This window comes from Brevundimonas sp. Root608, assembly GCF_001427825.1.
GTDB lineage: Bacteria > Pseudomonadota > Alphaproteobacteria > Caulobacterales > Caulobacteraceae > Brevundimonas.
In genome coordinates, this window is record NZ_LMGT01000007.1 from 56,664 (window position 1) to 110,968 (window position 54,305).

Sequence of the window (54,305 nt, forward strand, 5' to 3'; positions counted from 1 at the left end):
AACTCAAATCGTCCGCCGTGAAGACGCCGCAGACTTTCGGGGGCGGAGTCATGTGTTTCGCCAGCGAAAGCAGCTTGCCGCGGCCGTCGGCGGACCCGTCCGCCGCCTCTATGATCCACGCGGCCTTTCCCGACCGGACATTGGCCAGGGATTTCTCGAAACCGGAGATAAGCACGCCTTCGCGACGGGCAAGCCCCAGCTGGTCCAGACAGCGTTTGACCAGCAGGTTTTCGACCGTGTCCGCCAGGTCGGCGGCGGGCTTCATCGGCGCCTTGGCGGCCCGCGAAAACAGGTTCTTCTTCACCGCCGTCTCGATCGAGGCGCGGTCCGCCGCGACCCACAGGCCGCGTCCCGGCAGCTTGCGCGCCAGGTCGGGGGCCACCGAACCGTCCGGAGCGGCGACGAAGCGGATCAGGCGAGATTCGTCCATGACCTCGTGGGTGACGAGGTCGCGTCGCTCTCTATCGATCGTCGCTTCGCGCAGACTCATGAACGATCCGGTCTCCCATCACGCGTCGGGGGTTTGTTCGGGGTCCTCGGCGAGGACCTCCGCATCGTCGCCTTCGACGGCTTCGGCCTCATCGCCTTCCGGCGCGGCGGCGAAGACGGCTTCGGCGTCGTATTCGCCTTCGGGCAGTTCTTCCTCGTATTCCGGCTCGGGCGGCTGCGGCAGTTCCGAGGCGTCGATCCAGCCGGCGGCGACGCGCGCCTGCAGGATCAGCATTTCAGCCTCTTCCTGGGCCAGGTTGAAGCTTTCCAGCACACCGGGGACCTTGACCCGTTCGCCGTTCTTCACTTCGTAGCCGCCGCGGATTTCGTCGGTGGCCAGGTCGGCCAGATCCTCGACGGTCTTCACCCCGCCTTCGCCGAGGGCGACGGCGATGGCGCCGGTCACGCCCGGAACGGCCATGACGCCGTCCTCGACGCCCAGCTCGACGCGCTTGGCGTCAAGGATGGCGGCCTGACGGTCCAGGAAGTCGCGGGCGCGAGCCTGCAGCTCCTCGGCCGTGTCCTCGTCGAAGCCCTCGATGTCCGAGATCTCGTACGGTTCGACGAAGGCCAGATCCTCGACCGTGGCGAAGCCTTCGGTGACCAGCAGCTGGGCGATGACCTCGTCCACGTCCAAGGCCTCCTGGAACAGCACGGTGCGTTCGCTGAACTCGCGCTGGCGGCGCTCGGAGTCCTGGCTTTCGGTGATGATGTCGATCTGCCAGCCGGTCAGCTGCGAGGCGAGGCGGACGTTCTGGCCGCGGCGGCCGATGGCCAGCGACAGTTGCTCGTCCGGCACCACGACTTCAACGCGGTCAGCTTCCTCGTCCAGAACCACCTTGGACACCTCGGCCGGGGCCAGGGCGTTGACGATGAAGGTGGGCTCGTCGCTGTTCCACTGGATGATGTCGATCTTCTCGCCCTGCAGTTCGGCGACGACCGCCTGGACCCGCGAGCCGCGCATGCCGACGCAGGCGCCGACCGGATCGATGGAGGAGTCGTTCGACAGCACGGCCATCTTGGCGCGCGAGCCGGCGTCGCGGGCGGCGGCGCGGATCTCGATCACGCCGTCGTAGACCTCGGGCACTTCCTGGGCGAACAGTTTGGCCATGAAGCCGGGGTGCGAACGCGACAGCATGACCTGCGGGCCCTTGGCCTCGGCGCGGACGTCATAGATGTAGGTACGGATCCGGTCGCCGATGTTGAACACCTCGCGCGGGATCGAGTCGTTGCGGCGCATGATGCCCTCGCCCCGGCCCAGGTCGACGACGGTGTTGCCGTATTCGACGCGCTTGACGGTGCCGTTGACGATCTCGCCGACGCGGTCCTTGAACTCTTCGTACTGGTTGGCGCGCTCCGCCTCGCGGACCTTTCCGGTCACCACCTGGCGGGCCATCTGGGTCTGGACGCGGCCGAACTCGAAGGGCGGCAGGGTCTCGACGTATTCCTTGCCGACGAAGGCCTCCGGATCGCGCTTGGAAGCGTCGGTCAGGCGGACCATGGCCGAGTCGTTGAACTCTTCCAGCTCGTCCTCGGGCTGCCAGTCGTCGGCCACGATGGTGACGTGACGCGTCAGGGCCAGTTCGCCCGACTTGATGTCGATCTTGGCGCGGATGTCGTGATGGGCGCCGTAACGCGACTTGGCGCCCTTCTGGATCGCCTCCTCGATCGCCTCGACGACGATCTCCTTGTCGATGTTCTTCTCGCGCGCGACCGCGTCAGCAATCTGAAGCAGTTCGAGTCGGTTCGCGGAAACGCCGGCAACAGCCATGATCAGTCCTCGGTCTCGGTAGAGTTGTCGTTACGGGCGGCGCGCTTCTCGGCGCCCGCCTTCATCAGTTCGTCGGTCAGCACCAATTTGGCGTCGACCAGCCATTCGAAGGGAATGAGGGCGGTGTCCTCTTCCCCTTCCAGATCCATGGCGACATTGTCGCCGTCCGTGCCGGCGATCACGCCCTTGAAGCGTTTGCGCCCCTCGATCATGCGGTCGCTTTCCAGCCGCGCCTCATACCCCTCGAACAGGTCGAAATCGCTCAGCCGGGTGAGGGGGCGGTCGACGCCCGGCGACGACACCTCCAGCAGATATTCGCCGTTGATCGGATCGGCGGCGTCGAACACCTCCGACACGGCGCGGCTCAGGCGGGCGCATTCCTCGACGGCGATGTCGTGGTCGCTCGGTCGCTCGGCCATGATCTGCAGCCGGCGGCGCAGGGTGCCGCCCATCAGCCGCACGCGCACGATATCGAGGCCCAGGCTCTCGGCCACGGGTTCGATCAGCTCCAGCAGCTGGCGGTCTTCGGCGGTCTTGGCCTTCAAAGGCTTTGGTCCAAACAAAAAGCGGCGGGCCCGACGGCCGCCGCTTCAAACGGCGCCGTTAGGACGCCGGTCTAACGATGTGGGACGGCGTATAGCTCCCCGGATCGCCTTTGTCAGCCCCTGACGTCAGACCAGCGCCAGCGTGCCGAGATAATCCCGCTTGCCCAGTTCGACCCCGGCATTGCGCAGGATGGCGTAGGCCATGCTGACGTGGAAGTAGAAGTTCGGCAGGGCGAAGCTGGTCAGATACCCCGCGCCCTCGAAATCCAGCTCGACGCCGGGGAAGCGTATTTCGATCCGACGCGTCTCGCCGCCCTCGAAGGCCGCGGCGTCCGTCGCCTCGATGACGGCGATCGAAAGCGCGATGGTCGCCTTGAGTTCGGCCAGGGTCGCCTCTGAATCGTCGGTCTTCGGCCAATCCTGACCGGTCAGGCGCGCGACACAGCTGCGCGCCGAAAAGGCCGCCATGCGGACCTGATCGGGAAAGGGCTTCATGTCCGGGGCCAGCCGCGCGTCCATGATCGCCGCCGCGTCCAGCCCGGACTGGACGGCCTTGTCGACCAGGCCCGACAGAACGTTCAGTCCCCGGAGGAACAGGGTCGCGGAGGCGTCTTGGAGGGCCAGGCTCATGGATCGAAGTCCTTGGTTCAGACCGACCTGGTGCTAGGTCGCGCGGATGAAATCCAGAAAGATCGGCGGCGTATCGCCAAGCTTCTTTTCTTCATAGCGGGTGACGACGTGATCGGCGGGCGCCGTGAACCAGTCAATGGCCGGGTCGAACTGCCGGACCAGACCGGGCGTGCGCTCGAACCGCTCCAGCGCCCATTCCGCATAGTCGGTCCAGTCCGTCACGAACCGCAGCCGGCCGCCCGGCTTCAGCAGTCGCGCGATCTCGGCCGCCGTCTCGTCCTGGACCAGCCGCCGCTTGTTGTGCCGCGCCTTGTGCCACGGGTCGGGGAACAGGATCATCACCCGGTCGAGACTGGCGTCCGGCAAGGCCGTCATCACGTCGCGCGCGTCGTCGGCGTGCAGGCGGACATTCTTCAGCCCGCGCTCGTCGATGTGGCGCAGGGCCGAGCCGACGCCGTTGAGAAACGGCTCGCAGCCGATCATCAGCACATCCGGATGACGGCTCGCCTGTTCGGCCAGATGTTCGCCGCCGCCGAAGCCGATCTCCAGCCAGACGCCCGCGGCGCCGGGCATCAGCGCCGACGGATCGATCGGCCCCGCCTTGGGGTCGGGCAGGGCGATGGACGGCAGCAGGGTGTCGAACAGCGCCGCCTGCCGCGGCTTGATGGCGCGCGACTTGATGCGGCCGAACGAGCGCAGCGGGCGGTGGGCAGTGTCGTCTGAAGAAGCCATGGGCGCGCCTGTTAGACGCGCCCGGCCGTTCAGGCCAGCGCCTTCAGCTGGTCGACCAGATCAGTCTTCTCCCAGCTGAACCCGCCGTCGGCGTCCGGCGCGCGGCCGAAATGGCCGTAGGCGGCGGTGCGGGCGTAGATCGGCTTGTTCAGGCCCAGGTGCTCGCGGATGGCGCGCGGGGTGGCCCCGCCGATGAGGCCGAGGATGTTGGCCTCGAGCACCGCCTCGGTGACGGCGCCCTTGCCGGTGCCGTGCAGGTCCACGTGGATGGACTGCGGCTTGGCCACGCCGATGGCGTAGGAGATCTGGATGGTGCAACGGTCGGCCAGACCGGCGGCGACGATGTTCTTGGCCAGGTAGCGGCAGGCGTAGGCGGCCGAACGGTCGACCTTGGTCGGGTCCTTGCCCGAGAAGGCGCCGCCGCCGTGCGGGGCCGCGCCGCCGTAGGTGTCGACGATGATCTTGCGGCCCGTCACGCCGGCGTCGCCGTCCGGGCCGCCGATCTCGAAAATGCCGGTCGGGTTGATGTGCCAGACCGTGTTCTCGTCGGTGAAGCCCTTCGGCAGCACTTCGAGGATGTAGGGTTTCACGATCGCGGCGACGTCGGCGGACGACAGGCCGGCGGCGTGCTGGGTCGACAGCACGATCGAGGTGGCCCGCACCGGCTTGCCGTCCTCGTACTGGATCGTCACCTGGCTCTTGGCGTCGGGCTCCAGCCGCTTGTCGCCGCCGTGGCGCACCTCGGCCAGGCGCTTCAGGATGTTGTGGCTGTACTGCAGGGTCGCCGGCATCAGCTCCGGCGTCTCGTTGGAGGCGTAGCCGAACATGATGCCCTGGTCGCCCGCGCCCTCGTCCTTGTTGCCGGCCGCGTCGACGCCCACGGCGATGTCGGCCGACTGACCGTGCAGGCGGTTGATGAACTCGAACGTCTCCCAGTGGAAGCCGGACTGCTCGTAGCCGATGTCGCGCACGGCGGCGCGCACGGCGGCCTCGATCTCGTCCTGCACGCCGGGCGCCCATTGCCCGTCGGTGTCCATGATGCCCTGGCCGCGGATTTCGCCGGCCAGCACGACGAGGTTCGTCGTCGTCATGGTTTCACAGGCCACCCGGGCATAGGGATCCTTGGACAGGAACAGGTCCACCACGGTGTCCGAAATGCGATCCGCGACCTTGTCGGGATGGCCCTCGGAGACGCTTTCAGATGTGAACAGGAACGACGATCGGGACAAGGCGGAGCTCCGGCGGTGGGTTGGCCGGCAGACATATAAGGATATGTTTATATGTTCAAGACGCTTGGCGCCGGCTCCGCCAGACCGGGGCGGCCGACGGTGGTCGAAAGCTGCGCGAGGATATGCATCGCTATGTAGAAGGGCGTGATGCTGCGGCGCTCTCCGTCAGCTCAAGGCCCCGCTCACGGGCGGACCTCTCGCGGCGCCTGGGCGACCGGGCGTGGACCGGCGTTCCCGGACCGTGACCGTGACCGTGACCTTGCCCGGCGGACCCAGGCTTCGCGATCGCTGACAGCCCGTTCGCCGACCAGCCAGCGCTCGCCCGCGCCGCACAGAAGGGTCAGCGAGGCCAGAATTCCCAGGCCGATGCGGGCCGACAGGACGGCATAGGCTCCCAGATCGGGGACGACGAGCGCAGAGACATAGACCAGCAGGGTCAGCGTCATGATCGCGGACATGACCAGGGCCCACCACCTGTCACGGGTGAGCGCCAGCCAGACGAACAAGCCGGTCATCAGGAAGTCGACAACGGCGTCGCCGGCGTAGAAGGCGCCGACCCTGAGCTCGTGGGTGTAAAACGACACCGCGAAGACAACGAGCGTCGTCACGGCGCCGAGGCGTTCCGGATGCCCGCCCTTGAGCCACGCAACCACAACCGCGGCCAGGGTGAGCACGTAATAGCCGGCCAGAAAGAGCGTGATCTGAATCTCTCCAATGACTCGGCGGGCGGGGCGTGCGCCCGCACCGCCAGCGTTGGCTCAAGGGGCCGCTAGAAGGTGGTGGCCTCCCCGATCTCCTGGGCCTGTCCGGCGAAGGCGAGGATGAGGTCGGCCACGGCCTTGAGCATCACCGCCGTCACCACCACGATGACGAGCAGGATCAGGAGGCGGACGCCCCAGCCGCGTGGCGGGGGGCGGTAGCCGAGGCGCCGTTCTGGGCCCCCACCTGCGCCATCACCCAGCCCGCGCTCAGCACCTGCCGCAGCAGTTCCCGCGGGCTCGACTGCTCCGCGTCGTCCGCCAGTCCCCGCAGCAGATGACTCCGGACCGGGTCGTTCGCGCCCGTCGGACTGAACGCGTCCAGCGCGGCCTCGAGATCCTCCCAGGTCCACTGGGGAAGCGGCGGACTTTTCAATGCCATGGTCTGACTCCCTGTCGAGGGAGGCATCAACGGCGGAAAGATCGCCGCCGCCAATGGGGTCTTTCGGCCCTGGTACGTTTCGTTCCAGAAGGGCGAGCGCCGCCTTGCGCCGGTTCACGCCCATCCGGCGGCAGGCCTCGTGCACGTGTTTCTTGACCGTGGCCTCCGACAGGTGAAGGCGGGCGGCGATCTCCTTGTCGGTCAGGAAGGCGGTCAGCCTCAGACACTCTTCCTGGCGGGCGCTGAGGCGCTGCGACATTCTACGCTCCGGTACGGCCCGAATAGCTACGGCCTGCGAACCGCCTCGTCCAGTAGCGGAGCGCCGGGAAAGCGTCGTCGTTTACGGAACGCGGCCCCGGGCCGGACCCGTCTTCGCTTTCGGGATCTGACCCGGTTCGAAGGAATGGTGCCGCTTAGGTGACTCGAACACCTGACCCCCGCATTACGAATGCGATGCTCTACCAGCTGAGCTAAAGCGGCCTTGGCGCAACGGGCGACGAAGGCCCTGCGCGAGAGGCGCTCTTTATACGCGGGGCGCGGGCTTGCCAAGCGCCTCGAGCAGCGCGGACTCGTCGGGAGCGCGGGCGATGCGGATTTCCAGGCCGGAGCCTTCGCCGAGGGCGTCGGCGACGGCGGCGGAGAGGGCGACGGCCCGCGCCCCCGCGAAGGGCCCGAGCGCCCCCAGGGCGCGGGCGGCCCGCGCTGAATGGACCAGGACCGCATCGAACCGCCCCGGCGCCGCGACGCCGGTTTCCACCGCCTCATAGAGCGGCAGGGCCCGCACCCTGACGCGATCCGTCAGCAGGGCCGACAAATCCCCCGCCGGCTTCTTCGCGCCGGGAACCAGCACCAGGCCCCCCGTCGGCGCCGCCCCGACCAGCAGGCCGGCCAGGTCGACCAGGGCCCCCTGCGCGGAGCGGACGGTTCCGAAGCCGCGCGCCCGCGCCAGTTCGGCCGTCGCATCCCCGACGGTGAAGACCGGCAAGGTCCGTTCCGGGCTGCGGTCAGCGAAGGCGTCGACGCCGTTGCGGCTGGTGAAGGCCAGGGCGGTCACGCCGTCCAGCCCGAGATCGGCGGCGACGGGCCGGATCGCCAGCAAGGGCGCGACCACCGGATCGAAGCCGAGCGCGGTCAGGCGTTCGGCGGTGCGGGCGGCGCCCGGTTCGGCGCGGGTGACCCAGACTCGCCGGACCGGCGTCAGGACGGGGCCCTCTGATCCCCGGCCGCCGGGTGGACGGCGGCCCCCAGCGCCAGCCCCATGGCCCGCGCCCGGTCCATGGCGTCCTCCGCCTGAATCCCGTCCATCTCCGCCGACCGACGCCAGCGCGCCGAGCCGTCGGGCGCGAGCATTTCCGTCGTCAGGCGCAGCCGGCCGTCGACGGCCGCGGCATGGGCGCCGATGGCCGTGCGGCACGACCCCTCGAGCGCCGTCATCGCCCCGCGCTCCGCCGCCACCGCCAGCGCCGTCATCGGATCGTCGAGCGCCTGGACCCAAGCGGCGCCGGTGTCTTCCACGCGCGTCTGCAGGGCCAGGGCGCCCTGGCCCGGCGCCGGCAGGAAGTCGTCCAGCGACAGCCGCTCGCGGATCACGCTCTCGAACCCCAGCCGGTTCAGGCCCGAAACGGCCAGCAGGATGGCGTCGAAATCGCCTTCGGCGGCGCGGCGCAGCCGGGTGTCGACGTTCCCCCGCAACATCTCGATGGTCAGGTCGGGCCGCAGCGCCAGCGCCTGGGCCTGGCGCCGCAGCGAGGCCGTTCCCAGCCGCGCGCCCATCGGCAGGTCCGCGAAGGTCGCGAAGGTCTCGCTGACGAAGGCGTCGCGGGCGTCCTCGCGCGGCGGCACGGCGGCGATGCACAGGCCGTGCGGCTGCTCGGCCGGCACATCCTTCATCGAATGGACCGCCACGTCGACGCGACCATCGGCCAGCGCCTCCTCGATCTCCTTGGTGAACAGGGCCTTGCCGCCGATCTCCATCAGCCGCCGGTCCTGCACCCGATCGCCCGTGGTCACGATCTCGACGAGGGGCACGGCCTCGGCCAGGTCGGCGTCGGCGACGCCCAAGGCGCGGCCGATGGCGCGCTGCATCATGCCCGACTGGGTCATCGCCAGTTTGGAGCGGCGCGTGCCGATGCGGACGAGATGGGCCATGAGAGTCGTTGCGCCGGTTGAACGGGGTCGCTACCTCGACCCGATGGACAGGCCCGCCGACTATAGCAGCAAGGGGAGCCGGGCAACCGACGCTGTCGGCGGCGACCTCACGGTGCTCGGCATCGAGACCAGTTGCGACGAGACCGCCGCCTCGGTCGTGCGCCTGTCGCCCGACGGCGAGGCCGCCGTCCTGTCGTCCGTGGTTCACAGCCAGATCGATGATCACGCCGCCTATGGCGGGGTCGTCCCCGAGATCGCCGCCCGCAGCCACGTCGAGATGATCGACGGGGTCGTTCGCCGGGCGATGGGGGAGGCGGGCCTCGACTACGGCGCCCTGGACGGCGTGGCCGCCACCGCCGGGCCGGGTCTGGTGGGCGGCGTCATGGTCGGCCTCAGCTTCGGCAAGGCCGTGGCCCTGGCCCGCGACCTGCCCCTGGTCGCCGTCAACCATCTGGAGGGTCACGCCGTTTCGGCCCGGCTGGGCGCCCGGGTCGACTATCCCTTCCTGCTGTTGCTCGTCTCGGGCGGTCATTGCCAGTTGCTGGAGGTGCGCGGCGTCGGCGACATGACGCGGCTGGGCACCACCATCGATGACGCCGCCGGCGAGGCCTTCGACAAGATCGCCAAGGCGCTGGGCCTCGGCTACCCGGGCGGCCCGGCGCTCGAGAAACTGGCCGCGACCGGCGACGGCGCCCGCTTCGACCTTCCTCGCGCTCTGTTGGGGCGCAAGGATTGCGACTTCTCCTTCTCGGGCCTCAAGACCGCCGCCTCGCGCCTGGCCCAGGCCTGCGAGACGGAACAGGACCGCGCCGATCTCGCCGACGCGGTCCAGACCGCCATCGCGCGCCAGCTCAGCGAACGCTCCGACCGGGCGCTCAAGGCCTATGCCGAACGCCACGACCACCGGCTGTTCGTCGTCGCCGGCGGCGTGGCCGCGAACCGGACCGTCCGCGCCACCCTGGAGGCGACCGCCGCCGCCCGCGGTTTCGCCTTTCTCGCCCCGCCCCTGGCCTATTGCACCGACAATGCGGCCATGATCGCCCTCGCCGGCGCGGAACGCTTGCAGAAGGGCCTGACCTCCGACATCGATACCGCCGCCCGGCCGCGCTGGCCGCTGGACGAACAGAGCGCGCTCGCCGACCCGGTCCATCCGCCGGGCCGCAAGGGCGCCAAGGCCTAGGGAAGACGCATGCAGTTCAAAACCGCGGGAGTGATCGGCGCCGGCGCCTGGGGCACCGCCCTGGCCCAGGTCGCAAGTCGGGCGGGGCTTGATGTCCTGTTGCAGGCGCGCGAGCCCGAGGTGGTCGAGAGCATCCGCGCCCGCCGTGTCAACGAGGCCTTCCTGCCCGGGATCACGCTCGACGATAAGGTCTCGGTGACGGCCGACCTGGCCGACCTCGCCGCCTGCGACGTCATTCTGGCGGTGCCGCCGGCCCAGCATATGCGGTCGACCCTGACGGCGTTCGCCGCCCGCCACCGGCCCGGCGTGCCGGTGATCCTGTGCTCCAAGGGCATCGAGCGCGGCTCGCTGAAGCTGATGACGGAGGTGCTGGCGGAAACCTTGCCGGATGCGCCCGCCGCGGTCCTGTCCGGCCCCAGTTTCGCCGGCGAGGTGGCCCGCGGCCTGCCCAGCGCCGTCACCCTGGCCTGCGCCGACGAGGCCCTGGGCGAGGAGCTTATGTGGACCCTGTCGGCGCCCGGCTTCCGGCCCTATCTGGCGTCCGACCTGATCGGGGCCGAGGTCGGGGGCGCGATCAAGAACGTGCTGGCCATCGCCTGCGGCATGTCCGAGGGTCGCGGCCTGGGCCGCAGCGCCCATGCCGCCCTGATCACGCGCGGCTTCGCCGAAATGACCCGCATGGGCGTCGCACTCGGCGGCAAGGCCGAGACCGTCGCCGGCCTGTGCGGCCTCGGCGATCTGGTGCTGACCTGCTCCAGCCCCCAGTCCCGCAACATGAGCCTGGGCCTCGCGCTCGGCCAGGGCCAGACCGTCGAGCAGGCCCTGGCCGGGAAACGCTCGGTGGCCGAGGGCTACGAAAGCGCGCCGGCCGTCCGGGAGCTGGCGGCGAAGATGGGTGTCGACATGCCCATCTCGCTGGCCGTCGCCGCCCTGCTGAACGGCGAGACGACGGTCGGGGCCGTGATCGACGACCTCCTGTCGCGCCCGCTCAAGGTCGAGCGGCATTGAGCGAGGCGCCGGCGAACACCGAACGCAAACGCGTCTGGACCACGCCGCCGAACGTGACCCTGTGCGCCGAGACGGACATCGCCGACCCGGGCTCGCGCGGCTTCGTGCTGCAGATCGGCGAGGCCTTCTTCCACGGCTTTGTCGTGCGCAAGAACGGTCAGGTGGCGGGCTATGTCGACCGGTGCCCGCATCAGGGCTTTCCGCTGGCGATCGAACTGGACCGCTATCTGGTTCCGGACGGGTCGCTGATCCTGTGCGGATGGCACGGGGCGGTGTTCGAGCCTCTGTCCGGCGCCTGTGTCGGCGGGCCCTGCGCCGGCGCGCGTCTGACCGCCTGGCCCGTCGTGGCGCGGGACGGTGTCATCCGCACGGCCTGACGGTCAGCCCGGATTGCGCAGCAGGTACAGGCCGAAGCCGATATGGTCCCGGCCGTATTCCAGCATGGCCCCGACCCGGTCGGCGCTCATCCTGATGGACCCGGCTTCCGGCGCCGCGGGATTGGCTTCCAGCCATCGTCGGGCCGCATCCGTCAGGGCCCGCGCATAGTCGTCGAACACGGCTTTCGGCGAAATTTCCGCGACGACGACCTCGAGGCCCGCCGTTCGCGCCGCGGCCTGCCAGCCGTCGTGACCCGCATACAGATTGGTCGCCTCGACGATCTGGCGCAGCGGGCCGGGCGGTTCGGACAGCCAGACGAGATCGCCCCACAACAGCCAGCCGCCCGGCCTGAGGTGCCGACGCAGCGCGCGCAGGGCGGCCTCCGGCGTCGGCCTGCCCTCGCCGGTGACGTTCGTCGTCCCGAGAGCCGTGATCAGATCGACCGGCCGCGTCCGGGCCAGGACGTCGGCGGCGGCGGCGACGACCAGCGTGACGCGATCCTCGACGCCGGCTCCGGCGATGCGCGCCCGCGCGAGATCCGCCATCCCGGGATCCATCTCGATCGCCGTGACCCGCAGCCCGAAGGTTTCGGCCAGCCGGATCGCCACGGCGGCGTTTCCGGCGCCGATATCCAGCGCCTCGACCCCCGCGGCCAATCCCGCACGCGAGACAGCCGTCTCGACCGCGGCCATCGTCACGCCGTTGCAGACCTCGAGCGCCTCATAGGCGATGCGGGGGAAGGTCATGGACATCAGTCGTCACCGGTCCGGGGAGGTCGGCGATCCGCCCACGTCCGGAACTGACGCAGGTGCATGCTTCACTGACAAGCCCGTCGGAGCCGGTCCGCGGAACTGCAGGCCGCCTTCGCTCGAGAGGCTTGAGACGGGTGAGACGGGTGAGACGGGTGAGACTGTGTTTTTCGGCCGGCCCGGTCCAACGGGGATGCGAACAATCAAGAGCGGCGAAGTACTTTACATTTTAAAGTAAGCGTGAGAGATAAGGGCCAACACGGAGCTTTCACCCATGTCCGCCGTCGCCTTCGATCTCGCCGCGTCCCGCCCCCTGCCTGCCGTTTCGGTCTGTGCGGGGCGGGTGTTGCTTCTCGCCGGCCTCACCTTCGGCGCGGCCAATCTGATCCAGTGGGGCGTCATGAGCGGCGCCCTCGGCTGGCATCCCGCCGTCCTCGGCCTCAGCTGGCCGCTCACGGTCGGGGCCTTTCTGTTCGGCGTGTTTCGCCTGAAGCGGGCGGGCGGCGAGGCGGGCCGCCGCGTCGCCGGCTGGTCGCGCACCGCCATCCTGATCCACATCGGCGCGGCCCTGGCCCTGGCCGGGCTGTCCGCCGCCGCCGGCGACTGGGAGCTGATGCGCTGGACCTCGGCCGTCGGCCTGACCCTGTACGGCCTGGCCTGGGCCGTCGCCGCGGCGCGAACCGGGACGGCCAATATGGCGGCGGTGGCCGCCATCGCCTTCGCCGGCGTCGCGGGGATCGCCCTGCGCTTCGGGACGCCGGACCCCTATCTCATCTATGCTTGCGCGCTTGCCCTCGTGGCCCTGCTTCCGGGACTGTGGCTGGCGCTTGGCCGACGCCTGTGAAGGACGACAGACCCATGACCGAGAACGCCGAAGACCCCGTCGCCGACATCGCCTGGATGCGCCGACTGGCCGAGGAGGGCGCCGACGCCCCGATGCAGGGCGCCTCCATCCTGATGAGCGCGGGCCTGATCTACGGCGCGGCGAGCCTGTTCCACTGGGCCCAGATCACGGATCGGGTTCCGTCGTCGGGCCCCGACACAGGATTGGGCTGGCTCGCGGCCACCCTGCTGTTCTTCCTCGTCCTGGCGGTCGTCATCGTCCGGCTGAAGCGCGGCGGCGGCGTCATGACCGCCAGCAACCGGGCCACCACCACGGTGTGGAGCGCGCTGGGCTGGGGCATCTTCGCCCTGTTCGGTTCCATGGCCGCGCTGGGCTGGCGCGCCGGCGGAGAGGGCGTCGAGATCGCCTTCTGGCTGGTGCCATCGGTCATCATGGTCTTCTACGGAATCGGCTGGGCCGTCAGCGCCGCCATGTACAAGAGCGGTCGTCTGTGGTGGCTGGCCATCGCTTCGTTCCTCGCCGCCCCGCTGCTGGCGGCCCTGGCCGGAAGCGCTGATCAGTATCTCGCCTACGCCGCCGCCCTGTTCCTGCTGATGGCCCTGCCCGGCTTCCTGCTGATGCGCGGCGCGAGGCGCTGAGCGTGGCCGACGCGTTCGACATCAACCGCCTCGACGAGGTCATCCACGGTCGTGTCCGACTGGGGATCATGGCGGTGCTTTCGGGCGTGGACAGCGCCGACTTCAACACCCTCAAGGCGCGGCTGCTGACCACCGACGGCAATCTGTCGGTCCATCTGCGGAAGCTGGAGGACGCCGGCTTCGTGGCCGTGACCAAGCGGTTCGAGGGTCGAAAGCCGCTGACCGAGGCGTCGATGACGGCGGCGGGGCGCAAGGCCTTCGTCGCCTATCTCGACGCCATGCAGGGTCTGGTCGGCAGGAGTGGTTAGACCGCCGCGCCTCGGCTAGAAGGCCGCCATGACCGGCCGCATCCACCGCTTCGACGCCCTCGACAATTTCCGGGACTACGGCGACTACGCCGCCGGGGCAGGCCGCCATATCGCGTCCGGGCGGCTGTTCCGTTCGGCCCATCAGGCGCGGGTCAGCGACGCGGACCTGAACCGTCTGGATGCGCTGGACATCGCCGCCATCGTCGATCTGCGCCGGCCGTCCGAGCGCCGCGACCAGCCCTCGAAACGCCCGGCCCGTTTCACGGGCGCGGTGATCGAAAGCGCCCATGATGACGGCGGCGAGGCCCCGCACATCACATTCCTGAAGACCGCCGACCTCACGCCCGACTCCGGTCGGCGGTTCATGACCGAGACATACCGCCGGCTGCCGTTCGAGGCTTCGCACCTCGATCTGTTCGCCCGCTATTTCCGCATCCTGGGCGAGGTCGACGGACCCGTCCTGATCCACTGCGCCGCAGGCAAGGACCGGACGGGCATGCTGGCCGCCCTGACCCACCATCTGCTCGGGGTCCATCCGGACGACATGATCGCCGACTACCTGCTGACCAACGTCGCCGTGGATCTGGAACGGCGCGCGCCGGGCATCGCCCGGCAGCTGGAGGCCATGACCGGCCGCACCGCCTCTCACGACGCGGTGGTGGCCTTTCTGGGCGTCGAACCGGTCTATCTTGAAACCGCCCTGTTCGAGGTCGCGGCGCAGTTTGGCTCGGTCGACGGCTATCTTGAACAGGCCCTGGGCGTCGATGCCCGTCTGCGCGACCGCATCGGCGAGCGGCTGGCGGCGTGAATGCCCCCGTCGTCGAGACCCGGACACGGCCATGGCGCGATCCGCTCGCGGTCGCCAACGGCCTGAGACATCTCGACGGGCCGCTGGCCCTGATCTCGGACGGCGGCGCCCTGGGGCGCTGGTCGTTCGTCTCCGCTGAACCGGATCGGGTCCATGTGGGCCCCGTGCGGGCCGATATGGACCCGATTGGATCGCAGGCCTTTCGCGCCGGGGTCATCGGCCTGATCGCTTATGACGCGGGCGCCCGCGCGGCGACCGGTCCTCGCGCCGCGATATGGCCCGACCTGATGCTGGCCCGCTATCCCGCCATGCTGGCCTTCGATCACCGCGACCGCACCGTCAGCGTGATCGGGCGGGGCGAGAACCCCGCGGCCGCCCGCGCCGCCGCCGCATCGGCCGAGGTGTGGCTGGCGGCCGCGCGCGATCCGGAGCCGCCCGCCGCCCCGGCCGAACGGTTCGAGGCCGAAGCCGCGCCGGGGGCCTATGTCGACGCCGTGGCGGACGTCGTCGACCGCATCGCGGCCGGGGAACTGTTCCAGGCCAACATCGCGCGGGCCTGGTCCGGGGCGCTGGTTCCCGGCGCCGATCCGTTCGACGTCATGCTGCGCCTCTCCGGCCGCGCCGCCGCCTACGGCGCCTTCTGGCGATTGGGCGACGTGGCGATCGTCTCCAATTCGCCCGAGCTTTTCCTGACCTTCGATCCCGGCTGCCGCCGGATCGAGACCCGGCCGATCAAGGGCACCCGGCGGCGCGATTCCGACCCGGCGCGCGACGCCGCCCTGGCCGGCGAACTCGAAATCAGCGCCAAGGACCGGGCCGAAAACCTGATGATCGTGGATCTGATGCGCAACGATCTGGCGCGGGTCGCCGAGCCTGGCTCCGTCACGGTGGACCGGCTGTTCGAGATCGAAAGCCATCCGACCGTCCACCACCTGGTCTCGACGGTTTCCGCGCGCGCGCGGCAGGGCGTCGGTCCCGCCGGGCTGCTGGCCGCAGCCTTCCCGCCCGGCTCGATCACCGGCGCGCCCAAGCATCAGGCCATGAAGGTCATCGCCGGTCACGAGCCGCCGCGCGGTCCGTGGTGCGGCACCCTGTTTCACATCGAGGACGACGGCCGGATGACGGCTTCAGTGCTCATCCGCACCGCCTCCTTCAGGCGAACCGGAGACAGTTGGCGCTTCCGCGCCCTGGCGGGAGCCGGCATTGTTGCGGACAGCGAGCCCGAGGCTGAACTGGCGGAGACCGACGCCAAGATCCTGGCCCTGCGCGAGGCCCTGACCGGCTCCTAGCAGTCCGGGCAAGTCACATTGTCGACGGTGCGAGGCCGGAGATAATAGGTGTGCGAGAACCGCGTCACAGCAGGCATCAGATAGTCGACCGGAGAGTCGTAGTCGTAGGTGGCCTCCGTCACGATGATGCTTTCACCATCGGAGATCAGGCCCCCCGGCAGGACGATCACTTCGTTGACCGGACGGGACGTCATGTTGTAGCCGCGGCTCCAGACGACCCGGGCCACGCCCGCCGTCTGGGTCACGCTGTTGACGCGCTGCTTCAGCGTTGCGGTGGAAAAGGGCTTCATGATCAGCCCGCCAATCTGGAAGATGTCGTCAACGCTGGCCGCCGCGACGGATTCTTCCTGGGCCACCAGGTCGGCGACCATGGCCGAGACATGCCCCATGCGCTTTTGCGCCATATAGCCCTGGCAGAATTCCGCCATGCCGAAATAGAAGGCGATCATGACCGGCGCGATCATGGCGAACTCGACGGCGGAGACGCCCCGTTCGTCGCTGGTCAGGCGGGAAATCAGCCCCTTGCGTCTCATGGCTCATTCCGGAACGCGGTGGTGGCGGTCAGTATGGCGGACCCGTCGTTCAGGCGTGACAATCCCTGCGCCAGAAAGGTCGTCAACAGCGGCTGCCGGTACCAGACCCGCACGAGCACCAGGTCGCCCGGATTGCCGTTGGAATAGGTCAGCGCCCCGGCGTCGAAGGTCCCACCGGCCATCGGATCGGGCGGCGTGACGGCGAACTGGGGGATGATCCGCACATCGATCGTCGCCCGGGCGGCGCAATCGGGCGCGAAGATGCTCATCCGGCTGCACAGGGACGTCTTGAACTGTGTCGCCGTCATATTCTGGGCGCTGGCCTGGCCGGTGCGGACCAGGCGGCCGGTCTCGATGGTGGCGTTCTCAAGGACGGAGTCCGTGACGAAGACGACGCCCAGTTCCAGGATGGCGAACATCATCATGCAGAACGGCAAGGCGACCATGCCGAATTCAACGGCCGCCGATCCGTCGCGGGCCGCCAGCAGACGGGCGAGGAACCCGTGGCGGCGCTTCCGGACCCGGGGCTGGCGGGATTGCATCAGCAAGGGCGGGTCCTTACGGCGTCGGGGGACCGCTGGTCCCGCGCAAGGACGGTGAACACGAGGCGGCGCACGCCATCTCCGTGGCCTGGCCGCCGCGCCAGACGCGAACGCGGCCGGCGCCGGAGCCAGCCGTGACGATGACTTCGCTCTGGAATACGGTGCGGCCGATGCTGTCGACCGCCACGATCTCGGTCACGCCGTAGCCCTTGCCGGTAATATAGAGCGTGTTGGAATCCACGACCGTCACATCGGCGATCAGCGGATTGCCTACGATCACGGAGCCGGCCGGGCCGCGCAGCTGGACCCGCGCGGCCTGATCGATCTCGACGCTCAGCCGGGCCGACTGTGCGGCGCCGACTCCGGGAAGGGCCAGGATGGCGACGGAGGCGAGGGCGGCGCCCAGTCGGGCGGCGGATCGGGCGGGACGGAGCATGGCGTCGACTTCCAGTGAACAGCGCGCGCGTAAGCGTGGTCCGGACACTGCTCTGTAAACCTCAATAAAGTCTGAAATCGTGCAATGATGCAGTCCGTTATAGTAAACGCGTCGTCAATAAAGAAACCGCTCCGGGGCGGTCCCGTTTTACTCGTCCTTAATCGGCGGCGTGCATGGTGAAGATGTAGCAAGGGGGTCAAGCGGGCAAAGCCGAAGACCCCGGTGGTGTCAACGATTGCTCGCTTAAACGCAGAAGGATTTCAGCCATGACCAAGTTTGTATCGAAATTCATGTCCGATGAGTCGGGCGCCACGGCCATCGAATACGGCCTGATCGCCGCCCTCATCGCGGTCGTCATCATCTCGGCCGTGACGGCCCTGGGCTCGACCATCAAGACCAAGTTCAACGCCGTCGTCACCGGCTCCGACCGGACTGTCCGGGGACTGGCGAAGGGCCGGGCGGAAACGCCCGGCCCTTTCGTCGTCCGAGGGCCGGATCCCGAAAAACTGGCGGGCGAATATTCAGAGTGAATCGCCCGGTAACTACGCCCGACCACCCTGTTTTAACTGACATGCGCGAAAACAGTCCTGCGTTTGGGGGTCAGGCGGGCTACCGGCTCCCCCCGTTTTGAGTAGCTCGCTTCACTCCATTCAAAGGGAAATCCAATGACCAAGTTTGTTTCGAAGTTCATGTCCGACGAGTCGGGCGCCACGGCCATCGAGTACGGCCTGATCGCCGCCCTCATCGCGGTCGTCATCATCTCGGCCGTGACGGCCCTGGGCTCGACCACCAAGTTCAACGCCGTCGTCACCGGCATGGGCGGCACCGCCGGCGCCTAAGGCCCGGACGAACGTCTGAAACCGGCGAAGGGCCGGGGCGGAAACGCCCCGGCCCTTCTGCTTTGGCGCCATGACGAAAAGCCTTTGTGGTGAACGGCCCGGTAAGCGGTTTCCTGCGCGGATGCTTAACCGATCCGCGTCAAGTCTCGCACGGTTCCATCGGCCCCCGGCGCCCCGCCGACGGCGATGGACCAATCCCGGGAGGCGGCTATGACCAAATTCGTTTCGCAATTCCTGTCCGACGAGTCGGGCGCCACGGCCATCGAGTACGGCCTGATCGCCGCCCTCATCGCGGTCGTCATCATCTCGGCCGTGACGGCCCTGGGCTCGACCCAACGATGTCGTGACCGGCATGGGCGGCACCGCCGGCGCCTAGGTCGCCACACAGGTGAAACTGCGGAAGGCCGGGACGATCGTCCCGGCCTCTCTGTTTCCGGAGACCCCGTTCCGGCAACCCCGCTTTAACCGCGTCCATGTCAGATGATGTCCATGGACACCGTGACCTTGTGCCTTCTCGCCGTGATGCCGGCCCTCGTCATCGTGGCGGGCCTCAAGGACCTGACCTCGATGAAGATCCCGAACTGGATCTCGGGGCTGCTGGTTCTGGCCTTCTTTCCCGCCGCCCTGGTCGTGGGACTGGATCCCGCCACCGTCCTCGCCAACCTGGGCATCGCCGCCCTGACGCTGGTCGTGGGCGCGGGCATGTTCGCCCTGCGCTGGATCGGCGGCGGCGACGCCAAGCTGATGGCCGCCGCCTGCCTGTGGCTGGGCCTGTCCGGTTCCGGCATGTTCCTGCTCTGGACGGGCGTCATCGGCGGCGTCTTCTGCCTGGCGCTGCTGTTCGCCCGCTTCCATTCACGGCCCTATCTGCTCGGCGCGCCGGGCTGGGTGGTGCAGCTGATGGAGCCCCGCGGCGACATTCCATATGGCGTCGCCATCGCGGCGGGCGCCCTGATGGCCTATCCCGCCTCGCCCCTGGTCGCCGCCTTCATCGCCGGGTAACAACCACTTAGGCCCGCGTTAACCCGGGCCCGGCATGGTCGTTAACGGTAGGGACCAAAGGGCCGACTCAACGGTCCGGCCCGGTTCTGCCGGAGACCGTCGATGAAGCCCGCCCGTATCATCGTGATCTGTGTCGCCGCCGTGGCCGCCATCGGCCTGGCCCTGGTCGTGCGCGCGATGGGATCACCCTCGAAAATCCCCACCGCCGTCGCCACTGCCGCCGTCGTTCCGACCCGGCCCATGGCCAAGGTGCTTGTCGCCGCCAAGGATCTGCAGCCCGGACAACGCCTGACCGAGGGTGATCTGGACTGGAAGGACTGGCCGGTCGACGAGGTCAATCCGGCCTTCATCACCGACGGAAGCGTGCCCGTGCCGGCCGCCGGGGCGCCCGCCGCGCCCGCGGACAAGCCGGAAGGCGCTGTCGCCTCGGTGACCCGCGCCGCCACGGATCTGGCGACCGGCGGGGCCAAGGCGGACTATATCGGGTCGGTCGTGCGCGAACCCATTCTGGCGGGAGAGCCCATCGTCGGTCGCAAGATCGTGCGCGCCGGCGACAGCGGCTATATGGCCGCCTACCTGGAACCGGGCATGCGGGCCATGGCCATCCGCGTGACGGTCGAGACGGCCGCCGGCGGCTTCATCCTGCCGGGCGACCGGGTCGATGTCCTGCTGACCCGCGAGACCAATCTCGCCAACGCGGGCGAAGGGGCCGGCGACCGGTCGAAATTCGCGTCCTCCACCGTCATGCAGAACGTCAAGGTGCTCGCGATCGACCAGTCGACGCGGGCCGGTGACGACGAACAGGCTGTGGTCGGCGCGACGGCCACCCTCGAACTCGGCCCCCGCGACACGGAGGCCCTTGCTCTGGCCAAGTCCGAGGGTGAACTCAGCCTTGTCCTGCGTTCCTACGCCGACACTGGCGGTCCGTCCGGCCGGGTCGCTCCACCCGCCAGACAATCAACCCCCGTGCGCGTGTTCCGCGGCGGCGCGCCCGAAGTGGTGGTGGTCCAATGAAACGCCTGATCGCCCTCGCCCTGGCCGGTCTCACGGTCGTCGCTCCCGTCCCGCTGCTGCCGGACGTGGCCCAGGCCCAGTCCCGTGCAGCCCTGCCCATGGGGGCCGGCGCGCAACTGATCAATCTGCCGCGGGGCTCGTCGATGGCGATCGATCTGCCGTCGGACGCACGCGATGTGATCGTGCCGAACCCGGTGGTCGCCGAGGCCATGCTGCATTCGCCGCGCCGCATCACCATCATCGGCCTGCAGCCCGGCGAGACCGACGCCGTGGTTCTGGACGCCGCCGGTCGCACCATCCTGTCCCTGCGCATCCGCGTGGATGCCGGCGTTTCGGCCTTGCAGGACACCCTGGGCCGGATCATGCCGGGATCCCGGGTCCGGGCCGAGGCGGTCAACGACAGCATCATCCTGACCGGCCCCGTCGACAGTCCAGGCGAGGCTGACCGCGCCGCCCAGGTCGCGCGCGCCTTCGTCTCGGCGCCCGAGAAGGTCATCAACATGATGACCATCGCCGGCTCTGACCAGGTGATGCTCAAGGCCCGGGTGATCGAGGTGCAACGCACAGCGATCAAGCAGCTGGGCCTGGACGTGAACGCGTTCGTCTCCGACATCGGGGACGGTCTGGGCTTCGTTCAGAACGCGACCTTCGCGGTCAACGGCAGCCAACTCGGTGGGGGTCTGCTCAACTTTCTCGATCGAAATGGAAGTGGCGGAGGCGTGGAAACCCGGTTGCGCGCCTTCGAACGCGCCGGCCTGGTGCGCATCCTGGCCGAGCCCAACCTGACATCCGTCAACGGTGAGAACGCCGAATTCCTGGCCGGGGGCGAGTTCCCCGTGCCCGTCGGACGCAGCGTGGACTCCGCCACGGGCCAGACGACGATCGGCATCGAGTTCAAGCCGTTCGGCGTGCGCCTCGCCTTCCGTCCCATCGTCCTGTCGCAGGGGCGCATTTCGCTGCAGCTGTCGACCGAGGTTTCGGAACTGAGCACGGCCGGAGCCTTCACGCTCGGCGGAACGGCCGACGACGCCCTGGTCATTCCCGCCCTCAACGTGCGCCGCGCCTCGTCCACGATCGAACTGCCGTCCGGCGGGTCGATGATGATCGCCGGCCTGCTGCGCGAGGACACCCGCCAGAACATCGACCAGCTGCCGGGCATCGGCAGCCTGCCGGTGCTGGGCTCCCTGTTCCGGTCGCGCGACTACCTGTCCGGTGAAACCGAACTGGTGATCATCGTTGAGGCCTACATCGTCTCGCCGACCTCGCCCGGCCGCATGCAGACGCCGGCCGACGGCCTGATCATCGCCAATGACGCCCAGACCCTGCTGTTCGGCCAGTTGAACCAGCAGTACCGGCCGGCCGGCGGGACGACGACCGGATCGGACGCCGGCTGGACCGGCCCCGTGGGCTATGTGATCGAATGAGGAATCCGGCCATGCGTATCTCCGCTTCCGCGATTTTCGTCCTCGCTCTCGGCTTGGGAGCCGCGGGCTGCGCCCCGATGATGGGCAGCGATGCCGAGGCGCCCCTGACCCCGCTGTCCCGCTACGGGCTTCAGGTGGAGCCGGGCCTGGACCGGATCGCGCTCGCGGTGCACGACCAGGGCCTTTCCGCCAATCAGCGTGACGCGGTGGGCCAGCTCGCCGCCCGCTACGGCGCATCGGGGCATGGCTGGATCAAGGTCGAGGCGCCGGCCGGCGAGGATCCGGTCGCCGTCGCACAGGCTTACGCCGTCCGCGCCGCCTTGCAGGGCGCCGGGGTCCCGGGCGAGCGCATCCAGATGGCGGCCTACGCCGCGCCTGACCCTCGCGCCCCGGTGTTGGCCGGTTTCGAGACGGTGCGCGCCTCGATCCCCGACTGCGCCAGCGCGGCGCGGAACCTGGGCCCCCGCTTCTCGAACCAGAGCTCGGCCAGCCTGGGCTGCGCCATCACCGCCAACATGGCCGCCCAGATCGCCGACCCCCGCGACATCCTCGGGGCCCGGCCGATGACGCCGGCCGATTCCGGCCGCGCCGCCGTGGTCTTCGATCACTACCGCAAGGGGCAGGCCAGTTCGACGCCCCAGGAGCCGCTGGTGAACGGCCAGATCGCCCGGGCCGTGGAATAGCGTGATGAGCAACGCCTTCGCCCCCCAGCCCTTTGACGAGTTCGACGACGAGTTCGATCCCGACATGGGCTATGTAACGCCAGAGGCCGCGGCGGCGGGACCCGGCCTCAACGAACCCGCCCCCCTTCCGGGCGAACCGCCGGCGGATCAGCGGCCGCCCCTCCAGTTCACCCCGCCGGCCGTCGCCGGGCCGCCCGCAGGGCCGGCCCCGTCCCTGCATGACCCCGACGCGGCGGTTCCGGCCGTAGCCGGCTTCAATCCGGTCGGCGAGCTGGTGGCCGGCGCAGCCTCGGCCTTTTCGGCCCCGACGCTCAGCGGGGCCCACACCGCCGAAGTGTCCGTGCCGCGCATCGCCATCCATGTCTTCGCCGAGCGCCAGGACACCCTGGCCGCCGCCGAGCGCGCCGGTCAGGACCGCCGCCTGTCGCGCGCCACCACCCAGATCCGCATCGGCGGCGTGGCCGCGGCCGTCGAGGCCTATCAGCACGAGCCCACGCCGCCGCTGATCGTGGTCGAGTGCATGAAGGACCCGCAGACCCTGCTGTGGGAAGTCGACCAGCTGGCCGAGGTCTGCGACGCCGGCACCAAGGTCGTCGTCGTCGGCGCCACCAACGACATCCTGCTGTTCCGCGAACTGATGCGCCGCGGCGTGAGCGAGTATCTGGTCGCGCCGCTGCAGCCGCTGCAGCTGATCGCCGCGATCGGCGGCCTGTTCGCGGATCCGGCGCAGCCCTTCGTCGGCCGCTCGATCGCCTTCGTCGGCGCGCGCGGCGGCACCGGCTCCAGCTCGGTCGCTCACAACACCGCCTATGCGATGAGCGAGCGGATCGGCGCCAACACCGTCATCGTCGACTACGATCTCCCGTTCGGCACCGCCGGCCTGGACTTCAACCAGGACCCACTCAGCGGCGTGGCCGACGCGCTCAGCCAGCCGGACCGCCTCGACCCGCTGCTGCTGGACCGGATGATGGTCCGCTGCACCGACAAGCTCAGCCTGTTCGCGGCCCCGGCCACCCTGGACGTCGACTGGGACATCTCGCCCGAGGCGTTCGAGGAGGTGACGACCCAGATTCGCTCGACCGCGCCCTTCGTGGTCCTCGACCTGCCGCATCTGTGGTCGGGCTGGATGCGTCGCACCCTGATCGCGGCCGACGAAGTCGTCATCGTCGCGACCCCCGATCTGGCTTCGCTGCGCAACGCCAAGAACATGATCGACCTGATCAAGCAGGGGCGCCCCAACGACGCCCCGCCGCGGCTGGTGCTGAACCAGGTCGGCGTTCCCGGCCGCCCGGAAATTCCGGCCAAGGATTTCGGCGCCGCCCTCGGCGTCCATCCCAGCCTGATCATCCCGTTCGATCCCAAGACGTTCGGCGCGGCCGCCAACAACGGCCAGATGATCCTGGACGCGGGGGCCAAGTCCAAGGCCGCCGAAGCCTTCCAGACCCTGGCCCAGATCGTCTCGCGCCGCGAACTCCCGATGGTGACGGGTCCCAAGGCCAAGGGCGAAGGCAGGTCCATGTTCAGCGGCCTGTTCAAGAAGAAGTCATAACGGGTGTTCGGCAAGCGCACAGGTCAGACCGGAAATGTGGCGACGGCGCCGCGACCGGCCGCGCCCGCCGTCCAGCCCGCGCCGACCGCCCAGCCCGTCCCGGGCATCCAGACCGAGGCCTTCGCCTTCGGCGGCGAACAGACCGCCGACCAGGCCCAGACCGCGGCGCGCAAGGCCGAATCCTACGCCGCCAAACCCGCGTCGCCGGCCGCTGATCGGCTGGACGCCCTGGCCATGCGTCCGAAGCCGACGGGCGTGGGCGAAGCGCCCCAGAAGGGGCCCGGCCCCAAGGCGACGCCCGGCTACGAACAGCTGAAGAAGGCCCAGGCCGTCGCCGAGATCGTCCGCGAGCAGTCGGACTATTATCACGCGACCAAGACGACGATCTTCAACGCCCTGATGAACACCATCGATCTGGCCCAGCTGGCCCAGCTCGACACCAAGGCCGCCTCCGAGGAGATCCGGGACATCGTCGCCGAACTGGTGGCGATCAAGAACGTCTCCATGTCGGTGGCCGAGCAGGAGCACCTGGTCCAGGACATCGTCAACGACGTCCTCGGCTATGGACCGCTGGAGCCGCTGCTGGCCCGCGACGACATCGCCGACATCATGGTCAACGGCGCCGGCCGGGTCTTCATCGAGGTCGGCGGCAAGGTCCAGCTGACCAACGTCCGTTTCCGCGACAACGCCCAGCTGATGAACATCTGCCAGCGGATCGTGTCGCAGGTCGGCCGCCGGGTCGACGAGAGCTCCCCGATCTGCGACGCCCGCCTGCCGGACGGTTCGCGCGTCAACGTCATCGCCCCGCCGCTGGCCATCGACGGCCCGACGCTGACGATCCGGAAGTTCAAGAAAGACAAGCTGACGATGAAGAATCTGGTGGAGTTCGCCTCCATCAGTCCCGAGGGCGCCCGCGTGCTCGGCGTCATCGGCGCCTCGCGCTGTAATCTGGTCATCTCGGGCGGCACGGGCTCGGGCAAGACCACCCTGCTGAACACCCTGACGGCCTTCATCGACCCGACCGAGCGCGTCATCACCTGCGAGGACGCCGCCGAACTGCAGCTGCAGCAGCCGCATGTGGTGCGTCTGGAGACCCGCCCGCCCAACCTCGAGGGTCAGGGCATGATCACCATGCGCGACCTGGTGAAGAACTGCCTGCGCATGCGTCCCGAGCGGATCATCGTCGGCGAGGTGCGCGGCCCGGAAGCGTTCGACCTGCTGCAGGCCATGAACACCGGCCACGACGGCTCCATGGGCACGCTGCACGCCAACAGCCCGCGCGAGGCCATCAGCCGGATGGAGTCCATGATCACCATGGGCGGCTACGGCCTTCCGTCCAAGACCATCCGCGAGATGATCGTCGGCTCGGTCGACGTCATCGTCCAGGCCGCGCGCCTGCGCGACGGCTCGCGCCGCATCACCCACATCACCGAGGTGGTCGGGCTGGAGGGCGACGTCATCGTCACCCAGGACCTGTTCGTCTACGAGATCACCGGCGAGGACGAGAACGGCAAGATCATCGGCCGCCACCGCTCGACCGGCATCGCCCGTCCGCGCTTCTGGGACCGCGCCCGCTACTACGGGCTGGAGCGCGAGCTGGCGGAAGCCCTCGACGCGGCGGAGTAGGCCGCGATGCTGCCGATCCTCGCCGCGGTTCTGGCCTTCATCACCATCGGCGGCCTCGGCTGGGCCTTTGTCGGCGGCGGCGACTCCACCGATGCGGCGCTCAAGCGCGCTGAAGGCTTCGGGGGGCCGAAACAGGCCAATGCAGCCTCGAAGAAGGCGGCCGCCGCCAACACCCCCGAGGCCCGGCGCAAGCAGATCATGCAGCAGCTCCAGGAATCGGAGCGCGCCGAGCGCAAGGCGCGCATCAGCCTGAAGGCCAAGCTGAAACAGGCCGGGCTGAAGACCAAGCCCTCGACCTTCTGGATCATCAGCGGCGTACTCGGCGTGTTCGCCTTCCTGCTGCCGCTGGTTTTCGGCCTGAACATCCTGATCGCCCTCGGGATCGCCTTCGTCGTCGGCCTGGGCCTGCCGCGCTGGTGGGTGGGGATGCTGGGCAAGCGGCGGCGCAAGAAATTCTCGAGCCATTTCGCCGACGCCGTCGATGTCATCGTGCGCGGCATCAAGTCGGGCCTGCCGGTCCACGACTGTTTCAAGATCATCGCGCGCGAGAGCCCGCAGCCTCTCGGGGCCGAGTTTCAGAACCTGGTCGAGGGGCTCGGCGTCGGCCTGACCCTGGCCCAGGCCCTGGACAAGATGTATGAGCGCATGCCGACGCCCGAGCTGAAATTCTTCTCCATCGTCATCGCCATCCAGCAGAAGACCGGCGGCAACCTGGCCGAGGCCCTGAACAACCTTTCGGTCGTGCTGCGGGCCCGCAAGATGATGGGCGAGAAGATCAAGGCGCTGTCATCCGAGGCGACCGCCTCGGCCGGCATCATCGGCTCGTTGCCGCCTGCGGTGATGATCCTGGTCAGCATCACCACCCCCGCCTACATGGCCAAGCTTTTCACCGACCCGCGCGGCCAGTTCATGCTGTTCGTGGCCGTGGCGATGATGAGCTTCGGCATCTTCGTGATGAAGAAGATGATCTCCTTCAAGTTCTAGGAACCGGCCCGTGATTGCGTTCTTCACCAACCTCCAGAATCTGCTGAGCCTCGGCGTGGGGGTGCTGGTGTTCGCCACCCTGGTGACGCTGCTCGGTTCGTTCGGGGGCGGGGCCAAACTGGAAAGCCGGATGCAGGCCGTCGCGGTGCGCCGCGAGGAGCTGAAGCGCCGGTCGCGCCAGGCGATCGCCTCCCAGAACAGCGGCCCGCAGAACCTCCGGCATACCGACGAGGGCTTCAAGAAGCGGGTCGTGGAACGGCTGAACCTGACCAAGCTGCTGGAAGACCCCAAGGTCGCCGACAAGATGGCCCAGGCCGGGTATCGCGGGCCCAAGCCGCTGACCACCTTCTACTTCTTCCGCTTCTCCATGCCCTTCGTCTTCCTCGCGATCGCGGCCCTCTACCTGTTCGTGGTCAACGATTTCGGCATGCCGGTGATGACACGGCTGACCATCAGCATGGTCGCCGCGGTGATCGGCTTCTATGCGCCCAACATCTTTCTCGCCAACCGCATCTCCAAGCGCCGCACCTCGATCATGCAGGCCTTCCCGGATGCGCTGGATCTGCTGCTGATCTGCGTCGAGGCCGGCATGTCGATCGAGGCGGCGATCCAGAAGGTCAGCCAGGAGATCGGCGGCTCGTCCATCGACCTGGCCGAGGAGATGACCCTGCTGTCGGCCGAGCTCAGCTACCTCCCGGACCGGCGGATGGCCTATGAGGGCCTGGCCAAGCGAACCAACCATCCGGGCGTCAAATCGGTCGCCACCGCCATGACCCAGGCCGAGACCTACGGCACGCCGCTGGGCTCGGCCCTGCGCACCATGGCCAAGGAGAACCGCGAGATGCGTCTCTCGGCGGCGGAGAAGAAGGCCGCGGCCCTGCCGGCCAAACTGACCGTGCCGATGATCCTGTTCTTCCTGCCCGTCCTGTTCATCGTCATCCTGACGCCGGCGATCATCAGCATCCAGGATACGATGGCCGCCGGCGCCGCGGGCGGCTGACGCCGCTCAGACCGGCAAGGCCCCGCGCTTCACCACCGTTCGCATGGCCACGCTCGACGACACCCGGGTCACACCCGGGATCCGCGTCAGCTCGCGCGAGTGGACCCGCTCCAGATCGTCGACGTCGCGCACCACCAGCCGCAGCAGATAGTCCGAGCCGCCGGTCATCAGATAGCATTCGACCACCTCGGGCACGGTCGCGATGGCGGTCTCGAAGGCGGTCAGCGAGGCCTCGGCCTGGGACGACAGGGTCACCGTCACGAAGACGCTGATCGGCAGGCCCACGGCGCGTTCGTTGATGATGGCGGCGTAGCGGCTGATCACCTCGGCGGCCTCCAGCGCGCGCAGGCGGCGCAGGCAGGCGCTCTCGGACAGGTTCACCGTCCGGGCCAGATCGGCGTTGGTCATGCGCCCGTCGCCTTGCAGGGCGCGGATCATCTTCCGGTCGGTGTCGTCAAGGGCGACGGCGGAAACGGTCTTCAAAGCGGGCCTCTCTCGCAGAGTCTGCGACTTTATGCCGTTCACCCGCCGAAAAGAACAGGAACCTGCGGTGGGACCGCCGCTAGATTGCCGCCCGAAACGAAGCGGCCGCACAGAGCCGCCCGTCCCATCGGCAGAGGAAACGGTCATGCGCGTCGGCGTCCCCAGGGAAATCAAGAAGAACGAACATCGCGTCGGCCTGACGCCGACCGCGGTGCGTGAATACGTCGCCCACGGCCACTCGGTCTCGATCGAGACGGGCGCGGGCCTCGGCGCGGGCTTCACCGACGCGGACTTCAAGAAGGCGGGCGCGAAGATCGTCGCCGACGCCAGGACCGTCTTCGCCGACAACGACATGATCGTGAAGGTGAAGGAGCCGCAGAAGGTCGAGTGGGAAATGCTCCGCGAGGGCCAGATCCTGTTCACCTATCTGCACCTGGCGCCCGATCCCGAACAGACCAAGGGCCTGCTGGCGTCGAAATGCGCCGCCGTGGCCTATGAGACCGTGACGAACGCGCAAGGCGGCCTGCCGCTGCTGGCGCCGATGTCCGAAGTGGCGGGCCGGATCGCCGTCTTCTCGGCCGCCGAGACCCTGCTGAAGCACAACGGCGGCATGGGGCTGCTGTTCTGCGGCGTCCCGGGCGTGGCCCCGGCGCGCGTGCTGGTGCTGGGCGGGGGCGTCGTCGGCCTGAACGCGGCCCGCATGGCCATGGGCCTGGGCGCCGAGGTCGTGGTGCTGGAACGCTCGATCCCGCGCATGGCCTATATCGACGAAGTCACCCAGGGCCGGGTCATCACCCGCTATTCCTCGATCGGCGCGATCGAGGAGGAGATGGTCAAGGCCGACGTCATCATCGGCGCCGTGCTGGTCCCCGGGGCCGAGGCCCCCAAGCTGATCAAGCGCGAACACCTGAAGCAGATGAAGCCCGGCTCTGTGCTGGTCGACGTCGCCATCGACCAGGGCGGCTGTTTCGAGACCAGCCACGCCACGACCCACGAGGACCCGACCTATGTCATCGACGGCGTGGTCCACTATTGCGTCGCCAACATGCCCGGCGCCGCGCCGCGGACTTCGTCCGAAGCCCTGAACAACGCCACCCTGCCGTTCGGCCTGGCCCTGGCGGACAAGGGTCTGGAGGCGCTGAAGCAGAATCCGCATCTGGCGCGCGGCCTCAACGTGCTGAAGGGCGAGATCACCTATCCGGCCGTCGCCGAGGCGCTGGACATGCCGTGGAGCGATCCGTTCGGGGTGTGGGCCAAGGGGTAGGATTCAAGACGCGTCTCCCTCCCCTTCATGGGGAGGGACGGCGAGGCGCAGCCGAGCCCGGGTGGGGAACGCCAGCCCCGCACCGACAGCGCCGGCTTCGCAATTCCCCACCCTGTCGTCGCTCCGCGCCGACATCCCTCCCCACTTCGGGGGAGGGAGAGCACCGTGACACGCCCCGCCTGTAAATCGCCGCTCTCTTGCGGCATAAGCCCGCCATGAAGTTTCTCGACCAGGCCAAGATCTACATCCGCTCCGGCAACGGCGGGGCGGGCTGCGTGTCATTCCGACGGGAGAAATTCATCCCCAACGGCGGGCCGGACGGCGGCGACGGCGGCAATGGCGGCAACGTCTGGATCACGGCCATGGACGGCCTGAACACCCTGATCGACTTCCGCTACCAGCAGCATTTCAAGGCCCAGACCGGCGTCCACGGCATGGGTCGCCAGATGCACGGGGCCAAGGGCGAGGACGTCATCCTCAAGGTCCCGGTCGGCACCCAGGTGCTGGACGACGACAAGGAGACGGTGCTGCTGGACATGGACCATGTCGGCAAGACCGAACTGCTGCTCAAGGGCGGCAATGGCGGCTGGGGCAATGTCCATTTCAAGGGCCCCTCCAACCAGGCGCCCGCCTACGCCAACCCGGGCCAGGAAGGCCAGGAACGCTGGATCTGGCTGCGGCTGAAACTGATCGCCGACGTCGGCCTGGCCGGCCTGCCCAACGCCGGCAAGTCGACCTTCCTGGCGGCCGCCAGCGCCGCGCGGCCCAAGATCGCCGACTATCCCTTCACCACCCTGGTGCCCAACCTCGGGGTGGTCGACCTGTCGCCCACCGAGCGGTTCGTCATCGCCGACATCCCCGGCCTGATCGAGGGCGCCTCGGAAGGGGCCGGCCTGGGCACCCGCTTCCTCGGCCATGTCGAGCGCTCGGGTTGCCTGATCCACCTGATCGACGGAACCCAGGACGACGTCGCCGGCGCCTACCGCACCATCCGGCATGAGCTGGAGGCCTACGGCGCGGGCCTGGCCGACAAGGCCGAGGTGCTGGCCCTGAACAAGGTCGACGCCCTGACCCCCGAGGCGCGCGAGGAGAAGGCCGCCGAGCTGGAGGCCGTCGCCGGCCGACGGCCCATGCTGGTGTCCGGCGTCTCGGGCGAGGGCGTGACCGAACTGCTGCGCGCCGCCTGGACCGAGGTGCGCAAGGACCGCGGCGAGATCGCCCCGGCCGAGGAAGATGAGACGGTCATGGAGACGCCGGGCGGCTGGGCGCCGTAGCCCCGCCCGTCCGGGCGTGTTAGCTCCCTTGTGAGCATAAGTCCCCGCGAGCCCTGCCGCCTTGTCCTTCTTCCACGCCGGTCCCGCGCCGAAAGCCCAGGGGCCCCGCCCCGGCGCCCTGCGCGACGGGCTGGATCTTCAGCCCGGAATGGCGGTCGGGCTGTTCGGGGGCTCCTTCAATCCGGCCCATGACGGACACGCCCATGTCGCCGAGACGGCCATGCGGCGGCTGGGGCTGGACCGGGTCGTCTGGCTGGTGTCGCCGCAGAACCCGCTCAAGGACGCCCGCGACAGCGCGCCCCTGGCCGAACGCATGGCCTCGGCGCGGGCGGCGGCGAGGCTGGCGGCGGACGGCCGGGCCATGGTGGTTTCGGACTTCGAGACCCGCGCCGGCACGCAATGGACGGTGGACACCCTGCGCGCCCTGACGGCCCGGCACCCCGGCGTGCGCTTCGTCTGGCTGATGGGATCCGACAATCTGGCCAGTTTTCACAAATGGCGCGGCTGGACCGACATCATGCGGATGATGCCCATGGCGGTGATCGCCAGGCCCGGCAGCCAGCTGGACAGCCGCACCGCCCCGGCCGCCGCCCGCTTCGCCTCGGCGCGGGTTCCGGCCGCCCGTGCGCGCCTGTTGCCCGACCTCGACGCGCCCGCCTGGACCTATCTGACGGCGCCGCTGAATCCGCGCTCGTCGACCGCGTTGCGGGCCGCGCGTGACGCCGCCGCGCATTTGTGATAGGCTTCCGCTTTAGTAATCTCCCCGGAGCCTTCCGCTGACCCCCTCGCCCGCGCACGACGCGCAAGACACCGCCGTTTCGAACACGGCGCACGAGATGGACGAATTCGAACCCATCCGCTCAGAAGACGGTCCGCAGGCTCCCCTTCCCGTCGGCTCAACCGCGCTGGAAACGGCGATCCTGTCGCGTCTCGACGACGACAAGGCGCAGGACATCGTCCTCATCGACCTGAAGGGCAAAAGCCCGATGGCCGACACCATGATCATCGCCTCCGGGCGGTCGCACCGGCACGTCGGCGCCCTGGCCGACCACCTTCAGCGCGCGCTGAAGGAACAGGGTCTGGGCAAGGTCAAGGTTTCGGGCCTGCCGCACTGCGACTGGGTGCTGCTGGATGCGGGGGACGTCATCGTCCACCTGTTCCGCCCGGAAGTGCGCGCATTCTACAACATCGAGAAGATCTGGTCGGTCGAGAGCGGCCACCGCGTCGACGCCCGCGCCTGATTTCCTGATCACCGGATGAAGCTGGCCGTCATCGCCATCGGCAAGCCGGGGCGGGGGCCAGAGGCCGCGCTGGCGACCGACTACGCCGAGCGCGCGACGCTGGCCGGGCGGGCGCTCGGTCTCGGCCCGCTGGAGCTGGTCGACCTCGAACCGCGCAAGCCGGGCAGGGCGCCCGAGGCCGAGCTGATCCTCAAGGCCGCCGAGGGCGCGCATCTGATCGCCTGCGACGAGCGCGGCAAGACCTTCTCCAGCCGCGCCTTCGCCGACCATATCGCCATGCTGCGCGACCGGGGCGAGCGCCGGCTGGTGTTCGCCATCGGCGGGGCCGACGGGCTGGACGAGAGCGTGCGCGCCGCGGCCGGCTCGACCCTGGCCTTCGGGCCCCAGACCTGGCCGCATGCGCTGGCGCGGGCGATGCTGGCGGAACAGCTGTATCGCGCCGTGACCATCCTGGCCGGATCGCCCTATCATCGCGACTGATGCGTCCGCTGGTCCTGATCCTGTGTCTGAGCCTGACCGCCCTGCCGGCAGGCGCCGCCGCGCCGGTGACGGAGGTGGCGCGGCTTCAGGCCGAGTTCCGCGACGAACAGGCGCGCGCGCGACGCCTGCGGGCCGAGGCGGCCGAGGCCACCGCCGAACTGGCCGGGCTGGAGCGGTCGCTGAATCAGCTGCGGACCGCGGTCGGCGAGGATGACCGGCTGATCCTGGCCCAGCGCGCCCGGCTGCGCGAACTCGGCGCGCGCGAGGGGGCGTTGGTGGCCCAGCTGTCGCAGGCGCGGGGCCGGCAGGGCCGGCTGCTGTCGGCGCTGCAGATGATGAGCCGTCGCCCGCCGCCGCCGCTGCTGGTTTCCGCCGACAGGGCGGTCGACACGGTGCGCGCCTCGATCCTGATCCGCGCCATGGCCCCGACGCTGCAGGCCCGCGCCCAGGGGCTGGCCGACCGCCAGGACGAGGTGAACCGCGTCCGGCGCATCGCCGCCCTGAACAGCGAACAGCTGTTCACTACCGAGAGCGCGCGGGGCGACCGCCGCGCCCGCATCGAGGCGCTGACAGCGCGCAAGACGGCGCTTCAGGCCGTGCTGCGGGCCGAGGCGCAGACGGCGGAACGGGCCAGCCGCGCGCTGGAGGCCCGGCTGAGGGCGCTGGGCGCCGCCGTGCCGGTCGCGGACGCCGAGGCCGAACCCGCAGTCGCCCGCCTGCCCGCCGGCCGCAGCCGCCTGACGCCGCCCGTCGACGGCGCCCCGTCGCAGCGGTTCGGCCGCGGCGCGACCGGCTGGCGCTGGCGCGCGGACCGGGCCGAGGCGCGGGCGCCGGCCGGAGGGCGGGTCGCCTTCGCCGGTCCGCTGAGCGGCTGGGGGCAGGTGGTGATCCTCGACCTCGGACCGGGCTGGCGCGCGGTGGTGTCCGGCCTCGACGAGGCGGCGGTGGAGACGGGCGACCGGGTCGCCGACGGCCAGGTCCTCGGCCGCTCGGGCGCGGACGGCGAGATCGCCTTCGAACTGCGACGCGACGAGCGGCCGATCGATCCGGCGCCGTGGTTGCGTTAAGGGCGAAACCGCTTCCCAAGCCGCGATGACGCTGATTTTATCCGCGAACCGCTGATCGGCCACGATTTGGTCGCTCGCCGGTCCGTATCTGTTGAAGACGCCGCGTTCGCGGCCGCCGCCTGACCGTTGAAAGAGACCCATGCGTAAACTGCTTCTGATTGGCGCCGCAGCCGTGACCATGGTCGGCGTGGGCGCCGCCACCGCGGTGGGCCAGACCCCGCGCAACGAAGCGTTCCGCATGCTGGGGCTGTTCGGCGACGTGCTCGGCATCGTGGAGCAGGCCTATGTCGTTCCGGTCGACGACAAGAAGCTGATCGAGGCGGCGCTGCAGGGCATGATGACCGCCCTGGATCCCCACTCCAACTATCTGCCGCCCGACGGCTACGGCGACCTGCAGGAGCGCACCTCGGGGGCCTATTCGGGCGTCGGCCTGACCATCCAGTCCGAGGCCGGGATGGTGAAGGTCATCTCGCCCATGGACGGCGGACCGGCAGCGCGCGCGGGCGTCAACGCCGGCGACGTCATCTCGTCCATCGACGGCCAGAACGCCTCGGGTCTGACGGTCAGCCAGGTGTCGGAGAAGCTGCGCGGCGCCGTCGGCACCTCGGTCAAGGTCACCTTCCTGCGCGACGGGGAGGAGCCGAAAGAGGTCGTCCTGACGCGCGAGGTCATCAAGATCGAGTCCGTCACCGGCCGGGTCGAGGGCGAGTTCGGCTATCTGCGCGTCTCTACCTTCAACGAGAACACCGGCCGCGAGCTGAGCGAGACCATTGCCCGGCTCAAGACCGAGAACCCCGCCATCAAGGGTTACGTCCTGGACCTGCGCAACAATGGCGGCGGCCTGCTGGACGCGGCCATCGCCGTGTCCGACGCCTTCCTCGAGCGCGGCGAGATCGTCACCCAGCGCGGGCGCAAGGCCGACCAGATCCAGCGCTACTCCGCCCGCCCGGGCGACCAGACCGGCGGCCTGCCGCTGGTGGTGCTGATCAACTATGGATCGGCCTCGGCCTCGGAGATCGTGGCCGGCGCGCTGAAGGATCACCAGCGGGCGACGCTGGTCGGCCTGACCAGCTTCGGCAAGGGCTCGGTCCAGACGGTCATCCCGCTGCGCGGCGGCGCAGACGGGGCGCTGTCGATCACCACGGCGCGCTACTACACGCCGTCGGGGGCCTCGATCCAGAAGATCGGCGTCGAGCCCGATCTGGAGGTGTCGCGCTCGGCCGCCGAGGCGCGGATCGTGTCGCGGTCGAACTTCATCTATTCCGAGGCCGCCTACGCCACGGCCCTGGACTCGTCGATCGGGGCCGAGCGCAAGGGGCCGCACACGCCCCGCGAGGCGCCCGGCGAGAGCTATGACGAGGACAAGGACTACCAGCTGGAGCGGGCCTTCGACGTGCTGCGCGCGGGCGGGAACCTGACCCGGCTGGCCGCCGCGCCCGAGGGCGTGGTGGTGTCCGAGCCCGGCGCGACCCTGGCCGCGGTCGAGCCGGAGCCCGCGCCGGAGAACTAGCTGCGGGACGTCAGGGGGCGGGCGTCCCCATGCCTAACGCGCGTTAGGCTTTCTTAACCGACGCCCGCCACTGTGGCGCCTGAAGGAGTCCGCTTCGCGGATCCCCGTATCAAGCGTCCAGTCTGCCCATGTTCGCCAAACGCCAATCCGTCCTGGCCGCCACCGCCGCGATTCCCCCGGTGCGCCGGTCGATGCGTGAAAACCTCGCGCCCGTCACCCGCCTGCTCAGCAAGCCGCCGGTCGCCGTCGCCGGCGCCGGCCTGATGCTGATGGCCGCCGCCGCCCTGTTCATCACTGTGCTGGGCGATCCCCGCGCCGGCGCCCCCTCGGCCCGCGCGGCGCTGAAGCGCGAAGCCGTCGTCGCCGCCCCGACTCCCACCGGCCTCGAGGCCTTCTCCATGGGCGCCTACGGCTCCTGGCAGGATCTGGCGGTCGAAGGCGGGGCGGTCGATCCCGCCCTGTCGGGCGAGGCGGTCATCACCCTGCCGAACGGCGCCACCGTCTCGGGCAACGGCGCCCCGGTCACCGCCCCGCGCGTGACGGCCTCGCCCCTGCCGGCCGCCCCCATTGCCGGGCTGAGCCAGCCGGGTCCCAACGGCCCCCTGCCGACCATCGCCACGGACGGCCGCGTGCCGGCCCAGGCCTATGCCCGCCCGTTCCGCTCGAACGGCCGCCCACGTGTCGCCCTGATCGTCGGCGGCCTGGGCCTGAACGCCGTGACCACCCGAGCGGCCATCGAACGCCTGCCCGCCGAGGTCACCCTGAGCTTCGTCCCCTACGCCGAGGGCCTGCAGACCTGGATCGACCTGGCCCGCGCCCAGGGCCATGAGGTCATGCTGGAAATGCCGATGGAGCCCACCGGCTATCCCGACAACGATCCGGGCCCCTACACCCTGCTGGCCTCGGGCCAGTCCGCCGACATCCAGTCCAAGATGAACTGGCTGCTGGGTCGGGCTGTCGGCTATTTCGGCGTCACCAACTATATGGGCGACCGGTTCGCCAGCTCGGACGCCGGCATGACCGCCTTCCTGGGCATCCTGCGCCAGCGCGGCGTCGCCTTCCTCGACGACGGTTCGATGAGCCGCCGGCCCGGCGCCTGGGCCCGCGCCAGCGCCAACCGGGTCATCGACGAGCAACAGACGCCCGCCGCCATCGTCGGCCAGCTGAACGCGCTGGAGGCCCTGGCCAAGGGCAATGGCCAGGCGCTGGGCACGGGCTTCAGCTATCCGGTCACGGTCGAGGCCGTGGCCCGCTGGACCGCCGACCTCGACGCGCGCGGCCTGCAGCTGGCGCCGGCAAGTGCGATGACGCAACGGCCGGGAAGATAGGGACCAGGGACCGGGGATTGGGGTTCGCCGGGCCGCGATCTCGCGCCATGCCTCTTCCCTCCCTAATCCCCAGTCCCTAATCCCTAGTCCCTATGAAAGACCTCTCCCGCTACCGGCCCAACGTCGGCGTCGTGCTGTTCCATCCGGACGGCCGCGTCTGGTACGGGCGCCGCGCGGGGACCGAGGGGCCGCATAACTGGCAATTCCCCCAGGGCGGGGTCGACGACGGCGAGGACCTGGAAACCGCGGCCCGCCGCGAACTGGGCGAGGAAACGGGAGTCGTCTCGGCCGAGTTGATGGCCTCGACCGACGGCTGGATCGTCTACGACTTTCCGGAAGGCTACGGCGGCTCCAAACAGGCGCGCGGCTGGGCCGGACAGAAGCAGCGCTGGTTCGCCTTCCACTTCACCGGCGACGAGTCCGAAATCGATCTGGAAGCCCACGGCGAGATCGAGTTCGACGCCTGGCGCTGGGGCGCGCTGAACGAGGCGCCGGACCTGATCGTGCCGTTCAAGCGCGACGTCTATGAGCAGGTCGTGGCCGTGTTCGCGCCGCTGGTGGTCTAGGCCGCCGCGCAGCCCAGCGGCTTGAGCGCTCGCTTCGTCGAGGCCGGATATTTCGCCATCAGATGCGCCGGCCGGATCGGGCGGGCGACGAAGCCGCCGCCGCAGTTGGGGCAGACGCCCTTCAGCACCCCGTCCACACAGGCGGCGCAGAAGGTGCATTCGAAGGTGCAGATGCGGGCCTCGGCGCTGTCGAACGGCAGGTCGCGGTCGCAGCACTCGCAGTTGGGGCGCAGTTCCAGCATCGGAGCCTCCGGATCAGGCGGCGAAGGCTAGCCCTGCTTCCGCGAGGCGCCAAGCGCCAGTCGGATCAGGCCGATGACCGCCACGAGGGCCCAGGCTCCCTCCATCAGCACCGCCGACAGGTTGAAGTCGAAATACAGCGACAGCAGGATCAGCAGGGCGCCGGCCAGATTCAGCAGCAGGGCGGGCGCCTTGGTCGCGTCCAGCCGGTTGGTCGTCGCGCCGGCGTAGGCCACGAGGATCAGCAGGACGCCGACGACGCCAAGAAGGTCAGGAACGGTCATGGCCCGTCCCTAGCGGTTCGGGGGCGCTGCGGCTACCGGCGAGGTCAGGGTCAGGATCACGATCTCAGGCGGCGCGCGGAACCGCACCGGCAGGATCGACACCCCGACCCCGCCCGTGACGAACAGCTTGCGACCGCCCTCGTCATACTGGCCGCAGGCCCAGCGTTCGGACATGCGTGAGGCGTGCACCAGCCGTCCGAACACCGGCAGGTTCACCTGCCCGCAGTGGGTGTGGCCGGCCAGGGTCAGCGCGACCCGATCCGGCACGTCGACGAACGGGTCGGGCCAGTGGGTCAGGACCACGACCGGGGCGTCGTCGACGACCTGACGCAGGGTGGCGGAAACGAGGGGCGGTTCGCGCGGCGACTCCATGTCCGCCAGACCGGCGATCCAGAAAGCTCCACCCGGGCGGGCGATCCGTTCGGCGCGATTGTCCAGAACCCTCACCCCGCCCCGGTTCAGGGCGGCGTTGATGGCCGCGTCGTCGTACCAGGAATCGTGGTTGCCGAGCACGCCGTGGACGCCCAGCGGGGCGGACAGACCGCGGAAGGCCTCGACGCCGCGCAGGATCTGCGACTGTTCGGGCAAGGCCCGCGTGGCCGCCGGTTCATGGCCGCCCGCATAGTCGCCCAGCAGGACGACCACATCGGGCCGTTCGCCGTTCATCCGCTCGACCAGCCGTTCGATGCGGGCGACGTCGGTGTGGGGCGCGGCCACATGGGTGTCGGAGATGACGCCGATGCGCAGCGGCGAACCGCGCCAGGTCGCGCTCTCGACCGTGACATGCCGAACCGTCAGCGTTGCCGGCTCGATCAGGAAGGCCCAGACGCCCAGGCCCCATGCGGCCACGAAAGCCCCGCCCAGACTCCCTGCAAGAAAAATCCGGCGGCTGCGCAGCAACCGCCGGACCAGAAATATGCAGATGATGGGTCCGAGGACCGCGCCGATCCAGGCCATGACCAGAACAGCGCCCGGTCCGGCCATGATCAGATCAGCCCGCGGCCACTTCCGAGGCTTGTTCGGCCAGGATGGTCAGGCCGGCCGGGGTCACGTCGGCGAAGCCGCCGTGGACCTCGAACTGGCGGCGCGAACCCCCGTCGATGACCGTGACCACGCCTTCGCGCAGGGCCGTCATGAAGGGGGCGTGCTCGGCCAGGACGCCGAAGTCGCCCTCGACGCCCGGCGCGTCGACCTGATCGACGAGGCCGTTGAAGACCTCGCGCTCAGGCGAGACGAGAGAGAAGGAAAGTTTGCCAGCCATGATGTTCGCCACTTCTCCCATCCGCTCATCCCGGCGAATGCCGGGACCCAGATGGAAAGACTCCGTATTGGCCGATCAAACACCGGAGCCCCGATCCCGTCCATCCGGACCGTGATCTGGGCCCCGGCATTCGCCGGGGTGAGCGGTGAGAGGTTTAAGCTTCGGCCGCCATCTTCTGGGCCTTCTCGACGGCTTCCTCGACCGTGCCGACCATGTAGAAGGCGGCTTCCGGCAGGTGGTCGTATTCGCCGGCGACGATGCCCTTGAACGAGCGGATCGTGTCGGCCAGCTCGACGAACTTGCCGGGCGAGTTGGTGAACTGCTCGGCCACGAAGAAGGGCTGCGACAGGAAGCGCTGGATCTTGCGGGCGCGCGACACGACCAGCTTGTCGTCTTCCGACAGCTCGTCCATGCCCAGGATGGCGATGATGTCCTTCAGCGCCTTGTACTGCTGCAGCACTTCCTGGACCGAACGGGCGACGCGGTAGTGCTCCTCGCCGATGACCAGCGGGTCCATGATCCGCGAGGTGGAGTCCAGCGGATCCACGGCGGGGAAGATGGCTTGGGCGGCGATGTCGCGGCTCAGCACGGTCGTCGCGTCCAGGTGGGCGAACGAGGCGGCGGGGGCCGGGTCGGTCAGGTCGTCGGCGGGAACGTAGATGGCCTGGACCGAGGTGATCGAGCCCTTCTTGGTCGAGGTGATGCGTTCCTGCAGGTTGCCCATCTCGGTGGCCAGCGTCGGCTGATAGCCCACGGCGGACGGGATGCGGCCCAGCAGGGCGGACACTTCCGAACCGGCCTGGGTGAAGCGGAAGATGTTGTCGACGAACAGCAGCACGTCCTTGCCTTCCTCGTCGCGGAAGTACTCGGCCTGGGCCAGGCCGGTCAGGGCGACGCGGGCGCGGGCGCCCGGAGGCTCGTTCATCTGGCCGTACACGAGGGCGCATTTCGAGCCTTCGGTCGAGCCGCCGTTCTTGGACGGGTCCACGTTCACGTTGGACTCGATCATCTCGTGATACAGGTCGTTGCCTTCACGGGTGCGCTCACCCACGCCGGCCAGAACCGAATAACCGCCGTAGGCCTTGGCGATGTTGTTGATCAGCTCCTGCATGGTCACGGTCTTGCCCACGCCGGCGCCGCCGAACAGGCCGATCTTGCCGCCCTTGGTGTAGGGGCAGATCAGGTCGATGACCTTGATGCCCGTGACCAGGATTTCCGACGAGGTCGACTGCTCTTCGAACGAAGGCGCCTCGCGGTGGATCGGGCGGTACATCTGGGTCTTGATCGCGCCCTGTTCGTCGATCGGGTCGCCGACGACGTTCATGATGCGGCCGAGGGTGCCGGGGCCGACGGGGGCCAGGATGGAGGTGCCGGTATCGGTCACGGCCTGGCCGCGGGTCAGGCCCTCGGTGGTGTCCATGGCGATGGTGCGGACCATGTTCTCACCGAGGTGCTGGGCGACTTCCAGAACCAGGCGGAACGGCTTGCCGGTCTTCTGGTCGGTGTTGGTCGTTTCCAGCGCGTTCAGGATGGCCGGCAGCTGGCCCTCGAACTCGACGTCGACGACGGCGCCGATGACCTGGGCGATCTTGCCCACGCCGGTGCCGGCCGTATAGGCGGCGTTGCCGGTCGCGGCGGCGGCTGCGGCCTTCGAGGCCTTGGGAGCGGCCGGCTTCTTGGCGGCGGGTTTCTTGGCGGTGGTGTCGGTCATCGTTGTCTTCCGGTTCGGAATATCGGTCAGGATCGGATCAGAGGGCTTCGGCGCCGGAGATGATCTCGATCAGCTCCTTGGTGATCTGCGCCTGGCGGGATCGGTTGTAGGTCAGGGTCAGGGCGGAAATCATGTCGCCCGCGTTGCGCGTGGCGGCGTCCATGGCGCCCATCTGGGCTCCGTAGAAGCCGGCCTGGTTCTCGTACATCGCGGCCAGGATCTGGGTCGTGATGTTGCGCGGCAGCAGGGTCTCGAGGATTTCCTCCTCGGAAGGCTCGTAGTCGTAGACCGCGCCGTTCAGATCGATGGGAGCGGCGCCCCCCTCGACCACGGCGGGGACCAGTTGCTTGGCGGTCGGGACCTGCGAGATCACCGACTTGAACTGGCTGTAGAACAGGGTGACGACGTCGGCGGCGCCGGCCTCGAACTCATTGGCGACCAGCTCGGCGATCGGCTGGGCTGACGGCAGGGCCAGCACCTTGTGGTCCGACAGTTCGAAGGTCCTGACCACCTTGTCGCCGAACAGGCGGGTCAGGCCGTCTCGGGACTTGCGGCCCACGGCGATGATGCGGACGTCCTTGCCCTCGGCGATCAGGCTGTTGATCCGGTCGCGGGCGGCGCGGACGACGTTGGACGAGAAGCCGCCGGCCAGGCCCTTGTCGGCCGTGGCGACGATGACGAGGTGCTTCTGGTCCGAACCCGTGCCGGCCAGCAGCTTGGGCGCGCCGTCGCCAGACACGCCGGCCGCCAGATTGGCGATGACGGCGGCCATGCGCTGGGCATAGGGCCGGGCCGCGACGGCCTGGTCCTGGGCGCGTTTCAGCTTGGCCGCGGCGACCATCTGCATGGCTTTCGTGATCTTCTGCGTGGCTTTCACGCTTCCGATCCGATTGCGCATTTCCTTGAGGCTGGCCATCCGGCGCTACTCTCTCGCTCTCGGTCTTACGCGAAGGTCTTGGCGAAGGCCTCGATGGCGGCCTTCAGCTCGGCTTCCAGCTCCTTGGACAGGGCCTTCTCCTTGCGGATGCCGTCCATGATGGAGCTGTGCTTGGAGTGGATGCGGGCCAGCAGCTCGCTCTCGAAGCGGCCGATGTCGGCCACGGCGATGGCGTCCAGATAGCCGCGCGTGCCGGCATAGACCGAGACGACCTGCTCCTCGACCGTCAGCGGCGAGTACTGCGGCTGCTTCAGCAGCTCGGTCAGGCGCGCGCCGCGGGCCAGAAGCTTCTGGGTCGAGGCGTCCAGGTCCGAGCCGAACTTGGCGAAGGCGGCCATCTCGCGGTACTGGGCCAGCTCGCCCTTGATGGAGCCGGCGACCTGCTTCATCGCCTTGATCTGGGCCGAGGAGCCCACGCGCGACACCGAGATGCCGACGTTCACAGCGGGGCGGATGCCCTGGTAGAACAGGTCCGATTCCAGGAAGATCTGGCCGTCGGTGATCGAGATCACGTTCGTCGGGATGTAGGCCGACACGTCGTTGGCCTGGGTCTCGATCAGCGGCAGGGCGGTCATCGAGCCCGAACCGTTGTCCTCGTTCAGCTTGGCCGAACGCTCCAGCAGGCGGCTGTGCAGGTAGAAGACGTCGCCCGGATAGGCTTCGCGGCCCGGCGGACGGCGCAGCAGCAGGGACATCTGACGGTAGGCCACGGCCTGCTTGGACAGATCGTCATAGACGATCAGGGCGTGCATGCCGTTGTCGCGGAAGAACTCGCCCATGGCCGTGCCCGAGAACGGGGCCAGGAACTGCAGCGGGGCCGGCTCCGAAGCCGTGGCGGCGACGACGATGGTGTAGTCCAGCGCGCCGCGCTCCTCGAGCGTCTTGACGATCTGGGCGACGGTCGAGCGCTTCTGGCCGATGGCGACATAGATGCAGTACAGCTTCTCGCCTTCCGACGTGGCCGCTGCGTTGGTGCTCTTCTGGTTCAGGATGGTGTCGATGGCGACGGCGGTCTTGCCGACCTGACGGTCGCCAATGATCAGCTCGCGCTGGCCGCGGCCGATCGGGATCAGGGTGTCGATGGCCTTCAGGCCGGTCTGCATGGGCTCATGCACCGACTTGCGCGGGATGATGCCCGGAGCCTTCACGTCGACGCGGCGGCGCTCGGTGAACTGGATCGGGCCCTTGCCGTCGATCGGCTCGCCCAGCGGGTTGACGACGCGGCCCAGCAGACCCTTGCCGACCGGAACGTCCACGATCTCGCCCAGACGCCGGACCTCGTCGCCCTCGGCGATCTGGTTGTCCTGGCCGAAGATCACGGCGCCGACGTTGTCGCGCTCGAGGTTCAGGGCCATGCCCTTCACGCCGGCCTTGGGGAATTCGATCATCTCGCCGGCCTGGACATTGTCCAGACCGTGGATGCGGGCGATGCCGTCGCCGACCGACAGCACCTGGCCGACGTCGGACACGTCCGCTTCGACGCCGAAGTTGGCGATCTGCGACTTGAGGATGGCCGAGATTTCGGCGGCGCGGATGTCCATGACAGGCTCTCTGTTATCGTCTCTTGGGGCCGGGCGATCAGGCCCGTCGCATACTGTGGTGGCGGCGCGCCTAGGCGCGCTTGAGGGCGAACTTCATCTGGTCGAGCTTGGTCTTCAGCGAGGCGTCGAACAGTTTCGAGCCGACCTTGACCTTGAGGCCGCCCAGGATCGACGGATCGACGCGGGCGGTCATCTCCGGATCCTTGCCCAGCGAGGTGCGGAGCGCGGTCTGGATGGATTTCATCTGGGCGGCGGTCAGGGCCTGGGCCGAAACGACCTCGGCGGCAACGACGCCCGTCTTCTTCGCGTACAGAGCCTCGAAGCCCGCGATCACGCCCGGCAGGTCGCGCGAGCGACCGTTCTGGGCCAGCAGGCCGAGGAAATTCTTCGTCACGGCGTTGAACCTCGCCTTGTCGGCGATGGCCGTCAGACCCTTCTGCTGGTCCTCGGCGGCGATGACCGGCGACTGGGCGAGGCGGCGCAGGTCGGCGCTCTCGTTCCACGCGGCCCGCAGGGAGGCCAGGTCGGCGCGCACGGCGTCCAGAACCTTCGTCTCGTCAGCGAGGTCGAACAGCGCCTGTGCGTAGCGCTCGCCGACTTCCGTCGTCCTGTAATCGTCAGCCACTTATAAGGTCCGCGCGGGTTGGCGTTCGGGTTGAAGGCCGGCCGCGTGTCCGCGCCGACCAAAGGCTTGAAATGCTTTGAGAAAGCACTTGAAGGACGCGCCTTGCAACGCGTCCTCCGGCTCAGCCGGGCGCCTGATAGCACTCATCCCCCCGGGGAGCAACCGAGACAGGCCGCCGCATCCGCCGCACGAAAAGAGCGCCCGGCCCTGAGGCCGGGCGCTCCTCCGTCGGCCCTCAGGCGTCAGCCGTGGCCGCAGTGATCTGCGCAGTCGCCAAGGCAGTCGGCGCACGCCGTGCAGCAGGCGGCGCAGGCGTCACGGCAGGCGCAGGCGAGGTCGCAGCAGGCGTGAACCAGCTGGGCGACGGCGGCGGGATCGGCGGCGAAGGCCACGCCGCCCGAAGCGGCCAGGGCCAGCGCGGCCAGGGTAAGAACGCGTTTCATGTCAGTCTCCGATTTTCAGAATTGAATGGTGTGCAGTCGTGCAGACGCATTCAGGTCCGTGGCGGAGGCGGCTCCGGTCCGATGAGGCGGCCGGGAAGGCGATCATCGACCGGCTTGAGTCCATGGGGGATCGCCGGCGCCGGGACGGGCGGCGCGACGAGGGCGGGAGCCGGCGGGCAGAGCGGGCGGGACAGGCAGATCTGGACGCAGGGCGGGACGGTCTTGTCCGGCCCGGAGGACCCGCAATCGGCCGGCGGCAGGTGATGGGCGGGCGTCGCGAGTACAGGGGCTGGCGCGCCGAGCGCAGCCACGCCGAGGATGAGAACCAGAAAAAGCAGCCGTCGCAGGATCATGCGAACCTTCAGCCATCCGACAGCCGAGCTTAGCGCATACGGGGCGCGTGCGGCGCCCGCCCGGGGTGCGACATCTTCTCCCGCCGGTCAGGCCGCCAGGATCGCGCGGGCTTTCCCGGTCAGTGGGCGGCGCGGTGGCGCCCCGGGATCAGGTGCAGGATCGCGACGATGATCCCGCCGGTCACGAGGCCGACGACCGCCGAGGCGGCGGCCGTCGCCAGCCATTCCGTCACGGGGCCGATGAGCGGGACCCGTCCGGCGGCGTGTCCCAGACTCTCGATCACGCCGGGTACGAGGTCGAGATGGTACTCGTGCAGGCCGTGGACCAGGATCCCGCCGCCGACCCACAGCATGGCCAGGGTCCCGACCGTCGCCAGCCCGGTCAGCACCATCGGCATGGCGTGGACCAGACCCCGGCCCAGCGCGCGCGCCGAAGCCGAAGGGCGCTCGGCCAGGTGCAGGCCGATATCGTCCATCTTCACGATCAGCGCCACGGCGCCATAGACCGCCGCGGTGATCAACAGGCCCACCAGGGCCAGGGCCGCGGCCTGGGTCGCCAGCGGGCGCTCGGCCAGATCGGCCAGGGCGATGGCGGTGATCTCGGCCGAGAGGATCAGGTCGGTGCGGATCGCCGAACCAACCATCTTCTTTTCCTGTTCGGCGGACGACAGGGCCAGTTCTTCCGGCGGGGTCTCGCCGCCTCCGTGACCCGCCAGCTTCTCCCACAGCTTCTCGGACGCCTCGAAGCAGAGATAGGCGCCGCCGGCCATCAGAAGGGGCGTCAGCGCCCAGGGCGCGAAGGCGCTGATCAGCAGGGCCCCGGGCAGGAGGATCAGGAATTTGTTCTTCAGCGAGCCGACGGCGATCTTGCGGATGATGGGCAGCTCGCGATGGGGCGAAAAGCCCATCGCGTAACCCGGCGTCACCGCCGCGTCGTCGACCACCACGCCGGCGGCCTTCATGCTGGCGCGGCCGGCGGCGGCGGAGACGTCATCGACCGAGGCCGCCGCCATCTTGGCGATGGTTGCGACGTCGTCGAGAAGGGCGGCAAGACCTGAGGGCACGTGTCACCTCGCAAAACAAATGCGGTTCGCCCTTGGCTAGGCGAGCCCGTGAGCCGGGTCCAGAGGCGCGATCAAACGCGGCGCCCTGACGCGCCCGGCCGCGGCGAAAAATTCTGGCGCGGCATCCCCGGCTGCCCTATCCCGATCCAATGACCGAAATTACTGCTCTCCTGACCGATCCCGCCGCCTGGGCCGCCCTGATCACGCTTGTGGTCATGGAGGTGGTGCTGGGCATCGACAACCTGATCTTCATTTCGATCCTGTCGAACAAGCTGCCGCCCGAGCATCGCCAGCGCACGCGTCGCATCGGCATCGGCCTGGCCCTGATCATGCGTCTCGGCCTGCTGGCGACGATCGGCTGGATCGTCGGCCTGACCAAGCCCGTCTTCGACCTCGGCTTCGCGGGCGCGGGCTGGGACACGGCCTTCAGCTGGCGCGACCTGATCCTGATCGCCGGCGGCCTGTTCCTGGTCTGGAAGGCGACGACCGAGGTCCACCACGCCGTCGACACCAGCATCGGCGACGACCTGCTGGAGAAGAACAAGACCACCGCCGTCATCAACAACGTCGGGGCGGCCATCGGCCAGATCATCCTGCTGGACCTGGTCTTCTCGATCGACTCCATCCTGACCGCCGTCGGCATGACCGATCACGTGCCGATCATGATGGTCGCCGTGGTCATCGCCGTCATCGCCATGCTGGTCGCCTCCGATCCGCTGGCGGATTTCATCGACAAGAACCCGACCATCGTCATGCTGGCCCTGGGCTTCCTGCTGATGATCGGCATGGTGCTGATCGCCGACGGCTTCGGCGTCCATGTGCCCAAGGGCTATATCTACGCCGCCATGGCCTTCTCGGCCCTGGTCGAGGGACTGAACATGATGGGACGCACCGCATCGGCGAAGAAGCAGGCGGCCCTGGCGGCGCGGCAGGCGGCGCTGAACAAGGCCGAGACGGCCGAGCCGGGGGTCTGATCATGCGGGCGGCGGTTCTCCTTCTCGCTGCCCTGCTGACGCCCTTGCCGGCGGCGGCGCAAACGCCGCCGCCGGCCGTTTCCGCATCGGCCGCCGCGCCGGTCCCGGTCTACGGATTCGAAGTCGTCCGAGCGTATCCCCATGATCCCGGCGCCTTCACCCAGGGGCTGGAGTTCCACAACGGCGAACTGCTGGAAAGCACCGGCCGTTCTCCCTCGACCGTGCGGCGCGTGCGGCTGGAAGACGGGGTGGTGATCCACAAGCGCGAGCTGGACGAAAACCTGTTCGGCGAGGGGCTGACCGTCTTCGGCGACCGCGTCCTGACCCTGACCTGGAAGGGCGGCAAGGGGTTCGTCTGGAATCCCCTGACGCTCGAGCCCGAGGGCGAGTTCGCCTATGCCGGCGAGGGCTGGGGCCTGACCCATGACGCCACGCGGCTGATCCTGTCCGACGGCACGGCCGCGCTGCGCTTTCTCGATCCGCAGACCTTTGAGGAAACCGGCCAGGCGCCGGTGACCGTGCAAGGCCGGCCGCTGCGCCAGATCAACGAGCTGGAATGGGTCGAGGGCGAGGTGTTCGCCAATGTCTGGCACACCGACTTCATCGTCCGCATCGATCCGGCCACCGGCGTGGTCACCGGCGTCATCGACCTGACGGGGCTGATGCCGGACCGGTCGGGCCTCGATCAGACGGACGCGGTCCTGAACGGCATCGCCTGGGACCCGGACGGCCGTCGCCTGTTCGTCACCGGCAAGAACTGGCCGACCCTGTTCGAGATCAGGCTGACGGGGCCGAGGTAAGCGTTTCCCTCCCCACAAGGGGGAGCGAGAAGCGCGTCAGAGAAAACTGTACGGATCCACGTCGATCGTCACCCGCACCGACGCCGGCGCCTTCACCCGCGCCAGCCAGGCCCGCAGGAAGCCCTGCAGGTCGACGTCCCGGTCCGCCCGCACCAGCAGCCGCTTGCGTCGCCGCCCCCGCACCAGCGCCAAGGGCGCGTCGGCGGGGCCATAGACCTCCAGCCGTTCGGCATTGGGAATGTTCTCGGCCAGATCGCGGGCGACCCTCTCCACCGCGGCGGCGTTCTCGCTGGACAGGATGATCGCCGCCAGCCGCCCGTGCGGCGGCAGGGACGCGGCCTCGCGCTCGGCCATCTCTGCCGCCACGAAGGCGTCGCGGTCGCCCGCCGCCAGCGCCATCAGCACCGGATGCTCGGGGGTCCAGGTCTGCAGTATGGCCCGCCCCGGCTTGTCGGCGCGTCCGGCCCGGCCCGTGGCCTGGGTCAGCAGCTGGAAGGTCCGTTCGGCCGCCCGCAGGTCGCCCCCGCGCAGGCCCAGGTCGGCGTCGACCACCCCCACCAGCGTCAGATGCGGGAAATTGTGCCCCTTGGCCGCGGCCTGGGTGGCCACGAGGATATCGATCTCTCCGTCCGCCATCCGCTGGATCAGGGCCCGGGCGGATTTCGCGTCCGGGGCCGTGTCGCTGCTGAACACCGCCGTGCGCGCCTGAGGGAACAGACTGCGCACCTCTTCCTCGACCCGCTCGACGCCCGGGCCGACCGAAACCAGCGAATCCTCGGCCCCGCAAGCCGGGCAGTGTTTCGGCCGGAGCATGGAGAAGCCGGTCAGGTGGCAGATCAGCCGCCCGGTGTAGCGGTGCTCGACCAGCCAGCTGTCGGTGTCGGGCGCGGTCAGCCGGTGGCCGCAGACGCGGCACAGCACCACCGGCGCATAGCCGCGCCGGTTCAGGAACAGCAGGGTCTGTTCGCCGCGCGCCAGCGTCTCGCCGATGGCTTCGCGCAGGGGCTGGGCCAGCCAGGTCTGGGGGTCGGGCGGATTCTGGCGCAGGTCCAGCAGGGAGATGTTCGGCAGCACCGCCGCCCCGTGCCGCGCCGCCAGCTTCAGCCAGCCATAGCGGCCCTGATGGGCGTTCCACAGCGTCTCCAGCGAAGGCGTGGCCGAGGCCAGCACCACCGTCGCCCCCTCGATCCGCGCCCGCGCCACGGCGAGGTCGCGGCCGTGATAGACCAGCCCCTCCTCCTGTTTGAACGAGCCGTCGTGCTCCTCGTCGACCACCACCAGCCGCAGGTTGGCGTAGGGCAGGAACAGGGCCGAACGGGCCCCGACCACGATGTTGCAGCGGCCGGCGATCACCGCCTCCCACACCTGACGCCGACGCGGCGGAGCGACGCCCGAATGCCATTCCGCCGGGGCCGCGCCGAAGCGGTCGGTGATGCGGGCGATCAGGGCCTGGGTCAGGGCGATCTCGGGCAGCAGGATCAGGATCTGCGCCGCAGGATCGGCCTTCAGCGTCCGCGCCGCCGCCTCCAGATAGGCCTCGGTCTTGCCCGACCCGGTGACCCCGTCGAGCAGGAAGGGGGCGAAGCCGCCCTTCGCCGTCGCCGCCGCCAACTCGTGCGCCGCCGCCGCCTGGTCGGGATTGAGCGTCGCCGGGGCGTGATCCGGGTCGGGCGCGTCGAAGGCCGCGACCGCCTCGATCTCGATGACCTCCAGCACGCCCTCGTCGATCAGCCCCTTGACCACGCCCGAGGACACATTCGCCGCCCGGGCCAGATCGGGACCCGGCATCGACCGCTGGCCCAGCGCCTCCAGCACCGCCGCCCGTGCGACCGTCGGCCGGGCCGGGGTCCTGTCGCCCACGCGACGCACCCGCCGCTCGGGCCGGGGCCGGGGCGCGCGCAGGCCCTTCAGCGCCGTGGCCGCCATTTCGCCGGGCGCGCTCAGCGTCCAGCGCGCGGCCCATTCGACGAAGTCCACGGTCTTTTCTGGCAGATGCGGATCGTCCAGCACATGGTCGATGGCCTTCAGCCGCCGGTTCGACCCCGTGGTCTCGCGCGCCTCGGACACGATGCCCCGCATCAGCCGCGGCCCCAGCGGCACGGCGACCTGGTCGCCGCGCGCGACGTCCAGCCCCTCGGGGACCTCGTAGTCGAAGGCCTCGGGCACCGGCAGGGGGATGAGGACGCTGGCGACTTTCACCGCCGGGCCCGCTCCGCTAGAGAGACGCTCATGAAACTCTTCCTCGACACAGCCGACGTCGCCGTCATCAAGGACATGGTCCCCACCGGCATGGTGGACGGCGTCACCACCAATCCCTCGCTGATCGCCAAATCCGGTCGCAACATCGCCGAGGTCATCGCCGAGATTTGCGCCCTCGTCGAGGGCCCGATCTCGGCCGAGGCCGTGGCGACCGATTTCGAGACCATGGTGAAGGAGGGCGACAAGCTGGCCGCCATCGCCCCGAACGTGGTGGTGAAACTGCCCCTGACGTGGGACGGGCTGCGCGCCGCCCGCGCCTTCGCCGATAAAGGCATCAAGACCAACGTCACCCTGTGCTTCTCGGCCGCCCAGGCCATGCTGGCCGCCAAGGCCGGCGCCACATTCATCTCGCCCTTCGTCGGCCGGCTGGAAGACCACGGGGCCGACGGCATCGGCCTGCTGGAGGAGATCCGGGTCCTGTACGACGTGCACGGCTTCGACACGCAGATCCTGGCCGCGTCGCTGCGCAATCCGGCCCATGTCAGCGCCGCCGCCGTCGCCGGCGCGGACGCCGCGACCATCCCGGCCGACGTTTTCAAGGCCCTGGTCAAACACCCGTTAACCGACAAGGGGCTTGATGCTTTCCTGGCGGACTGGGGCAAGACCGGTCAGTCGATCCTGTAGTTTGACCTCGAGGAGAGGTTTGTGAGCGTTTCGCCTGACCTCTCGTCCAAGCCGGAAGAACCGCACTGGCCGGAGATCCGCGCCTGGCTGCAGGCCAACGCGCAGATCCTGCTGGATGATCGCTCCCTGCTGGAAGAGATCGGGCTCAAGCCGCACGGCCGCAACGTCGTGGAGTTCGGCCGCGCGGCCCTGACCCGGCTGGAAGAGGTCGCCGAGCGCGAGGCCGACGCCCGCAAGCGCATCGAATCCATCGCCCGCGCCAATTTCGCCGCCCAGACCCAGACCCATGTCGCGGCCCTGGACCTGATGGAGGCGCGCAATCCCTCCGACCTCGCCCGCCGCCTTGATGCGGTGGCGCAGGGCCGGTTCGGCCTGGCCGGCGCCGCCATCGCCCTGGAGAAGCCCGGCGGCGTGCCGTTCGGCTGGCGCGGTCTCGAGGCCGGCGGCGTCGACGCCCTGCTGGGCGACCACGGCCTGACGTGGCTGGGGCCGAATTTCGACGGGCTGAACCTGTTCGGCGCGGCCGAGGCCGAGGTGAAGTCGGTCGCCCTGATCCGCATGGCCCCCCAGTTTCCCGGCGCCGAGGTTCCGGCGCGCCACGCCATCTGCGCCTTCGGCTCGCCCGAGGAAGACGGCTTCGCCCCGACCATGGGCTGCGAGCTGGTGGCCTTCATCGCCCGGGTGGTGGAACGGACCGCCGAACGATGGCCCATTCTGAGCTGACCGCCGACGAGGCCCTGTCGGCCTGGCTCGAGCATCTGGCCCACGAACGCCGCCTGGCCGCCAATACGCTGGAAGCCTATGGCCGCATCGGCCGGGGCTACCTCGCCTTCCTGCAGAGCCATCGCGGCGGGCCCCAGCGGCTGGCCGACCTGGGAACCGTGACCGCCGCCGAGGTTCGGGCCCATCTGGCCGAGCGGCGCGGCGGCGACCGTCCGCTGGCGGCGCGGTCGATCAGCCAGACCCTGTCGGCGATCCGCGCCTTTCACGCCTTCCTTGACCGCCGCTGCGCCACGCCCGCGCCGCAGCTGGCGCTGGTGCGCGGGCCGCGGATCAAGGCCTCCCTGCCCCGGCCGGTGAGCGAGGATCAGGCCCGCGGCCTGATGCAGGAGCCCGACGCCGATCCCGACGCCGAACCGTGGGAGGCCGCGCGCGACCGCGCCGTCCTGACCCTGCTGTACGGCTGCGGCCTGCGGATCTCCGAGGGGCTTTCCCTGACGCTCGCCGACGCGCCCCTGCCGGAGACGCTGCGCATCACCGGCAAGGGCGGCAAGACCCGTCTGGCTCCGGTCCTGCCCGCCGTCCGGACGGCGGTGGACGCCTATGTGGCGCTCCAGCCCTTCCCGCTGGAATCCGGAGACGCCCTGTTCCGGGCCAGACGGGGCGGTCCGCTGACGCCCCGTCATGTGCAGGCCATGGTCCAGCGCCTGCGCGGCCGGCTTGGCCTGCCCGCCTCGGCGACGCCCCACGCCCTGCGGCACAGCTTCGCCACCCACCTGCTGGGCGCAGGGGCGGACTTGCGGGCCATTCAGGAACTGCTGGGCCACGCCAGCCTGTCCACCACCCAGAAATACACCGCCGTCGACGCGAAACATCTGCTCGACGCCTATTCCGCCGCCCATCCGCGACACTGAAAAAGCACGGGCTGGTCAGGATCGCCCGGGCGCGCCTACAGTGAAGGTCCATCCGCTGGGAGGCGGTGCGGAGACCAGACTGCATGACAGGCCTTGACCGTCGCGTCTTGCTGGCCGGGCTCGGGGCCCTTGGCCTTCCTCCCGGTCCCGCCGCCGCGCAGGACCCGGTCGAACCGCTGGTCGAGGACCGGCCGATCCAGTTGCTGAGCAACCTTTTCACGCGCGTCGGCGCCGCGGTCTTCATCGACGGCCGCGGGCCTTTCACGTTCGTGATCGACACCGGCGCGGGCGCGACCTCGATCGCGGACACCCTGGCGGATCAGCTGGCCCTGCGTCCGTTGCGGTCCGTGCTGGTTCACGGGATCACGGAGGCGCGGGTGACCCGCAGCGTCGCGGTCGACCGGCTGGCCTTGAGCGGCCTCGGGTTCCGGAACCTCTCATGCCCGGTCTTCCCGCGCGACCAACTGGGCGCCGACGGCCTGATCGGCCTGGACGTGCTGGATCGCTTCAAGCTGAGATTCAATGTCGCGCGGCGATCGGCCAGCCTGAGCCTGAGGGGACTCAGCATCGTCATGGGCGGCGACATCGCCACCGGGTCACGCCTGCGCCGGGGCGGCGGGCTGCGCTCGGTCCGCGGCCGCTTCGGTCAGATGATCATGAATCAGATCACCGTGGACGGCCAGGCGACGTCAGCCTTCATCGACAGCGGCGCGCAATATTCGATCGGCAATATGGCGTTGCGGCGCGCGGTTTCGGCGCGGCGCCCGGACGGGGGCCGCGTGGCCCGCGAGGTGCCGATCTACGGGGTGACGGGTCAGAGCCTGAGCGCGAACCTGGCCATGGTCGACGATCTCAGGCTCGGGCCGCAACGGCTGGGGCCGACTCCGATGCTGTTCGCCGACCTGCACTGTTTCGAGACCCTGGGCCTCGCCGGCCGGCCGGCGCTGCTGATCGGGGCCGACCTTCTGGGGCGCTTCCGGGATGTCATCCTGGATTTCCCCGCCAATACGGTGACCTTCGAGGGTCTGCGCCGCCAGACCACCCGCAGGCTCGAAATCCCCGGGGTCTAGCAGACCACCGCCCTGTCAGACCTGCATCGTCCAGCCCTCGACGCCCATGGCCGCCTGTTTGACGGCTTCCGAGCGGGTCGGATGCGGATGGCAGATGCGGGCGAGGTCTTCCGACGAGCCGCCGAAGGCCATGGCCACGCAGGCTTCTCCGATCATCTCTCCGGCCTGCGGCCCGAGAATGTGAACGCCCAGGATGCGGTCGGTCGCGGCGTCGGCCAGCACCTTCACAAAGCCCTCTGTCTCGTGGTTGATCTTCGCCCGGCTGTTGGCGGTGAACGGGAATTTGCCGGCCTTGTAGGCGACCCCGTCGGCCTTCAGCTGATCCTCGGTCCTGCCGACCCAGGCCACTTCCGGGGCGGTGTAGACCACGCTGGGCACCAGGTTGTAGTCGACGTGACCGGCCTTGCCGGCGATCAGCTCGATCACGGCCACGGCGTCTTCCTCGGCCTTGTGCGCCAGCATCGGGCCATGGGTCACGTCGCCCATCACCCAGACGCCCTCGGCCACCTTGAAGTGGTCGCCGGCGAGGAAGCCGCGCTTGTCGGCCTCGACTCCGATGGTCTCAAGTCCCAGGCCTTCCGTGTACGGACGGCGGCCGATGGCGACCAGAACCACGTCGCCCTTCACCGTCTCCGCCGTTCCGCCCGCCGCCGGTTCGACGGTCAGCTCCACCCCGTCCTTGCCGGTCTTCGCCGCCGTCACCTTCGCTCCGAGCCGGAAGGTCATGCCCTGTTTGGTCAGGGCGCGCTGGAAGGCGGTCGCCAGGTCCTTGTCCATGCCGGGCGTGATGCGGTCGAGATATTCGACCACCGTCACCTGGGCGCCCAGCCGGCGCCAGACCGAGCCCAGCTCCAAGCCGATGATGCCGGCGCCGACCACGATCAGATGCTTCGGCACGGCCGGCAGCGACAGGGCCCCGGTCGAGTCCACGACCTTGTCCGCTTCGAAGGCCACGCCCGGCAGCGGCGTCGGCTCCGAACCGGTGGCGATGACGATGTCCTTCGCTGTCAGGATCGTCTTCGACCCGTCGGCGGCCGTCACCTCGACCTGACCCTTGCCGACGATGCGGCCGCGTCCCTTGATCCAGTCGGCCTTGTTCTTCTTGAACAGGAATTCGATGCCCTTGGTCAGGGCGGTCACACTGTCCTGCTTCTGGCTCATCATCTGGCCGAGATCCAGTTTCAGCGCCCCGACCTCGATGCCGAGCGTCGGGAATTCCTTCGCCGCCGTCTCGAACAGTTCCGACGCATGCAGCAGCGCCTTGGACGGCATGCAGCCGACGTTCAGGCAGGTTCCGCCAAGCGTTTCGCGCATCTCGACGCAGGCGGCCTTCAGCCCCAGCTGGCCCGCCCGGATGGCCGCATTGTACCCGCCCGGTCCGCCGCCGATGATGACGACGTCATAGGTGCTGGGGGAAACGGCTTCGGCCATGGAGTATCTCGTCTGTCGTGGGCGCGGGAGGCGCGCGGAACCTGACGGCGCCGCCCGCGAGCGTCAACCGCCGCGCCGCATATAAGGGCGGCGGCGTCCGTCCGACAGACGCCCGAATTCAGCGGGCGTCAGAAATTCAACTGGCCCGCCGTCCGCTTGCGCCGGATGCGCCGGCTGGCGACCACCACCAGCACGCCCAGCAGGAACAGGACGCCCAGCACCAGCCAGACCGGCTCGACGGGCAAACCCTCCATCCCCTCCGGCGTCGCCATGGTCGCGGGTCCGCCCGAACGGGCGCCCACATCGCCCTGCCGGTCGACGGC

The 54,305-nt window shown here is 69.3% G+C and carries 60 protein-coding genes, 1 tRNA gene and 2 pseudogenes (2 of these 63 cut by a window edge); 34 read left to right on the forward strand and 29 right to left on the reverse strand.

All coding sequences use genetic code 11. The features are described 5' to 3' along the window. The 11 genes from ASD59_RS10895 to hemC form a co-directional block, all read right to left on the reverse strand. A protein-coding gene (locus tag ASD59_RS10895; RefSeq protein WP_055831659.1) for an RNA-binding protein crosses the window boundary here: on the reverse strand, positions 1 to 490 show its 5' portion. 179 nt of this gene lie to the left of the window's left edge; the window shows 490 of its 669 coding nt (coding positions 1-490); its start codon is at positions 488 to 490; the stop codon falls past the left edge of the window. Positions 491 to 508: 18 nt separating this feature from the next. Beyond that, entirely contained in the window at positions 509 to 2,260 is a 1,752-nt protein-coding gene (gene nusA, locus ASD59_RS10900) for a transcription termination factor NusA (protein WP_055831660.1), read from the reverse strand. A gap of 2 nt (positions 2,261 to 2,262) precedes the next feature. Further along, a complete protein-coding gene (gene rimP / locus ASD59_RS10905) occupies positions 2,263 to 2,805 on the reverse strand; it encodes a ribosome maturation factor RimP (RefSeq protein ID WP_055831661.1) in 543 nt (180 codons plus the stop codon). Between the two features lie 126 nt (positions 2,806 to 2,931). Beyond that, positions 2,932 to 3,435 carry a DUF1993 domain-containing protein gene (locus ASD59_RS10910; RefSeq protein WP_055831662.1) on the reverse strand — a complete coding sequence of 168 codons (504 nt, stop codon included), beginning with the start codon at positions 3,433 to 3,435 and terminating at the stop codon, positions 2,932 to 2,934. 33 nt (positions 3,436 to 3,468) lie between these two features. Then, positions 3,469 to 4,167, reverse strand: coding sequence for a tRNA (guanosine(46)-N7)-methyltransferase TrmB (gene trmB, locus ASD59_RS10915; RefSeq protein WP_055831663.1), 699 nt, complete (start codon positions 4,165 to 4,167; stop codon positions 3,469 to 3,471). Between the two features lie 29 nt (positions 4,168 to 4,196). Next, positions 4,197 to 5,396: a methionine adenosyltransferase gene (metK, locus tag ASD59_RS10920; RefSeq protein ID WP_055831664.1), complete on the reverse strand. Its 1,200-nt coding sequence runs from the start codon at positions 5,394 to 5,396 to the stop codon at positions 4,197 to 4,199. 182 nt (positions 5,397 to 5,578) lie between these two features. Continuing rightward, complete coding sequence (locus ASD59_RS10925) at positions 5,579 to 6,070, reverse strand: hypothetical protein (RefSeq protein WP_055831665.1); 492 nt, start codon at positions 6,068 to 6,070, stop codon at positions 5,579 to 5,581. A gap of 95 nt (positions 6,071 to 6,165) precedes the next feature. Continuing rightward, complete coding sequence (locus ASD59_RS14015) at positions 6,166 to 6,795, reverse strand: helix-turn-helix domain-containing protein (RefSeq protein WP_082560163.1); 630 nt, start codon at positions 6,793 to 6,795, stop codon at positions 6,166 to 6,168. Between the two features lie 145 nt (positions 6,796 to 6,940). After that, positions 6,941 to 7,016 (reverse strand) — tRNA-Thr (locus ASD59_RS10935). A 43-nt stretch (positions 7,017 to 7,059) separates the two neighbouring features. Next, positions 7,060 to 7,737 carry a uroporphyrinogen-III synthase gene (locus ASD59_RS10940; RefSeq protein WP_055831776.1) on the reverse strand — a complete coding sequence of 226 codons (678 nt, stop codon included), beginning with the start codon at positions 7,735 to 7,737 and terminating at the stop codon, positions 7,060 to 7,062. Beyond that, positions 7,734 to 8,684, reverse strand: coding sequence for a hydroxymethylbilane synthase (gene hemC / locus ASD59_RS10945; protein ID WP_055831667.1), 951 nt, complete (start codon positions 8,682 to 8,684; stop codon positions 7,734 to 7,736). Before hemC ends, ASD59_RS10940 begins: the two co-directional genes overlap by 4 nt. 43 nt (positions 8,685 to 8,727) lie before the next feature. Here hemC and tsaD point away from each other — a divergent pair, with 43 nt between their 5' ends. Genes tsaD through ASD59_RS10960 form a run of 3 tightly spaced genes read left to right on the forward strand, consistent with a single transcriptional unit; the run spans position 8,728 to position 11,249 of the window. Further along, on the forward strand, positions 8,728 to 9,864 hold the full coding sequence (gene tsaD, locus ASD59_RS10950; RefSeq protein WP_055831668.1) for a tRNA (adenosine(37)-N6)-threonylcarbamoyltransferase complex transferase subunit TsaD: 1,137 nt from the start codon (positions 8,728 to 8,730) through the stop codon (positions 9,862 to 9,864). A gap of 9 nt (positions 9,865 to 9,873) precedes the next feature. Then, complete coding sequence (locus ASD59_RS10955; RefSeq protein ID WP_055831669.1) at positions 9,874 to 10,872, forward strand: NAD(P)H-dependent glycerol-3-phosphate dehydrogenase; 999 nt, start codon at positions 9,874 to 9,876, stop codon at positions 10,870 to 10,872. Then, positions 10,869 to 11,249, forward strand: a complete 381-nt coding sequence (locus ASD59_RS10960) for a Rieske (2Fe-2S) protein (protein ID WP_055831670.1) — start codon at positions 10,869 to 10,871, stop codon at positions 11,247 to 11,249. The genes ASD59_RS10955 and ASD59_RS10960 overlap by 4 nt, the downstream gene beginning before the upstream one ends. 3 nt (positions 11,250 to 11,252) lie before the next feature. Here ASD59_RS10960 and ASD59_RS10965 read toward each other — a convergent pair whose 3' ends face one another. Then, a complete protein-coding gene (locus tag ASD59_RS10965; RefSeq protein WP_055831671.1) occupies positions 11,253 to 12,002 on the reverse strand; it encodes an SAM-dependent methyltransferase in 750 nt (249 codons plus the stop codon). Positions 12,003 to 12,273: 271 nt separating this feature from the next. Here ASD59_RS10965 and ASD59_RS10970 point away from each other — a divergent pair, with 271 nt between their 5' ends. Genes ASD59_RS10970 through ASD59_RS10990 form a run of 5 tightly spaced genes read left to right on the forward strand, consistent with a single transcriptional unit; the run spans position 12,274 to position 15,886 of the window. Then, a complete protein-coding gene (locus ASD59_RS10970; protein ID WP_055831672.1) occupies positions 12,274 to 12,843 on the forward strand; it encodes a hypothetical protein in 570 nt (189 codons plus the stop codon). Between the two features lie 14 nt (positions 12,844 to 12,857). Continuing rightward, positions 12,858 to 13,481 carry a hypothetical protein gene (locus ASD59_RS10975; RefSeq protein ID WP_055831673.1) on the forward strand — a complete coding sequence of 208 codons (624 nt, stop codon included), beginning with the start codon at positions 12,858 to 12,860 and terminating at the stop codon, positions 13,479 to 13,481. Positions 13,482 to 13,483: 2 nt separating this feature from the next. Beyond that, entirely contained in the window at positions 13,484 to 13,789 is a 306-nt protein-coding gene (locus ASD59_RS10980) for a winged helix-turn-helix domain-containing protein (protein WP_055831674.1), read from the forward strand. Positions 13,790 to 13,817: 28 nt separating this feature from the next. Beyond that, entirely contained in the window at positions 13,818 to 14,597 is a 780-nt protein-coding gene (locus ASD59_RS10985) for a tyrosine-protein phosphatase (RefSeq protein ID WP_055831675.1), read from the forward strand. After that, positions 14,594 to 15,886, forward strand: a complete 1,293-nt coding sequence (locus ASD59_RS10990; RefSeq protein ID WP_055831676.1) for an anthranilate synthase component I family protein — start codon at positions 14,594 to 14,596, stop codon at positions 15,884 to 15,886. The genes ASD59_RS10985 and ASD59_RS10990 overlap by 4 nt, the downstream gene beginning before the upstream one ends. Here the strand turns inward: ASD59_RS10990 and ASD59_RS10995 are convergent. The 3 genes from ASD59_RS10995 to ASD59_RS11005 are packed head-to-tail and all read right to left on the reverse strand — an operon-like array spanning position 15,883 to position 17,397. Continuing rightward, on the reverse strand, positions 15,883 to 16,419 hold the full coding sequence (locus ASD59_RS10995) for a TadE/TadG family type IV pilus assembly protein (protein WP_055831677.1): 537 nt from the start codon (positions 16,417 to 16,419) through the stop codon (positions 15,883 to 15,885). The two genes, ASD59_RS10990 and ASD59_RS10995, sit on opposite strands and share 4 nt — an antisense overlap. Next, positions 16,416 to 16,961 (reverse strand): TadE/TadG family type IV pilus assembly protein, encoded by a 546-nt coding sequence (locus ASD59_RS11000; RefSeq protein ID WP_082560173.1) that lies wholly within the window; start codon positions 16,959 to 16,961, stop codon positions 16,416 to 16,418. Before ASD59_RS11000 ends, ASD59_RS10995 begins: the two co-directional genes overlap by 4 nt. Positions 16,962 to 16,977: 16 nt before the next feature. Further along, positions 16,978 to 17,397 carry a pilus assembly protein N-terminal domain-containing protein gene (locus ASD59_RS11005; RefSeq protein WP_055831678.1) on the reverse strand — a complete coding sequence of 140 codons (420 nt, stop codon included), beginning with the start codon at positions 17,395 to 17,397 and terminating at the stop codon, positions 16,978 to 16,980. Positions 17,398 to 17,663: 266 nt separating this feature from the next. Here ASD59_RS11005 and ASD59_RS14770 point away from each other — a divergent pair. The 11 genes and pseudogenes from ASD59_RS14770 to ASD59_RS11055 all read left to right on the forward strand — a co-directional run. Further along, positions 17,664 to 17,801: pseudogene (locus ASD59_RS14770) on the forward strand (Flp family type IVb pilin); the annotation flags it as partial. A gap of 261 nt (positions 17,802 to 18,062) precedes the next feature. After that, on the forward strand, positions 18,063 to 18,236 hold the full coding sequence (locus ASD59_RS14020) for a Flp family type IVb pilin (protein WP_082560164.1): 174 nt from the start codon (positions 18,063 to 18,065) through the stop codon (positions 18,234 to 18,236). A gap of 210 nt (positions 18,237 to 18,446) precedes the next feature. Next, positions 18,447 to 18,575, forward strand: a pseudogene (locus ASD59_RS14605) (Flp family type IVb pilin); the annotation flags it as partial. A 150-nt stretch (positions 18,576 to 18,725) separates the two neighbouring features. After that, positions 18,726 to 19,238 (forward strand): A24 family peptidase, encoded by a 513-nt coding sequence (locus ASD59_RS11020; protein WP_055831681.1) that lies wholly within the window; start codon positions 18,726 to 18,728, stop codon positions 19,236 to 19,238. A 102-nt stretch (positions 19,239 to 19,340) separates the two neighbouring features. Then, on the forward strand, positions 19,341 to 20,252 hold the full coding sequence (gene cpaB, locus ASD59_RS11025) for a Flp pilus assembly protein CpaB (protein WP_055831682.1): 912 nt from the start codon (positions 19,341 to 19,343) through the stop codon (positions 20,250 to 20,252). Beyond that, on the forward strand, positions 20,249 to 21,676 hold the full coding sequence (locus ASD59_RS11030) for a type II and III secretion system protein family protein (RefSeq protein ID WP_055831683.1): 1,428 nt from the start codon (positions 20,249 to 20,251) through the stop codon (positions 21,674 to 21,676). Before cpaB ends, ASD59_RS11030 begins: the two co-directional genes overlap by 4 nt. A gap of 11 nt (positions 21,677 to 21,687) precedes the next feature. Continuing rightward, entirely contained in the window at positions 21,688 to 22,359 is a 672-nt protein-coding gene (locus ASD59_RS11035; RefSeq protein WP_082560165.1) for a CpaD family pilus assembly protein, read from the forward strand. Positions 22,360 to 22,363: 4 nt separating this feature from the next. Further along, positions 22,364 to 23,908, forward strand: coding sequence for an AAA family ATPase (locus ASD59_RS11040; protein WP_055831684.1), 1,545 nt, complete (start codon positions 22,364 to 22,366; stop codon positions 23,906 to 23,908). A gap of 3 nt (positions 23,909 to 23,911) precedes the next feature. After that, positions 23,912 to 25,534, forward strand: a complete 1,623-nt coding sequence (locus ASD59_RS11045) for a CpaF family protein (RefSeq protein WP_055831685.1) — start codon at positions 23,912 to 23,914, stop codon at positions 25,532 to 25,534. A gap of 6 nt (positions 25,535 to 25,540) precedes the next feature. After that, on the forward strand, positions 25,541 to 26,518 hold the full coding sequence (locus tag ASD59_RS11050; protein ID WP_055831686.1) for a type II secretion system F family protein: 978 nt from the start codon (positions 25,541 to 25,543) through the stop codon (positions 26,516 to 26,518). A gap of 10 nt (positions 26,519 to 26,528) precedes the next feature. After that, positions 26,529 to 27,518, forward strand: coding sequence for a type II secretion system F family protein (locus ASD59_RS11055; protein ID WP_055831687.1), 990 nt, complete (start codon positions 26,529 to 26,531; stop codon positions 27,516 to 27,518). A gap of 6 nt (positions 27,519 to 27,524) precedes the next feature. Here ASD59_RS11055 and ASD59_RS11060 read toward each other — a convergent pair whose 3' ends face one another. Next, entirely contained in the window at positions 27,525 to 28,001 is a 477-nt protein-coding gene (locus ASD59_RS11060; protein ID WP_255356184.1) for an Lrp/AsnC family transcriptional regulator, read from the reverse strand. A gap of 145 nt (positions 28,002 to 28,146) precedes the next feature. On the opposite strand from ASD59_RS11060, the gene ald reads away from it, so the two are divergent. The 9 genes from ald (at position 28,147) to ASD59_RS11105 (ending at position 36,731) form a co-directional block, all read left to right on the forward strand. Next, on the forward strand, positions 28,147 to 29,265 hold the full coding sequence (gene ald, locus ASD59_RS11065) for an alanine dehydrogenase (protein ID WP_055831688.1): 1,119 nt from the start codon (positions 28,147 to 28,149) through the stop codon (positions 29,263 to 29,265). A 215-nt stretch (positions 29,266 to 29,480) separates the two neighbouring features. Further along, positions 29,481 to 30,539: a GTPase ObgE gene (obgE, locus tag ASD59_RS11070; protein WP_055831689.1), complete on the forward strand. Its 1,059-nt coding sequence runs from the start codon at positions 29,481 to 29,483 to the stop codon at positions 30,537 to 30,539. Between the two features lie 61 nt (positions 30,540 to 30,600). Next, a complete protein-coding gene (locus ASD59_RS11075) occupies positions 30,601 to 31,278 on the forward strand; it encodes a nicotinate-nucleotide adenylyltransferase (RefSeq protein WP_055831690.1) in 678 nt (225 codons plus the stop codon). Positions 31,279 to 31,375: 97 nt separating this feature from the next. Next, a complete protein-coding gene (rsfS, locus tag ASD59_RS11080) occupies positions 31,376 to 31,780 on the forward strand; it encodes a ribosome silencing factor (protein WP_082560167.1) in 405 nt (134 codons plus the stop codon). 15 nt (positions 31,781 to 31,795) lie between these two features. Continuing rightward, positions 31,796 to 32,260, forward strand: coding sequence for a 23S rRNA (pseudouridine(1915)-N(3))-methyltransferase RlmH (rlmH, locus tag ASD59_RS11085; protein ID WP_055831691.1), 465 nt, complete (start codon positions 31,796 to 31,798; stop codon positions 32,258 to 32,260). After that, positions 32,260 to 33,327, forward strand: a complete 1,068-nt coding sequence (locus ASD59_RS11090; protein ID WP_082560168.1) for a murein hydrolase activator EnvC family protein — start codon at positions 32,260 to 32,262, stop codon at positions 33,325 to 33,327. The genes rlmH and ASD59_RS11090 overlap by 1 nt, the downstream gene beginning before the upstream one ends. A 139-nt stretch (positions 33,328 to 33,466) precedes the next feature. Beyond that, a complete protein-coding gene (locus tag ASD59_RS11095) occupies positions 33,467 to 34,837 on the forward strand; it encodes a S41 family peptidase (RefSeq protein ID WP_055831693.1) in 1,371 nt (456 codons plus the stop codon). A gap of 128 nt (positions 34,838 to 34,965) precedes the next feature. Further along, positions 34,966 to 36,165 carry a divergent polysaccharide deacetylase family protein gene (locus ASD59_RS11100; protein ID WP_055831694.1) on the forward strand — a complete coding sequence of 400 codons (1,200 nt, stop codon included), beginning with the start codon at positions 34,966 to 34,968 and terminating at the stop codon, positions 36,163 to 36,165. Positions 36,166 to 36,257: 92 nt separating this feature from the next. Next, on the forward strand, positions 36,258 to 36,731 hold the full coding sequence (locus ASD59_RS11105) for an RNA pyrophosphohydrolase (protein WP_055831695.1): 474 nt from the start codon (positions 36,258 to 36,260) through the stop codon (positions 36,729 to 36,731). On the opposite strand, the gene ASD59_RS11110 is transcribed toward ASD59_RS11105, so the two are convergent. The 10 genes from ASD59_RS11110 to ASD59_RS11155 all read right to left on the reverse strand — a co-directional run bounded on the left by ASD59_RS11110 (position 36,728) and on the right by ASD59_RS11155 (position 45,190). Continuing rightward, the gene (locus ASD59_RS11110; protein ID WP_055831696.1) at positions 36,728 to 36,973 is read right to left on the reverse strand and encodes a DUF1272 domain-containing protein; all 246 of its coding nucleotides are present in this window, start codon (positions 36,971 to 36,973) and stop codon (positions 36,728 to 36,730) included. The two genes, ASD59_RS11105 and ASD59_RS11110, sit on opposite strands and share 4 nt — an antisense overlap. 27 nt (positions 36,974 to 37,000) lie before the next feature. After that, positions 37,001 to 37,255, reverse strand: a complete 255-nt coding sequence (locus ASD59_RS11115) for a CBU_0592 family membrane protein (protein ID WP_055831697.1) — start codon at positions 37,253 to 37,255, stop codon at positions 37,001 to 37,003. A gap of 9 nt (positions 37,256 to 37,264) precedes the next feature. Next, complete coding sequence (locus tag ASD59_RS11120) at positions 37,265 to 38,239, reverse strand: metallophosphoesterase (RefSeq protein WP_055831698.1); 975 nt, start codon at positions 38,237 to 38,239, stop codon at positions 37,265 to 37,267. Positions 38,240 to 38,246: 7 nt separating this feature from the next. Further along, complete coding sequence (locus ASD59_RS11125; RefSeq protein WP_055831782.1) at positions 38,247 to 38,516, reverse strand: ATP synthase F1 subunit epsilon; 270 nt, start codon at positions 38,514 to 38,516, stop codon at positions 38,247 to 38,249. Positions 38,517 to 38,670: 154 nt separating this feature from the next. Then, complete coding sequence (gene atpD / locus ASD59_RS11130) at positions 38,671 to 40,227, reverse strand: F0F1 ATP synthase subunit beta (protein ID WP_055831699.1); 1,557 nt, start codon at positions 40,225 to 40,227, stop codon at positions 38,671 to 38,673. 37 nt (positions 40,228 to 40,264) lie between these two features. After that, entirely contained in the window at positions 40,265 to 41,143 is an 879-nt protein-coding gene (locus ASD59_RS11135; RefSeq protein WP_055831700.1) for a F0F1 ATP synthase subunit gamma, read from the reverse strand. A gap of 26 nt (positions 41,144 to 41,169) precedes the next feature. Then, the gene (atpA, locus tag ASD59_RS11140; RefSeq protein ID WP_055831701.1) at positions 41,170 to 42,705 is read right to left on the reverse strand and encodes a F0F1 ATP synthase subunit alpha; all 1,536 of its coding nucleotides are present in this window, start codon (positions 42,703 to 42,705) and stop codon (positions 41,170 to 41,172) included. 70 nt (positions 42,706 to 42,775) lie between these two features. Continuing rightward, entirely contained in the window at positions 42,776 to 43,330 is a 555-nt protein-coding gene (locus ASD59_RS11145) for a F0F1 ATP synthase subunit delta (protein ID WP_055831702.1), read from the reverse strand. Positions 43,331 to 43,572: 242 nt separating this feature from the next. Continuing rightward, positions 43,573 to 43,773, reverse strand: coding sequence for a hypothetical protein (locus ASD59_RS11150; RefSeq protein ID WP_055831703.1), 201 nt, complete (start codon positions 43,771 to 43,773; stop codon positions 43,573 to 43,575). A gap of 472 nt (positions 43,774 to 44,245) precedes the next feature. Then, on the reverse strand, positions 44,246 to 45,190 hold the full coding sequence (locus ASD59_RS11155) for a DUF808 domain-containing protein (RefSeq protein WP_055831704.1): 945 nt from the start codon (positions 45,188 to 45,190) through the stop codon (positions 44,246 to 44,248). 149 nt (positions 45,191 to 45,339) lie between these two features. On the opposite strand from ASD59_RS11155, the gene ASD59_RS11160 reads away from it, so the two are divergent. Beyond that, positions 45,340 to 46,164 (forward strand): TerC family protein, encoded by an 825-nt coding sequence (locus ASD59_RS11160; RefSeq protein ID WP_055831705.1) that lies wholly within the window; start codon positions 45,340 to 45,342, stop codon positions 46,162 to 46,164. A gap of 2 nt (positions 46,165 to 46,166) precedes the next feature. Continuing rightward, positions 46,167 to 46,964, forward strand: coding sequence for a glutaminyl-peptide cyclotransferase (locus ASD59_RS11165; RefSeq protein ID WP_082560169.1), 798 nt, complete (start codon positions 46,167 to 46,169; stop codon positions 46,962 to 46,964). Between the two features lie 36 nt (positions 46,965 to 47,000). Here the strand turns inward: ASD59_RS11165 and ASD59_RS11170 are convergent, their stop codons facing one another. Beyond that, positions 47,001 to 49,163 carry a primosomal protein N' gene (locus ASD59_RS11170; RefSeq protein WP_055831707.1) on the reverse strand — a complete coding sequence of 721 codons (2,163 nt, stop codon included), beginning with the start codon at positions 49,161 to 49,163 and terminating at the stop codon, positions 47,001 to 47,003. Between the two features lie 30 nt (positions 49,164 to 49,193). Here ASD59_RS11170 and fsa point away from each other — a divergent pair, with 30 nt between their 5' ends. From fsa to ASD59_RS11190, 4 genes are all read left to right on the forward strand, one after another. Continuing rightward, the gene (gene fsa, locus ASD59_RS11175) at positions 49,194 to 49,847 is read left to right on the forward strand and encodes a fructose-6-phosphate aldolase (protein WP_055831708.1); all 654 of its coding nucleotides are present in this window, start codon (positions 49,194 to 49,196) and stop codon (positions 49,845 to 49,847) included. Between the two features lie 21 nt (positions 49,848 to 49,868). Continuing rightward, positions 49,869 to 50,570 carry a DUF484 family protein gene (locus ASD59_RS11180; protein ID WP_055831709.1) on the forward strand — a complete coding sequence of 234 codons (702 nt, stop codon included), beginning with the start codon at positions 49,869 to 49,871 and terminating at the stop codon, positions 50,568 to 50,570. Then, positions 50,552 to 51,481, forward strand: a complete 930-nt coding sequence (locus ASD59_RS11185) for a tyrosine recombinase XerC (protein WP_055831710.1) — start codon at positions 50,552 to 50,554, stop codon at positions 51,479 to 51,481. The genes ASD59_RS11180 and ASD59_RS11185 overlap by 19 nt, the downstream gene beginning before the upstream one ends. Positions 51,482 to 51,564: 83 nt before the next feature. Further along, positions 51,565 to 52,551 (forward strand): aspartyl protease family protein, encoded by a 987-nt coding sequence (locus ASD59_RS11190; RefSeq protein WP_056620232.1) that lies wholly within the window; start codon positions 51,565 to 51,567, stop codon positions 52,549 to 52,551. Between the two features lie 15 nt (positions 52,552 to 52,566). Here the strand turns inward: ASD59_RS11190 and lpdA are convergent, their stop codons facing one another. Both lpdA and ASD59_RS11200 read right to left on the reverse strand, forming a co-directional pair. Continuing rightward, a complete protein-coding gene (gene lpdA / locus ASD59_RS11195; protein ID WP_055831712.1) occupies positions 52,567 to 53,982 on the reverse strand; it encodes a dihydrolipoyl dehydrogenase in 1,416 nt (471 codons plus the stop codon). 128 nt (positions 53,983 to 54,110) lie between these two features. Beyond that, positions 54,111 to 54,305, reverse strand: the 3' portion of a protein-coding gene (locus ASD59_RS11200) for a hypothetical protein (protein WP_055831713.1). 291 nt of this gene lie beyond the right edge of the window; only the last 195 of its 486 coding nucleotides appear in the window; its start codon lies off the right edge, out of view; it ends in the stop codon at positions 54,111 to 54,113.

What these genes read in the sequence shown, in the direction of transcription:
- nusA (WP_055831660.1), bottom strand. Translation starts at nt 2,260, where the DNA reads ATGGCTGTTGCCGGCGTTTCCGCGAACCGACTCGAACTGCTTCAGATT.
- ASD59_RS10910 (WP_055831662.1), bottom strand. Translation starts at nt 3,435, where the DNA reads ATGAGCCTGGCCCTCCAAGACGCCTCCGCGACCCTGTTCCTCCGGGGA.
- trmB (WP_055831663.1), bottom strand. Translation starts at nt 4,167, where the DNA reads ATGGCTTCTTCAGACGACACTGCCCACCGCCCGCTGCGCTCGTTCGGC.
- ASD59_RS14015 (WP_082560163.1), bottom strand. Translation starts at nt 6,795, where the DNA reads ATGTCGCAGCGCCTCAGCGCCCGCCAGGAAGAGTGTCTGAGGCTGACC.
- hemC (WP_055831667.1), bottom strand. Translation starts at nt 8,684, where the DNA reads ATGGCCCATCTCGTCCGCATCGGCACGCGCCGCTCCAAACTGGCGATG.
- tsaD (WP_055831668.1), top strand. Translation starts at nt 8,728, where the DNA reads ATGGACAGGCCCGCCGACTATAGCAGCAAGGGGAGCCGGGCAACCGAC.
- ASD59_RS10955 (WP_055831669.1), top strand. Translation starts at nt 9,874, where the DNA reads ATGCAGTTCAAAACCGCGGGAGTGATCGGCGCCGGCGCCTGGGGCACC.
- ASD59_RS10965 (WP_055831671.1), bottom strand. Translation starts at nt 12,002, where the DNA reads ATGTCCATGACCTTCCCCCGCATCGCCTATGAGGCGCTCGAGGTCTGC.
- ASD59_RS10970 (WP_055831672.1), top strand. Translation starts at nt 12,274, where the DNA reads ATGTCCGCCGTCGCCTTCGATCTCGCCGCGTCCCGCCCCCTGCCTGCC.
- ASD59_RS10975 (WP_055831673.1), top strand. Translation starts at nt 12,858, where the DNA reads ATGACCGAGAACGCCGAAGACCCCGTCGCCGACATCGCCTGGATGCGC.
- ASD59_RS10985 (WP_055831675.1), top strand. Translation starts at nt 13,818, where the DNA reads ATGACCGGCCGCATCCACCGCTTCGACGCCCTCGACAATTTCCGGGAC.
- ASD59_RS10995 (WP_055831677.1), bottom strand. Translation starts at nt 16,419, where the DNA reads ATGAGACGCAAGGGGCTGATTTCCCGCCTGACCAGCGACGAACGGGGC.
- ASD59_RS11000 (WP_082560173.1), bottom strand. Translation starts at nt 16,961, where the DNA reads ATGCAATCCCGCCAGCCCCGGGTCCGGAAGCGCCGCCACGGGTTCCTC.
- ASD59_RS11005 (WP_055831678.1), bottom strand. Translation starts at nt 17,397, where the DNA reads ATGCTCCGTCCCGCCCGATCCGCCGCCCGACTGGGCGCCGCCCTCGCC.
- ASD59_RS14020 (WP_082560164.1), top strand. Translation starts at nt 18,063, where the DNA reads ATGACCAAGTTTGTTTCGAAGTTCATGTCCGACGAGTCGGGCGCCACG.
- ASD59_RS11020 (WP_055831681.1), top strand. Translation starts at nt 18,726, where the DNA reads ATGGACACCGTGACCTTGTGCCTTCTCGCCGTGATGCCGGCCCTCGTC.
- cpaB (WP_055831682.1), top strand. Translation starts at nt 19,341, where the DNA reads ATGAAGCCCGCCCGTATCATCGTGATCTGTGTCGCCGCCGTGGCCGCC.
- ASD59_RS11030 (WP_055831683.1), top strand. Translation starts at nt 20,249, where the DNA reads ATGAAACGCCTGATCGCCCTCGCCCTGGCCGGTCTCACGGTCGTCGCT.
- ASD59_RS11035 (WP_082560165.1), top strand. Translation starts at nt 21,688, where the DNA reads ATGCGTATCTCCGCTTCCGCGATTTTCGTCCTCGCTCTCGGCTTGGGA.
- ASD59_RS11040 (WP_055831684.1), top strand. Translation starts at nt 22,364, where the DNA reads ATGAGCAACGCCTTCGCCCCCCAGCCCTTTGACGAGTTCGACGACGAG.
- ASD59_RS11050 (WP_055831686.1), top strand. Translation starts at nt 25,541, where the DNA reads ATGCTGCCGATCCTCGCCGCGGTTCTGGCCTTCATCACCATCGGCGGC.
- ald (WP_055831688.1), top strand. Translation starts at nt 28,147, where the DNA reads ATGCGCGTCGGCGTCCCCAGGGAAATCAAGAAGAACGAACATCGCGTC.
- obgE (WP_055831689.1), top strand. Translation starts at nt 29,481, where the DNA reads ATGAAGTTTCTCGACCAGGCCAAGATCTACATCCGCTCCGGCAACGGC.
- rsfS (WP_082560167.1), top strand. Translation starts at nt 31,376, where the DNA reads ATGGACGAATTCGAACCCATCCGCTCAGAAGACGGTCCGCAGGCTCCC.
- rlmH (WP_055831691.1), top strand. Translation starts at nt 31,796, where the DNA reads ATGAAGCTGGCCGTCATCGCCATCGGCAAGCCGGGGCGGGGGCCAGAG.
- ASD59_RS11090 (WP_082560168.1), top strand. Translation starts at nt 32,260, where the DNA reads ATGCGTCCGCTGGTCCTGATCCTGTGTCTGAGCCTGACCGCCCTGCCG.
- ASD59_RS11095 (WP_055831693.1), top strand. Translation starts at nt 33,467, where the DNA reads ATGCGTAAACTGCTTCTGATTGGCGCCGCAGCCGTGACCATGGTCGGC.
- ASD59_RS11100 (WP_055831694.1), top strand. Translation starts at nt 34,966, where the DNA reads ATGTTCGCCAAACGCCAATCCGTCCTGGCCGCCACCGCCGCGATTCCC.
- ASD59_RS11105 (WP_055831695.1), top strand. Translation starts at nt 36,258, where the DNA reads ATGAAAGACCTCTCCCGCTACCGGCCCAACGTCGGCGTCGTGCTGTTC.
- ASD59_RS11110 (WP_055831696.1), bottom strand. Translation starts at nt 36,973, where the DNA reads ATGCTGGAACTGCGCCCCAACTGCGAGTGCTGCGACCGCGACCTGCCG.
- ASD59_RS11115 (WP_055831697.1), bottom strand. Translation starts at nt 37,255, where the DNA reads ATGACCGTTCCTGACCTTCTTGGCGTCGTCGGCGTCCTGCTGATCCTC.
- ASD59_RS11120 (WP_055831698.1), bottom strand. Translation starts at nt 38,239, where the DNA reads ATGGCCGGACCGGGCGCTGTTCTGGTCATGGCCTGGATCGGCGCGGTC.
- ASD59_RS11125 (WP_055831782.1), bottom strand. Translation starts at nt 38,516, where the DNA reads ATGGCTGGCAAACTTTCCTTCTCTCTCGTCTCGCCTGAGCGCGAGGTC.
- atpD (WP_055831699.1), bottom strand. Translation starts at nt 40,227, where the DNA reads ATGACCGACACCACCGCCAAGAAACCCGCCGCCAAGAAGCCGGCCGCT.
- ASD59_RS11135 (WP_055831700.1), bottom strand. Translation starts at nt 41,143, where the DNA reads ATGGCCAGCCTCAAGGAAATGCGCAATCGGATCGGAAGCGTGAAAGCC.
- atpA (WP_055831701.1), bottom strand. Translation starts at nt 42,705, where the DNA reads ATGGACATCCGCGCCGCCGAAATCTCGGCCATCCTCAAGTCGCAGATC.
- ASD59_RS11150 (WP_055831703.1), bottom strand. Translation starts at nt 43,773, where the DNA reads ATGAAACGCGTTCTTACCCTGGCCGCGCTGGCCCTGGCCGCTTCGGGC.
- ASD59_RS11160 (WP_055831705.1), top strand. Translation starts at nt 45,340, where the DNA reads ATGACCGAAATTACTGCTCTCCTGACCGATCCCGCCGCCTGGGCCGCC.
- ASD59_RS11165 (WP_082560169.1), top strand. Translation starts at nt 46,167, where the DNA reads ATGCGGGCGGCGGTTCTCCTTCTCGCTGCCCTGCTGACGCCCTTGCCG.
- fsa (WP_055831708.1), top strand. Translation starts at nt 49,194, where the DNA reads ATGAAACTCTTCCTCGACACAGCCGACGTCGCCGTCATCAAGGACATG.
- ASD59_RS11185 (WP_055831710.1), top strand. Translation starts at nt 50,552, where the DNA reads ATGGCCCATTCTGAGCTGACCGCCGACGAGGCCCTGTCGGCCTGGCTC.
- ASD59_RS11190 (WP_056620232.1), top strand. Translation starts at nt 51,565, where the DNA reads ATGACAGGCCTTGACCGTCGCGTCTTGCTGGCCGGGCTCGGGGCCCTT.
- lpdA (WP_055831712.1), bottom strand. Translation starts at nt 53,982, where the DNA reads ATGGCCGAAGCCGTTTCCCCCAGCACCTATGACGTCGTCATCATCGGC.